We start from the raw sequence: 50,412 nt of genomic DNA on the forward strand, positions 1-50,412 counted from the left end.
CGAGACGCAACCCGGAATCACAGATTGTCCGGCAGCAGTACCTCGTACACCATCCCCAGGCCGTTGGTGAAGCCCCCCAGGCCATTTCGTCCCCCGCGGTCGGAGGTGAAGTACATCCGTCGTCCATCCGGCGAGAAGGCCACCCCAGCAATCTCCGAGGCGTCCTGCCCCACGACCTGGACAATGGGCTTGAGGGTGCGATCCGGCAGGATCGCCACCACCTGCATATCACCGCCGTCCTCGGCCACCAGCACATCGCCCTGGTTGGTGACGAACAGGTTATCGACCCCGGACAGGATGTTGTTCGGCGCCTCCGCCGTGGCCAGGTCGTAGATGATTTCCACGGTCTGGGCCGCGGTGTCGACGGCCCAGATCCGATTGTCACCCTTGGTGGCAAAGTAGACGATGCCATTGAAATACCAGACCCCTTCGCCACCGTCGAACGCGGTGGATTCGGGAATCCGGTTCTGGTCCTGGGGTTCGTGGGGATTCAGCGCATCGATCCAGGTAATGGGCTGGGGCGAGGCTAGCGCCCCCTCCACGCCGTCACCGCCCACCGCCATGACCTGCAAACGTCCGGCCTGCAGGGCCGCCCTCTCGGCGCCTTCCGGCCAGTCGGCGGGGTCGGGCAGCCAGCGGTAGAAACGGCCGTCCGGCATGTCCTCGGTCAGGTAAAGCCGTCGCTCGTTCGGGTCGATGGCAATTGCCTCGTGGGAGAATAAGCCGAGGGTCGGCCGCGCCAGCCCCTCGCCGGGTTGATAGGGGTCGCATTCCCAGACCTGGCCGTTGGGAAACTCCTCGCAGGAAAGCCAGGTTTTCCAGGGCGTCACGCAGCCGGCGCAGTTGAAGGTGGTGCCACTGAGGATGGTGTAGGAGTCCACGATGGTGCCATCGGGATCGAACACCAGGGTGCCGACCTGGGCCAGGCCCGGCGTCAGCTCTTCCGCGGCATTGGCCAGCCCGGACAGCGCCGGGTACATGAAGCCGATGGTGCCGGCACCCGGCACCTCGCTGTTGCTGATGTAGATCCAGCCACCGTTGTCCCGGGGCACCACCCCGGCGCCATCGGGGAAGATGTGCCAGGGCCGGTTGCCCACACCACCGGTCTGGGGGCCCGCGGCGGACATGCCCTTGGGCTGGGGCAGCTCTTTGTTGACGGCCACCACCCGGGTGGTGAAGCCGGCCGGCGATCGCACGCCATAGAGATCGGGCTCTTCCAGCGGCCCCAGATTGGCAAAACGTCCCACCAGTTCCGGGATGTCCGGAAGGGTATCCGGTAGATCCGGCGTCGGCGTGACGGTGTTGCCCGGCGGAAGCAACTCGGCAGCCTGGTCGGCACCACCGCTACCCCCCATACAGGCGGTCAGCCAAGAGGCGGAGCCCACCGCTCCGGCGGTATAGAACATGGAACGCAGGAATTCACGTCGGCTCCAGCCACGGCTATCTGTTACCAACTGGTTGGCCTGATCAGGTTTCAACTCCTTCGACATCATTACTTCCTCTTAACCGACCTGCTGCTGAACCCGGGGATGGAACAATGCCGTGCGCACCGTCCGTGGCGAGGAAAGCTCTCGGTCCTGGTAGATCTCACTGCTGCCACTGTCCACACCCACTACCTTGGTCTTCGTTGTATCCAGTTCACCAAGCCGGTCCTGCTCTGCAATGCTGGCCACGTAGTAGTATTCAGCCTGCGCCCGCTCCCGGGTGACATCCATCAACACAAACCCTCGGGATTTCAGTTCGGTGTATTTCATATGGGGGTTGGCCAGGCGTGCGGCTACCGCCGCGATATCGGCACCGCTATCGGTCAGGAACTCCTCCAGCCCCGGGGAGGTCACTGACGGCGCCACGAACTCGGCCGCCACTGGCGACGTCAACGCATTGCCGATCAGTGAGTTGTCGACATAGACTTCGTTGGCCCAGGAGGTGTGGATATCGCCGGTGAGAATGACGGTGTTATCGATGCCCTGGTCGCCCAGGGTCTGGAGGATCTTGTCCCGGTCAGCAACATAACCGTCCCACTGGTCCACATTCAGCACCGCCAACTGATCATTGAAAGTGTCCGGAGCCGGCAGGCCCAGCGTTTGGGCCTCAAGCACGGTGCGAGCCACATTCAGCTCTGCAAACATCACCTGCTGGCCGATAAAGCGCCAGTTGGCGGACGAGGCCGTCAAGCCGTCCTGCAACCACTGCATTTGTTCATCGCTGACCAGGCGACGGTCCGGACTGCTCCGATCCGCCGACACCGGGCTGTCCACCTGGACGTCCCGGCCTTCCAAACGGGTATCCAGCATGAACAGGTCGATCAGGTCGCCGAAGGCGAATTGGCGCCAGAGCCGCTGAGCGTTGGCGGGCAACTGGCGGATCGGCATCCATTCGAAGTAAGCCCGGATGGCGGCCACCTTGCGTTCCGCCCAGTTCCCTTCGCTGGCCTCCGAGTGATTCTCCGCGCCCTCCTTGTAACTGTCGTTGGCCGACTCGTGATCGTCCCAGATGCAAATCATGGGGAACTGCTGGTGCACCCCCTGCAGCTCGGCGTCAGTCTTGTACTGGGCGTGTCGCTGACGGTAGTCATCGAGCAAAACCATCTCATGGGCGGGCTCGGGATCGCGCCCGGGGAAGGCGCCGTATTCACCCGCTCCGTATTCGTAGACGTAATCGCCCAGGTGGAGCACGAAATCCAGATCACTCTGCTGGGCGACAGCCCGATACACGGAGAACAGACCATAGGCAAAGTTGGAGCAGGAAACGACCGCGAACCGGCTGCGCTCCGCCCGCGCACCGGCAGCCGGAAACGTCCGGGTGCGACCAACTGGGGAGCGGACACTACCGACCCTGAACTGGTAGTAGTACCAGGCATCCGGGGCCAGGCCCTCGGCATCCACTTTGACGCAGAAATCCCTTTCGGCGCTGGTTTCCGCCTGGTAGCGATGCACCACGTCCCTGAGTTCGGGATCACGGGCCACCACCAGATTGACCGCTACGGAACCCACGTTCCGCGGCAACTCCTCGGTGGGCGTCACCCGGGTCCAGAGGATCACCCGGTCGGCCAACGGATCGCCGGAGGCGACGCCGTGGTGGAAGGCAACGGCTACCGGCGGTTTGGGCGAAGCCCCCCGATTGGCGGAGTCGCCCGCCACTTGTTGCTCACGGGGTTCGTTGGAAGAACCGTTACAGGCAGCCAGCGTCGAAGTGAACGACGCCGCGGCCAAACCCTTGAGGACGTTTCTGCGTCGATTGTCCATGGCACTACCTCACAGCGTATATAGGATCAAAAATGGCACAAATGTACACGCAGAATGTGACAGTTTGACAACATTCTCAATGCTGGCGGGAAACATCGCGAGAAAATCGACCTCAGGACAACAGGAACAGCCGGTTCGGCACATCTTCCCTGCGGCTTGGGATTGGCGTGCTAGAATCCCCCAAACCTTGTCCTTGGAGCCAGGCGCCGCCACGATGCTGGAGTTGCAGTCCCTTAAAACCGACCTTATCCGGGCGGAAAAGCTGACGGTCAGTGCCGGCGATCGGGTCTTGCTGCAGGGCCCGTCGGGGTCTGGCAAGACCCACCTGCTGCGGGTAATTGCCGACCTGGTGCCCTGGCAGGGGTCCATCGCACTGGACCAACAATCGAGTGTGGACATGAGCGGCCCCGAGTGGCGCCAGCGGGTCATCCTGGTGTCGGCGGACAGCCACTGGTGGCATCACCGGGTGGCCGCGCATTTCCACGCCCCCGAGGCCGCCCCGTTGACAGACATCGGCCTCGACAACACCATCCTCGAGCGCGATCCCCAGCACCTGTCGAGTGGCGAAAAGCAGCGCCTCGCCCTGCTCCGGGCCCTGGACCGCTCGCCCAGGGTGCTGCTGCTCGATGAACCCTGTGCCAACCTCGACACTGACGCCACCGCCCTCGTCGAAGCGTTGCTCTCCCGATGGTGCCACCAGCAGCAGGGCCACCTGATCATGACCAGCCATGACGCCGCGCAGCGGAAGCGCCTGGCGGACAAGCACTGGCGGATCGACAAGGGCCAGGTGCTTGAAGTTGGAGAACCTGTGACGTGAACGGCCCCGAACTGAGCCTGATGGATCTGGGGTTGGCCGCGCTGATTGTCATGGCCGTGGCCGGCTTCGTGCGCCCTTTGAGCAAGCGCAGTTCCAACGGCCTGTTGGTGGGTATGGCGCGCATGAGTCTGCAGCTGGCGCTGATCGGCCTGGTGCTCAAGGCCCTGTTCGAAAACATCACGGTGTGGTGGGTATTATTGGTGTCCCTGGTGATGCTGCTCGCCGCCGGACGGGAGGTGATGGCCCGCCAGCATTATCGCCGCCACAGCCTCGGTGAGTGGCGGGACGGCCTGCTGGCCATGGCCATCGGGTCTTTCTCACTGACCCTGCTGGCACTGCTGGTGATGGTCGGCCACGAGCCCTGGTATCACCCGCGCTTTGCCATCCCCTTTCTCGGCATGATGCTGGGTAACACCATGACCGCCATCGCCCTGACCATCAGCCGGATCCTGGAAGGCGCCCACCAGCAGAGGGCTATCCTGGAAGAGCGGCTGGCCCTGGGCGAACCCTGGCAACAAGCCTGCCACAGCATCTGGCGCGACGGCATCCGCCAGGGCCTGATTCCGGTGATCAACATGATGGCCGCCAGCGGCATCGTCAGTCTGCCGGGCATGATGACCGGCCAACTGCTGGCCGGCGCCGACCCTATCAGTGCGGTCAGCTACCAGATCCTGATCATCCTGCTGATCGCCGCCGGTACCGGGATCGGCATTCTGCTGGCGTCCCGGCTGACCCTGCGCCAGCTGTTCGATGACCGCCATCGCCTGCGGCTGGACCGGTATACCGAAGATCGCGAGCACTGAGCTACCCAGCAGCAAGGGCCGGCGATCCGGTCACCGAGGCAGTGAGGCCAGCCACCAGCTGACCGGTAGGGCGGCCAGATACAACCAAAGCCCGAACAGGGCGTGGGTCGACAGGCTTTTCAGGCGGGCCCTTGCAGGATCGGGTGTGTTCGCCCCAGCCATCCCCAGGCCAAAAGCCGGCTGCAGGATCAGCATGGGAAACACGACGGTTCCAAGGCCAACCCACAAGGCAAGCATCAGGGAAGGCTGCTCCAGCCACTGCCCAGCCGTGGCGACAACAGGCACGAAGGCGAAAACAATCCCGATCAGGTAATGGGCAACCCAGCCCACGGTGCATTCCGCCGGCTTTTGCTGGGCCTTTGCAATGTGGGGATGCCGGAACCGGCCCTTTGGCATGTGCAACAACCAGCGTCCCACCAGACAGAAATCCAGAGACGCCACCTGGAAGACACGGCGTTGGGTCCAGGCCCACAGGTCCATCAACAGGGTCGCGCCAAGGCCCACCAGGATTGCGCCCCATATGTAAGACATTTCCATCAAGACTTCCCCCTCACCCGAGTGTTTCCCAACGACCTGAAACCACCACGGTGCGCCGCTCAGGCACGCTCACCGTCGTGAACCACAACCAGCGTCACCAGTTTTCTCACCAGGGGTGTCACCACAATGATCGTTGGAAACGCGACCACGAATGCGAAGACCCAGGCTTCCAGCCAGATGGTCACAAGATGGTCGCCCCATCCGACATTAAACCCGGAAATCACCAGGGACATGATTCCCGACATCGACAGAGACATGAAAAACGAAAATACATAGGATGCATATTTCACCGGAATCACTGTATAACCTCCTTTCGTCAAATCAACGACCTGATGATATGCTCTATTCCATAATCAAAAATACAGACATTTTCTAAATACGATTTTCCATAAATGAAATCATGATGGATGACATAGCACTGTTTGTGCATATTGTTCAGCAGGGCGACCTCTCCAGTGCCGGGCGTCATCTCGGCCTACCGCTGGCCACTGTGACCCGGCGGCTGCAGAAGCTGGAACAGCGGCTGGGCTGTCGGTTGCTGAACCGCTCGGCACGACAATGCGTGCTGACGCAGGAGGGAGAGATTCACTATGAGGCCTACGCCAGCTTGGTGGACCAGTTCGAGCAGACCCAGCGACGGCTGAGTGAAGACATGTCTCAACTTCGGGGGCACCTGAAGGTCCTGGCCCCCACCAACATTTCCCACGGCTTTTTCCGTGCCATGTGGCTGGGCTTCACCCGGACCTATCCAGACATCCGGTTGGAACTGATTCTGGGCAACCAGTTGCAGGACCTGGTCAAAAGCAAGGCCGACCTGGCGATCCGCATCGGTCCGCAAGCGGATTCCCAGCTCTACCAGCAAAGGCTGGGGCAGATCGACAAGATAATAGTGGCTGCGCCAACCTATCTGGCACAGCACGGCGAGCCGGCGACGACATGCGACCTCAAGGCCCATCGCATAATTGGCACGACCCTGGTGTCGAAATGGACGCTAAGTCATGCCGAAACCGGCAGCCGCCAGGAAATCTATCCCAGGCACAACGCCACCTTCAACGACACCGGTCTGGCCAAGTACCTGGTGTGCGATGGTCAGGGCATTGCCCTGCTCCCGCTCACCGAGGTACAGCCTGAACTCGACTCCGGCGCGCTGGTGCGAATCCTGCCCCAATGGCTGGGCGCCCCCCGCCAGATGTACCTGATCTGGCCCAGCGGAAAGTTGCTTAACGCCAGGGCGAGATGCTTCAAGGACTACCTACTGGCGTACGTCCAGCGTCATCTCCACTGATACGGACGAAGCCCATACCCGGGTCTTGGCCCGTGGCCCGACTATTGCTCGGGTATGGGCGCCATCTGGGCCATCACGTCGGCCAACTCTGCCTCGCTGACCTCACGAACGTGGGTCGCCAACGACCAACGGTGGCCGAAAGGATCCACCACCACGCCATACCGATCCCCCCAGAACTGGTCTCCCGGCGGCATCATTACCGTGGCGCCCGCCCGCTCGGCCCGGGCAATCGCGGCATCGCAATCCGGGACATAGCGGTGAATGGTCACCGGAGAGCCACCCAATGCCTTCGGCGAGTTCGGCTTGCCATCCGCACAGAACTCCGGGAAGTCGTCACACAGGTACAGCACCCGGCCCTCGATGCGTAGGGCGGCATGCATGATCTTGCCAGTGTCCGGGTGTTCGCCCCGTTGAAGCTCCTCGGCGCCAAAGGCCTCGCGATAGAACGTAATCGCGTCCTTGCAGGGGTCACAAGTCAGGTGGGGAATCAGGCCTTCATGGCCTTGGGGAATGGGATTGGACATTGCCTGTCTCCTTCTCAGGGTGGGAATCGTAGGTTAGTCGATTGCCCCAATGTCATTTCGACACCCGCTGCAAACGAATCCATCGCCTGTAAGGAACCGTCGAAACATTCCGCTCAGGCCATCGATCGTAACTGACTGATATTGCGCATGACGCGCAACCCTCAACGGACTACTATGACAAGAATGAGGATAGCGCTGGAGATATCGGTGAAACACAGGGGGACGGAGACCCGGAGCCTGGGGAACTAGCATGCAACATCTGAAAGATTTGACGATCGGAACCAAAATCCTCGCCATGGCTGGCCTCCTGATCCTGCTGCTGATCGCGGTGTCGATCTACGGCATCGTCAAAATCACCAAAGTCGGTCATGAGCTGCACACCGTTTCAACCGAGGACATGCCCCTGGTTGAACTCATGACGGGCGTGACCGTCAAGCAACTGGAAAAAGCCATCCTGATTGAGAAAGGGCTGCGCCTGGCGGAGATTCCCCTGGGGGAGGGCCAGAGCCTGAACCGTATCCAGGATCAGGTTAACGATATGGCCCAAGACATCGATGAGCAGATCCTGTCCGCCAGGGAGCTGCTGAAAAGCGCCCTAACCCATGCGCCATCACCCCAGATCGCGGAGGAAATCCGCTCGCTCTCTACCGAGATGCAAAAAATCGAACAGGAACACCGGGCGTTCGATCAAGAAGCAGCGTCGTTGTTCCAGGAAATCCTGAGCGGCCAGTTGGAGCAGGCCATTGCGCACGCCCATGAGATGGAGGAGTCGCAGACCAACCTCGACCATCACCTGGAGGCGGTCCTGCGGGGCATCGAACAGATGACCCACCATGCCCTGGAAACCGTGGAGCAGGACGAGCGGGAAGCCTTGACCGGGCTAATCGGCATCAGCGTTGTGTCCACCATCCTCGGCATCATCATCGGGCTGGTGATTGCCCGGAGCATCACCAGCCCGCTGAAGCGGGCGGTGGGCGCAGCAAAGGCCCTCTCAGCCGGAGACCTGACCATCGACGTCCAGCCCACCAGTCGCGACGAAACCGGGCAACTGCTGACCGCCATGAAGGCCATGATCCAACAGTTGCGGAACATGATCCAGGAGATCAATCACGCTACCGGGCAACTGGCGGCTTCGGCAGAGGAATTATCGACCATCACCCAGCAGACCAGCCAAGGGGTGGAGGAACAGCAGCAGTCTCTGACGCAGACAGCGGCCGCCACCCACCAGATGACCGCCACCGTCGCTGAAGTCGCCAAAAACGCCAGTCAGGCCGCCGAGGCGACTCAACGGGCCGACAATGCCAGCCGCAATGGTCAGCAAGTGGTGGACGAAACCCGCGCCGCAATCAGTGCACTGGCCGAGACGATCCAGGCAGCCTCCGCCAAGATCGGCCAGCTTGAGCAGGAGTCGGAGAATGTTGGCGCCATTCTGGATGTCATTCGCGGCATTGCCGAGCAAACCAACCTGTTGGCACTCAATGCAGCCATTGAGGCCGCCAGGGCCGGAGAGCAGGGCCGAGGCTTCGCAGTGGTTGCCGACGAGGTCCGTTCCCTGGCCGCAAAGACCCAACAGTCCACCGGCGAAATCGACCAGATGATCGAACGCCTGCAAACCGCTGCCAAGGAATCGGTCACCACCATGGACGCCGGCCGTGGCAGCGCGGCGGAAACCGTTGAGCAGGCCGCCCGCGCCAACGAGTCGCTCAATGAGATCACCGAAGCGGTGGCCGTCATCACCGACATGAACGTTCAAATTGCGAGTGCGGCGGAACAACAGAATGCCGCGGCCGAGGACATCACCCGCAGCATCGACGCCATTTCCCAAGCCTCCCAGGAGACAGCGCAGGGCTCGCAACAAACCGCTGTGGCCAGCGAGGAGCTGGCGCAACTGGCGAGCCGGCTACAGCAACTGGTAGGGCAGTTCAAGACCGCCTGAACGTGCGGGCTCTGGGCCCTGACGAGGCCGGTCAGGCCCGCCCCAGGAACTTCCGGTCTTCCACATTCACCTTGATACGGTCGCCCTGGGAAATGTGTTCCGGCACCTGCACCACCAGGCCGGTGGACAGGGTAGCGGGCTTGGTGCGCGCGGTGGCGGAAGCGCCCTTGATGGCCGGGTCGGTCTCGGTGATTTCCAGATCCACCGTGGTGGGCAGCGCCAGAGCCACCGGCGCATCGTCCACCAGGATCACCATCAGCCCCTGGATGTCCTCGGTGATAAACAGCAGCTCGTCTTCGATCGCATCCTTGTTCAGCGCGTACTGGGTGAAGTCTTCACTGTCCATGAAGACATACTCCTCGCCATCGCTGTAGGAGAATGTCGCCGGCCGACGGACCAGGTCCGCCAGGTTCAGCATGTCCGAATCCTTGAAGGTCTGGTCGAGCTTGTTGTTGCTGACCACATCGTACATCCGCATGCGGTACAGGCTTCCCCCGGCACGCCCCTGGGGCACCGAGCGCTCGATGTCTTTGACAAAATACACGCGGCCTTCGTATTCGATGGCCTGGTTCTTTTTGATTTCGCTGGCTTTGGGCATGGCTTAACGCTCCAGAACTATTCCCTTTTTGATCGATCCCGGGGCGTGGACACTCGCCCCGCGAAAAAGAGTTGCTGGTATAACATGAAGTGACTCCTTGCGCGACCAAAAGGGCCTGGAAGCAACTTGAGCTGCGGTTTATTGGCCCCGCAGCTCGCCCAGGGCGCCGTTAATCAAAGGCCAGCGGTCGAAGAGCCGGACATGCCGATTTCCCGGAAGCGCAGGAGTGTGAGAGTCTAAGCCCAACAACAAGGAGACCTCCGATGACCGATACCCTGATCGACCGCCGCGACCTGGCCTTCCAACTCTATGACGTACTGGATACCGAGGCCCTGCTCCAGCGCGAGCGCTTCCAGGAGCACAGCAAGGACACCTTCGATGCGGTGATTGAGACCGCCGACAAGATGGCGCGGGAAACCTTCGCCAACCACAACAGCGCGGCGGACAAGGACGAGCCCCGTTTCGTCGACGGCAAGGTGGAGATGCTGCCGGAGGTCAAGCAGGCTTTCGATGCCTATGCCCAAGCCGGCTTTATTGCCGGTCGCCACGACCATGATCTTGGCGGCATGCAGCTGCCGGAATCGGTCATGGCCGCCTGCAACGGCCTGTTCACCGCCGCCAACCCCAGCACCGCGGGGTACCCGTTCCTGACCACCGCCGCCGCCAACCTGATCCGGGTGTTTGGCAATGAGGAACAACGCAGTAGCTACCTGACCCACATGCTCTCTGGCCGGTTCAGCGGCACCATGGCGCTCACCGAACCCCACGCCGGCTCGAGCCTGGCGGACATTCGTACCTCGGCATCGCCGACCGACGACGGCCATTACCTGATCAAGGGCGCGAAAATCTTCATCTCCGGCGGTGAACAGTCCCTCACCGAGAACATCGTTCACATGGTGTTGGCCAAGATCAAAGGCGCACCTGCCGGCGTCAAGGGCATTTCCCTGTTCATCGTGCCCAAGTTCCGGGTGGACGCCGAGGGCAACCCCGGCGAACGCAACGGCGTCAGCCTTGCCGGTCTGATCCACAAGCTGGGCTACCGGGGCACCACCTCCACCGCCCTCAGCTTCGGGGACGATGCCCCCTGCCATGGCTATCTGGTGGGCGAGCCCCACCAGGGCCTGAAGTACATGTTCCAGATGATGAACGAAGCCCGGATTGGGGTTGGCCTGGGCGCGGCCGTGATTGGCTACCGGGGCTACATGCACAGCCTGGAATACGCCAAGGACCGTTTCCAGGGCCGCAAGCCATCGGAGAAGAACCCGGAAAGCCCGCAGGTGCCCATCATCAAGCACGCCGATGTGCGCCGCATGCTGTTGGCCCAGAAGGCCTACAGTGAAGGCGGCCTGGCCCTGTGTCTCTACGGTGCCCGCTTGATGGATGACCTGCACACCCATCCGGACGCCCAGAAGCGGGAGGAAGCGGGCAAGCTGCTGGACCTGCTGACTCCGGTCATCAAGGCCTGGCCCTCCGAGTACGGTCCCAAAGCCAACGACCTGGCCATCCAGGTGTACGGCGGTGCCGGCTACACCCGGGAGTACCCGGTGGAGCAATGCTGGCGCGACAACCGTCTCAACCCCATCCATGAAGGCACCAACGGCATCCAGGCGCTGGACCTGCTCGGCCGCAAACTGTGGCAGGACCAGAGCCACGGCCTGCAGATCCTGCTGCAGGAAATGCAGGTGGACCTGAAGGCCGCCACCAGTGAACGAACCCAGCCGTGGGCCCTGTCCCTGAGTGAGACCCTGCAACAGGCGGTCAAGGTGACCCAGACCCTGGGCAAGTCCCTGATGAGCGGCAACCCGGACCCGGTACTGGCCAATGCCTCCTGCTACCTGCACCTGTTCGGTCACATCATCGTGGCCTGGATGTGGCTGCGCCAAGCCAACGCCGCTACCCGGGGGTTGGCGTCTGCCACTGGCGACGAAGAGCGCAACTTCTACAATGGCAAGCTGCAGGCCGCCCAGTACTTCTTCCACTGGGAACTGCCCACCGTCGCCCAGGACCTGGTGTTGCTGCGCAACCAGGACGATACCTGCCTGAACATGCAAAAGGAGTGGTTCTGATGTCTTTCGTTAATGTGGAGAAGCGGGAGCACATCCTGCTGATCGGCCTCAACCGCCCGGACAAGATGAACGCCATGAACCGGGCCATGTACCACGAGATCGCCAAGGCCTACCACCAGCTCCAGCACGATCCGGGGCTGCGGGTGGGCCTGATGTACGCCGAAGGCGACCACTTCACCAGCGGTCTGCAGCTGGACGACTGGGCCGGCGTGTTCGCCAACGGCACCGGCATCGAACCCGGCGAAGGCGAACTCGACCCCTTCCACATTGTGGGCGAAGGGCTCACCAAGCCGATGGTGTTCGCGGCCCAGGGCATCTGCTATACGTGCGGCGTGGAGATGATGTTGAACACCGACATCCGGGTAGCCGCCAAGGGCACTCGCTTCGCCCAGTTGGAGGTCAAGCGCGGCATCTTCGCCTGTGGCGGCGCCACCATCCGTCTGCCCCGGGAGATCGGCTGGGGCAATGCCCAGCGCTATTTGCTCACCGGCGATGAGTGGACCGCCGAACAGGCCTACCAGTGGGGGCTGGTCCAGGAACTGGTGGAGCCGGGCGATCAGTTCAACGTCGCCCTGGCGATTGCCGAAAAGATCGCCAAGGCCGCCCCGCTGGGGGTCAGCGGCAGTCTGACCTCCTCCAAGATCGCCGTCAGCGAGGGGCAGGAAGTGGCCAAACAGCGCCTGTTCCCGGATCTGCAGCCGGTGATGGCCAGCGAGGATGTGAAGGAAGGCATCCAGTCGTTCCTGGAGCGACGGGAAGCGGTGTTCAAGGGGCGCTAGCGCCCCGCCTTGCTATACTCGCGTCATCCTCCTTGCCAGGGACACCCTATGCGCAGCATGACCAGTGACATTACCCCCAAACCCATCAACTGGTCGGTGCTGAAAACCCTGTTCCCCTACCTGCTGGAATTCCGAACCCGCATTGCCCTGGCGGTAGCGTGCCTGGTATTGGCCAAGCTGGCCAGTGTGGGGCTGCCGTTCATCCTCAAGCACATCGTCGATGGCCTGGACGCCGAAGGCGCCAGCCAGTTGGTGACCCTGCCGCTGGGGTTGCTGCTGGCCTACGGGGTGGTGCGGTTTTCCAACGTGCTGTTCGGGGAGTTGCGGGACACCCTGTTTGGCCGGGTCACGGAACGGGCCATGCGCCGGGTGGGGCTGAGGGTGTTCCGCCACCTGCACGCGCTGGACCTGGACTTTCACCTCAATCGCCGCACTGGCGGGCTCTCCCGGGACATTGAGCGGGGCACCAACGGCATCAGCTTCCTGCTGCGGTTCATGGTGTTCAACATCCTCCCGACCCTGCTGGAAATCGGCATGGTGATCGGCCTGCTGCTGTGGAACTACGACGTCTGGTTCGCGCTGATCGTGGCCGTGTCGGTGGCGGCGTACGTGGGCTTTTCGGTGGTGGCCACCGAGTGGCGGCTGGCGTTCATCCGCGAGGCCAATGAGGCGGAATCCGACAGCGGCACCCGCGCCATCGACAGCCTGCTCAACTACGAGACGGTCAAGTACTTCACCAACGAGCAGTTCGAGGCGGACAACTACGACGAGAACCTGGCTCGCTGGGAACAGGCCCGGCGCAAGAACCGGTTGTCGCTGTTTGCCCTCAACGGCGGCCAGTCCCTGATCATTGCCGCCGCCATGACCCTGGCCATGGTGCTGGCGGCGGTGCGGGTCACCGACGGCACCATGACCATCGGGGACTTCGTGCTGATCAACGCCTTCATGATGCAGGTGTTTATGCCGCTAAATTTCCTCGGCTTCGTGTACCGGGAGATGAAGGGCGCCATGACCAACATCGAGAACATGTTTGCTTTGATGGAGGTACAGCCCCGCGTGGCGGACCGGGACGATGCCGTCGAGCTGGCAGTGCCCCATGGCGAGATTCGGTTCCGCGACGTGCACTTCGGCTACTCGGAGGCCCGGGAGATCATCCGCGGGGTCAGCTTCACCGTGCCGGCGAAGCAGAAGGTGGCCATTGTGGGCAGCAGCGGTGCCGGCAAGTCCACCCTGTTCAAGTTGCTGTTCCGCTTCTACGACGTCACCGGCGGCGAGATCACCATCGACGGCCAATCGATCCGCGACGTCAGCCAGACCTCGTTGCGCCGCCAGATCGGCGTGGTGCCCCAGGACACCGTGCTGTTCAACACCAGCATCTTCGAGAACGTGCGCTACGGCCGCATCGACGCCAGCGATGAGGAGGTCTGGGAGGCGATCCGCCTGGCCTACCTGGCGGACTTCATTGCCGAGCTGCCGGACCGGGAGCACACCCTGGTGGGCGAGCGTGGTCTCAAGCTTTCCGGCGGCGAGAAACAGCGGGTGTCCATCGCCCGGACGCTGCTCAAGCACCCGCCCATCATGGTGTTCGACGAGGCCACCTCGTCCCTGGACAGTCACTCGGAGAAGGTGATCCTCAAGGCCATCCGCGATATCTCTCACCAGCAGACCACCCTGGTCATTGCACACCGCCTGTCCACCATCCTGGATGCCGACCGCATCATCGTGCTGGACCAGGGCCGGGTTGCCGAGCAAGGCAGTCATGGGGAACTGCTGCAACAGGGCGGACTGTACGCCCATCTGTGGCAGGTTCAGCAGCATGAGCAGCTTGCCCCGCCGGATCAGCCGAGTTCGATTCGGCGCATTTGACCAAAATCGGGCTGCACCCCCAGGCCGGCCTCGGCGCTCATGGTCATTCGCCCCTGCTCTACATAAGGTGCACCCAGGGCCAGCTGCGTGGTGTTGTAATTGTGCAGGTCGGTGGTGTTGAGCAGGTAATGGGGTGGCGTACTGGCGGCCAGGTGAGCGTAGGCCGCGGTGGCAATGCCGCTGCCCCAGGCGTCTTCGATGGTCATGGGAATGCCGTGGGCAACGCACAGGTCCCGCACCCGGCGGGCCACGGTCAGCCCGCCGAACTTGCTGAGCTTGAGCGCCATGGCATCCATGGCGTTGTCGTGCAGCGCCCGCAGCACGTCCGCCAGCGAATGGAGGGACTCGTCCAACTTGACCGGATGCTGCAGGCGTGGTCGAACCGAGAGGTTCTGCAGATAGTCCCCGCAGGGCTCTTCGAGGTAGAGGGGGATATCCGCCAACTGCCGTGAAAAGCGGATCGCTTCCTCCGGTCGCCAGGCCCCGTTGACATCCCCCACCCAGACTTCGCCGGGGCGGCACACGCCCTCCAGCCCGTCCAGCAGCGCCAGGTCCTCCTCGACAGCGCGCCCCAGCTTGAGCTGGAAATGATGAAACTGCTGCTGCCGAAGTATGCTCAATGACGCGTTGACCTCGTCCGACGAAGCCAACGGCAGAATGCGGTGCAACGGCATCGATTCGCTCAGCAGACCGCCCAACAGCACATACAGGGGCAAACCAACCGCCTTGCCCAACAGGTCCCAGCAGGCCATATCGATGGCAGCCTTGGCCACCGGATGGCCACTGAGCACCTCATTCATCCGCTGGACAATGCGCGTGGTATGACGGGGATCCTCCCCCAGCACGCCGGAGGCCAACTGGGCAAGGCAGGACGGGATACCCTCGGCAAAGGCCGGCATGTAACGGGGTCCACAGGGACAGACTTCGCCATACCCCTCCAGTCCATCGTCGGTGGTTAACACGACCACCGTACTGAGGAACCGCTGGTAGCTGCGACCATTGGCAAAGGCGTAGGCCGGGCCATCGTAGCGAAGTTCCGCCTGATAGGCCTTCAGGTCCACGATCTTCATCACGCCTCCCCGGCACTAGCGGCCGTTGATTCAAGAACCATCAGTGTGAAGGGCCGCCGTTATCCGGTGGGCGACGTCCTGCCAGCCCTGATCCAGGGTCTCCACCAACCCGGCATACCCATCGCCGGTCAATGGCCCCTGCCAGTCGATCTGACCGGTCCTGGTAACTGCACCTCCAGCATTGTACTGCCAGACACCACGAATGATCGCCCGGTCCCCGGCCAGGCTCCGCACCCCCTGGAACTGACTCAGTTGCACCGTCAATTGCCCGCCGTTCGGCGGGGCCATTTCACTGAGCCCGGCATGGAGTGAGCGCCGGAGTTGCTGCGCCAACGGCTCCGCCCAGCGATGCTGGCGGGCGTTATGCATCTCGCTGTCACTGAGTTGATAGACGATGCCACCCTGTTCAAGATACCCCGCCAGACGCACCTGAACGTTCATTGCAGTGGTTCCCACTGAGGCGGCGCTGGGCAACAGGTACCCCGGCGGCGGAGCGATCGGGGCGCTGCCGCAGGCGGCCAACAGCATTGCCAGCAGACAGACACCCGCATGTCGCCCCGCCGCCATCATTGCGCAGCCCTGGGCTGGGGATCCGGCGAGGCCCGGTTCTGGAAGATCAAGGCGTTGGGCCGCTCGTTCAAGGTGTCGACGAGGGGCCTCGCGTCATTGAGCAACCGGTTCATTTTTTGCAGGGTCGCCTGCAGGCGTTTATAGGCGGCGCCATCCTGGTCGGTGTCGGCCTCCCACCCCCGGAAGGCTTCCCGCAGCACGGCCAAAGTATCTGTCATCTCCCGGGGAAGCCGGATCAACGCCGGGTCGCCGAGCATCGCATCCAGCCTTTGGCTGACCCTGGCCAGACTGTCCAGGTTCTGGTTCATACGATCAGCGATGTCCTGGAACGGCACCCCGTTCAGGGTCTCCAACAGCTGGCCCACCTGCTCCTCGATCTTGCGAATCCCGCCATGGCGAATGGTGGGAAAGATCGGCGTCGAACGGTACGAAGCTATAGCAGCAACTTCCGGTACATCGGGATAGAACGCCAGATCGACGAACATCGCGCCGGTCAGCAGGTTCCCCGGCTTCAGGCTGGCGCGAAGGCCGTTGCCGATCATCTCAGAAATTTCGCTCCTCCATTGCGCCATAGCCACCTGGTTTTGCAGGGTCAATCGCTGGGGCTCGAAGCGGATCAACACCGGTACCGGGTTCTGCCCCATGGAACCGGGCCCCTCGTACCCAAAGCCCCAGGCCACCTGCTCGACGGTCCCCACTCGAACCCCGCGGTATTCCACCGGAGCCCCGGCCTGCAATCCACGAACGCTGCCGTCAATCAACAGCACATAATCCAGCGTCAGCGAATACAGGGCCCGATGGGCGGCGTCTTCATCCTCGTACAGGATGAAGGTGTCGCCGTCCCGGGCCGGCTCCCCGGCGCTCATGTTCGAGTCTGGCACCGCAAACGTCACGCCGCCACCCAGGAAGCTCTCTAGCGACCCCAGCCGAGCCTCAAAGCCCTGGGGCCCCCACCGGAAGCCCACGCCACTGACCGGCCAGAACCGGCAGTTCCTGGTGACCAGCACGTCATAGGGCGCCTCGATGAACAGGCGATGCCGAAAGGCTTTCTGTGCCGGATCGAACTCGGTCTCCACCACCCGACCGACGCGCAGACTGCGAAAACTGACCGGATCCCCAGTATCGATATCGCTGCCGGCCGCGCTCAGCAGTTGCAGGTACAGGCCCTCTCCACTCACCTCCGGTGGCAGGCTGTCACTGACGGTATAGCTGCTCCTCGGCGGACCTTCCGTACCCGGCAACAGCTCAATGTAGACACCGGACACCACGGTGGTTAAGCCGCTAATGCCCTCCCGTCCAACCCGGGGTTTGACCACCCAGAACCGGGTATCCTGCGAGAGCATGCGTTCGGTGTCGGCCTGCATCTGGACTCTCAGCAAGGTGTGGCTAAGATCTTCCGACAACGACACGCTGTCGACCACGCCCACTTGCACATTACGAGCCTTGACCGCGGTGGTACCCGCACTGATGCCCTCGGCGTCGTCTAGTTTCAGGGTGATGGTCAGTCCCCGGCTTGACAGGTTGCTGTAGACCAGCCAACCGCCGATCACCGCCGCCACCAGCGGTATGATCCAGACCGCGGACAGTTTCCGTGAAGGTGAAGTATCCGGATCGTCGTTCAACGGTAGCCCTCCGCAAGGGGAGCATCAAGGCGGCCAGCGGCAACCCGGCGCTGCTGGTCCCAGATCAGCCGCGGATCGAACTGGTGGGCTGCCAGCATGGTAAAGATAACCACCGCGGAGAAGGCCAGCCCGCCATACCCGGGCGTGATGGTGAGAATGTTGCCCAACTGGAACAGGCCCACAATGATGGCCACCACAAACACATCGATCATCGACCAGCGCCCCACCCACTCGGTAATCCGGTACAGCCGCATCTGACCGGCCATATCCAGCGAGCGGCGCCGGCGACTGGCAATGCAAAGCCAGGCAATAGCGATGATCTTGCCGAATGGGATCAGCACGCTGGCGGCGAAGATGATCAGAGCGATTGGCCAGTCGCCATGATCAATGAACAACAGCACCCCGCCGATGATGGTGGCCGGGTCCGATTGCCCCAAGCTGGTAGTGACCATGATCGGATACAGGTGTGCCGGCAAACTACACAGCATGGCCGTCACCAGCAGCGCCCAAACCCGTTGCAGGGTGAAAGGGTGACGCTGTCGCAGCCGGCTGCGACAGCGCAGGCAATGCTGGTGTCCCCGCTGTTGCAGTTGGCCGCACCAGCTGCAGCCCACCAATCCCTGCTCCACCGCCATCAAGCCAGCTCGCGCCCTGGCGGGCTGGTCCAGTGGGCCCAACAGCCGCTGCCACAGGGCAATGGTGTTCATTCGGGTGACGGTCACCAGCAACAGGACGGCATAGCCGGTAAAGGTCCAGAAGGCGGAGAGCAGCTGGATATGGGCCATCGCAATGATTTTCACCAGGCTGACCAGGGCAGCGATGGCGAACACGTCCGCCATCATCCAGGGCTGCAGGCGGGGCAACCAGCGCGCCAGCCACAGACTGCCCGGCAGGCGGGCCTGACTGGCCAGGCTCAGGTGAATGATGCAGACCGCCAGCAGATAGAGCGCCGGAATCACAACGATGGTGGCGACCACGACAACTGACAGCAATGGGTGGTGATGCATGGCCAGTTCGTTGGCGGCATCGGCCACCGTCATCGCCCGCTCGATACCACCCCGTTCAAAGGCAATGTAGGGAAACAGCAGTGACAGCAGAAGCAGTATCAAAGCGGTGACTGCCAGCGCCGGCGTCAGCTGGTCGCTGCGGGCCTGGCGCAGCAGCGCGTGGTGACAGCGCGGACACAGGTGCCAACGCCCTTCCTGCTGGTGGGGCACGATTTCAGACACCAGATCGCATTCGGGACAGGCAAGCAGAAGCCCCGGGCGATCGTTGCTGTCGGGTCTTGAGGCTGACACGCTGACATCCATACCTGCAGGCGAAACGTGGCGATGACGCTCAGTATCAGCTTAGCCCAATTCTTCAGGAATGAACGCCTCAATCCCGAAGCAGCGCGCCCATCAACCGGCGGCCAAAGGCGAGCTGACTGCGAAGGTAACCGCTGTACTTGGGCAGCGTGTCCTCAACGTCGGCAACCCGGGTCTCGTAGAAAATATGAAGCGAGGGCTCCGGCACCAGGCCAGCGTCGTGAAGGTTCGCCGTCGGCACAACCACCAGTTCCGGCAGGGGCGGCAACGTCAGGTACTCGATCGCCGGTTGGCCACAATGAACACACTTGCCCCGCTGGACAATGGGCGGGACCCGGTAGGCATGGAAGTCGACACTGGCCGCCGCCGGTTTCACCACATCCCTGGCGCGGAAAACGGTGATGTCGCCATAGTCGGCCTGGTTGAAGGCCTGGCAGATGGAGCAGTGACAGAAGCCCCGGATCAGCGGCTTGCCGTTGACCTGGAACCGGGTACGGGAACAGGCACACTGACAGTTTGGGTTGCTGGCCATACGGCGCTCTCCTCTGGTCCGCCCTTGATGATTGACCTAGTCACGGGCCACAGCCCGACTCCCTTGGCGGGATCAGTCCCCCACCGAAAAGGACAGGATACGGGACAAATGACTGTAGGACAGCCCGGTCTCCCGATGCCAGTCGGTAAAGGCCTGTTGGGCCTGGACCAGGGCTTTCTTGCTGCCGGGACTGGCATCCAGGCGCTCCTCCCGCCGCAGCCCGGCCACCACGTCCTGGGACAGGATGAAACCGTCCCACCCTACCCGGCGCAGGAAGTACTGGGCAGTATTGCCACCGAGGCGGGCACCGTGTTTCTTGAAATGCTGCAACAGCCCCACCTGATCGCTCGACGGCCACTGGCTCAGGAAAGCGCCGAAACCGCCGTGGTCACGGCCCGCCTCCACGATCATTCGGGCGTTCTCCGGCACCGTGCGGATCTTCTGCAGGTTGCGCACGATGCGCTCGTCCTTCGCCAGGTCTTCCAGCACCTCCGGCGGTACCTGTTGCCAGTACAGCGGCACAAAGCCCTCAAAGGCCGCTTCAAAACCCGGCCATTTGTTGTCGATCACCCGCCAGACAAACCCCGCCTTGAAGATGCAGCGGGTGATCTCGGACAGGTAGCGGTCATCCGTCAGCGCCTCCAACTCGCCAGGTTTCGCCACCGTTGGCAACAGTGATCGTAACTCGGCCTCACCTCCCTTGCGGGCAGCCGCCTGTTCGTAGATTCGGGAAAAGGACATAAGCTGTCTTCCATGGTTCTGGTTGAGAGTCCAAAGGCAAGTGGTTCACTATAAAGGAATCGAAGGTAAGGGACACAGAGGAGTCACATCCATGCCCATTATCGGCTGGGTCATTCTGTTACTGGCGCTGGCCATGATCGTCGGCAGCCTCCTGCTGCTGAGGGATAGCGCCCACAGCATGAAAATCCCCGAAGACAAGCTGGAGAAAATCCGCAAACGCAAGGCCGAGCTGGACGCCGAGGAGGAAGAGGAGGATCGCTAGAAAGCATCAGCCCAACGGCCATCAGGCCATGCCCCGCCGGAAGAACTGCTCGAAGTTGCGGATATTCTGCTGAATGTAGTCGATAAAGGCCTGCATCGCCGGCGAGGGGTGTTTGGCCTGGGGGTAAACCAGGCACCAACTGCGGCGCAGGGGGAAGCCCGGTATGTCCACGATTGCCAGGCTGCCCATGGCCAGTTCCGGAAGGATACTCTGCTTGGGCAAGACCGCCACGCCCAGGCCGGCGAGAACCGCGTGCTTCACCGCATCATTGGACCCCAGCTCCATGCTCGGGGTCACCCTCAAGCGCTGTTCCTGACAATGGGTTTCCAGCGCCAACCGGCTGCCGGAACCGGGCTCGCGCATCAACAGTTGACTGTCGAGAAACGCCTGCGCGGTCACCGGCGCCTGGGCGAGCAGGGGGTGGCCTTGAGGGGCCACAGGCACCAACTCGTTATCCAGGAACGGTAAGGACACCAGCGGCTGTTCGCCGGGCACCATCCCCATGATCACCAGATTGTCCCGGTTTTCACTCAACCGCTGAAGCGCGGCAGCCCGGTTCACCACGGTCACCGATACAGTGACCTCGGGATACAGGTTCACGAACGCCCGCAACAGATACGGCACCACATACTGAGCGGTATTGACCGCCACCAGACTGAGCTCCCCGGCCACTCGCCCCTCCAGGGCGGCCAGCTTGGTCTGAATCCGCTCCAGCTCCCCAAAGACCGCCCGTACACACCGGGCCATCTCCTCCCCGGCAGACGTGCAATACAGCCGTCGCCCCACGTAGTCGAACAGGGGCAATCCGAGGGCCTGCTCCAGGTGGCGTACCTGGCTGCTGACCGCGGGCTGGGTCAACCCCAGCAGGTCGCCTGCCTTGCTGTAGCTTCCCAGGTCGTAGACCGCCTTGAAGACCTGAAGTTGGCGAAAGGTCAGGCGACTGGCCAGTTTGTGAACACTCAAAGGCATTGGGAATCGGGCGCCTCAGCCATCTATAAGGAATTTATTATATATACGCAAAATAATATCAATTTTTCCTTACAGTTCCACCACGCTACTCTCGTTGCATCCTTCATTCGGGACGACAAGAGAGGAATCTCCCATGTTGAAGAGGAATTTCCCATGTTGAAGAAAGTTCTGATCGCCAACCGTGGCGAGATTGCGGTCCGCATCGTCAGGGCCTGCGCCGAGATGGGGATCCGTTCGGTGGCCATCTACACCGAACCCGATCGTTACGGCCTGCACGTGAAGCGAGCCGATGAGGCCTACTCCCTCGGCGACGATCCGTTGGCCGGCTACCTGGACCCGGCGCGGATCGTCAACCTGGCGGTCGAAACCGGCTGCGATGCCATCCACCCGGGCTACGGCTTCCTGTCCGAGAACGCCGAATTCGCCCGGCTGTGCGAACAGAAAGGCGTGACCTTCATCGGCCCGAAATCCGACGTTATCCACAAGATGGGGGACAAGACCCAGGCCCGGGACAGCATGCGTGCCGCGGGCGTGCCCATCACCCCGGGTTCCGACGGCAACCTGGCCAGCCTGGACGACGCCCTGGCGCTGGCCCGCAAGATCGGGTATCCGGTGATGGTCAAGGCCACTTCCGGCGGTGGTGGTCGGGGCATTCGCCGCTGTGACAATGCAGACGAGCTGAAGACCCAATACCCCCGGGTGATCTCCGAAGCCACCAAGGCCTTTGGCTCCGCCGAAGTGTTTATGGAGAAATGCATCGTCAACCCCCGCCACATCGAGGTGCAGGTACTGGCGGACAGTGAAGGCAACGCCGTGCACCTGTTCGAGCGGGACTGCTCCATCCAGCGCCGTAACCAGAAGCTGATTGAGATTGCACCCAGCCCCCAGCTGACCCCGGAGCAGCGTCAGTACATCGGCGGCCTGGCGGTGAAGGCCGCCAAGGCCGTGGGCTACGAGAATGCGGGCACGGTGGAGTTCCTGCTGTCCGGTAACGAAGTGTACTTCATGGAAATGAACACCCGGGTGCAGGTGGAGCACACCATCACCGAGGCCATCACCGGGGTGGACATTGTCCGTGAGCAACTGCGCATCGCCTCCGGCCTGCCCCTGAGCTATCGCCAGGAGGACATCCAGTATCGTGGTTACGCCCTGCAGTTCCGCATCAACGCCGAAGACCCGAAGAACGACTTCCTGCCCAGCTTCGGGCGGATCACCCACTACTACGCCCCCGGCGGCCCCGGGGTGCGGGTGGACACCGCCATCTACACCGGCTACGAGATTCCGCCCTACTACGATTCCATGTGCCTGAAGCTGGTGGTCTGGGCGCTGACCTGGGACGAGGTGATAGCCCGCGGCAAGCGCGCCCTGGACGACATGCGCCTGCACGGCATCAAGACCACCGCCAATTATTACCAGCAGATCCTGGACCATCCGGATTTCCGCAGCGGCCTCTTTGACACCAGCTTCGTGCCCAGCCACCCGGAACTGCTGAATTATTCCACCAAGCGCGATCCCAGCGAAATCGCGCTGACCATCGCTGCCACCATCGCCGCCCATGCCGGCTGGTAATCCGCAGGAGGAACGAGCTATGAGCAACGCCAAGAAAATCGAAGTCACCGACGTCATCCTGCGCGACGCGCACCAGTCGCTGATCGCCACCCGCATGCGCACCGAAGACATGCTGCCGATCTGCGACAAACTCGACCGGGTCGGTTACTGGTCGCTGGAAGTCTGGGGCGGGGCCACCTTTGATGCCTGCGTCCGCTTCCTCAAGGAAGACCCGTGGGAGCGCCTGCGACAATTGCGCAAAGCCCTGCCCAACACCCGGCTGCAGATGCTGCTGCGGGGCCAGAACCTGCTGGGTTACCGCCACTATGCCGATGACGTGGTGGAGGCGTTCGTGCAGAAGGCGGCGGACAACGGCATTGATGTATTCCGGGTGTTCGACGCGCTCAATGACCTGCGCAACATCGAGACCGCGATGAAGGCGGTGAAGAAGGCCGGCAAGCACGCCCAGGGCACCATCTGCTACACCACCAGCCCGGTCCACACGCCGGCCCTGTTCGTCGAGCAGGCCAAGGCCATGCGGGCCATGGGCGCCGACTCCATTGCCATCAAGGACATGGCCGGCCTGCTCACCCCCTATGCCACCTACGAACTGGTCAAGGCCATCAAGGCCGAAGTGGACCTGCCGCTGGTGGTGCACAGTCACTCCACCTCGGGGCTGGCACCGCTGTGTCAGCTCAAGGCCATCGAGGCCGGCGCCGACCGCATCGACACCGCCATTTCCTCCTTTGCCAGCGGCACCAGCCACCCGGCCACCGAATCCCAGGTGGCGGCGCTGAAAGGCACCGACTACGACACTGGCCTGGACCTGAAACTGCTGAGCGAGATTGCCGACTATTTCCGCGAGGTGCGCAAGAAGTACCACCAGTTCGAGAGCGAGTTCACCCGCGAGGACGTGTCGGTGCAGATCAACCAGGTGCCCGGCGGCATGATGTCCAACCTGGCCAACCAGCTCAAGGAGCAGAACGCCCTGGACCGGATTCGCGACGTCTTCGACGAGATCCCCCGGGTACGCGAAGATCTGGGCTATCCACCGCTGGTGACCCCCACGTCACAGATCGTCGGCACCCAGGCGGTGTACAACGTGCTGGCCGGCCAGCGCTACAAGACCATCACCAACGAGGTGAAACGCTACCTGCAGGGCGGTTACGGCCAGCCGCCGGCAGCGGTCAACACCGAGATCCAGAAGAAGGCCATTGGCAACGAGTCGGTAAACGAAGGGCGCCCGGCCGACCTGCTTAGCCCCGAACTGAACCAATTGCGAGCAGACATTGGTAGTCTGGCGACCAGCGAAGAAGATGTGCTTACCTATGCCATGTTCCCGGACCTGGGGCGGGAGTTCCTGCAACAGCGTGCAGACGGCACCCTGAGGCCGGAAGAACTGCTGCCCCAGGAACAGAAAGGCAAGGATCGCATGGGCACCGCCATGGCCACCGAGTTCCGCATCGATGTCCACGGTGAGTCCTACGAAGTGGCGGTCACCGGGGTGGGCGATTCCGGCGCCGGCAAGCGCAAGCTCTACCTGTCGCTGGATGGCATGCCCGAGGAAGTGGTCTTCGAGTCCCTCAACGAGTACGTGGCCGAGGGTGGCAGCGGCCGCAAGCGGGCGACTGAACCGGGACACGTCACCACCGCCATGCCGGGCAATGTGGTGGATGTGCTGGTTCAGGAAGGGGATACTGTCTCCGCCGGCCAGGCCGTGATGATCACCGAGGCCATGAAGATGGAGACCGAGGTGAACGCCAACGTCGACGGGACGGTACAAGCAGTGCATGTGGCCAAGGGTGACCGGGTGACCCCTGGGGAAGTATTGATAGAGATTGCCTGACAGGAGGAGTCGTTAATGGATCATATCGTTCGAGGCGTATTGGATTTCCGCAAAAACGTCTATCCCGAGCGCAAGGACCTGTTCGGAGCGCTGGCCGACGGCCAGCATCCGGAGGTGCTGTTCTTCACCTGCTCGGATTCGCGCATCGACCCGAACCTGCTGACCGGGTCCAGCCCTGGGGATCTGTTCATCTGCCGCAACGCCGGCAACATCATCCCGCCCCACAGCAATGAAACCGGCGGCATGACCGCGTCGATCGAGTATGCGGTGGCGGTGCTCAAGGTGCGGCACATCATTGTCTGCGGCCATACCGACTGCGGTGCCATCAAGGGCGCGCTGGACGTCAATGCGCTCAAAGGGCTGCCCCACGTCAAGGAATGGTTGGGCCACTGCCGCTCGGCCATGGAGATCGTGCGGGAACGCCACAACATTCCCACCGATGCCTGCCTGGACAGCGAGTATCTCAACGAAGCCATTGAGGAGAATGTGCTGCAACAGGTCCAGCATCTGCGCACCCACCCGGCAGTGGCCGCCAAGCTGGCGACCCAGAAGATCCAGATCCACGGCTGGGTGTACGACATCAAGTCCGGCGAGGTCCGCTGCTGCGGCCAGGACAGCCTGGAGTTCAAGAAGTTCGACGACTTCTACGCGGACGTGATCAGCCGGATCAACGAAAGTTAGCGATTGGCGAGCCCCACTCGCCGCCGGGCTTTGTGGGACGCCCCGTTACGCAGCGCCCATCGCAAGGTCGGCGCCAGGCGGTGCATCCCCTGCTCGACCGCCTGGCGCTTCAGCCAGCCCGAGCGGAGGCCCATCATGTCCCTGGCCCAAGCCGGCAACAGCTCCAGGCCGGCCTGGGTCATCACCCGTCCGGCCAGCCCCGTCAGCCGGCTGGGCGCGGGCGCAGCAAGCAACAGCGACAACACTTCCGCCGCCCGTTCGTCAAACACCAGTTGAGGCCGCATGGACGCCAGGTACGCGTCCACTGCCTGCCGGCTGCGGGGCACGTGCACGGCCCCGAGCGCTTCGGCAATCCTCGCCACCTCATCGTAATAACGGTCCTGGTCCGCTACACTCAGCCCGGGATTGCGATAACGCAGGTAGGACGCCAGGAAGCTGCGGACCTCCGCTACGTGAACCCACACCAACAGCTCCGGGTCGTTGGCGGAGTAAGGGCGACCATCCGGCGCGGTGCCCTTGACGTTGTCGTGAATCCGCTTGACCTGCTCGATCAGGCGCTCGGCATCGGCGGTCGAGGCGAAGGTCGTGCCGGCAATGAACCGGCTGGTCCGCCGCAGCCGACCGATCATGTCGTCGCGGAAGTTGGAATGATCCCACACCCCCGCCAGCGCCAAAGGGTGCAGCATCTGCAACATCAGCGCGCTGATCCCGCCGCACAGCATGGACGGAAAATCACCGTGCACCCGCCAGCAAACACTGCCGGGACCGAACAGGCCGGGATCCCCTTTGGGCCGCTCGTAATCGATCCCACCGAGCACCAGCCCCGTCAGGCTGATGACCTGCCGCTCAATCCGATGGCGAAGAAAATCCATGACAGTGCCTCTCCGTAAAACCTGCGAATTAGACCGGCGGTCATTCGATAAAGCTCCCTGACATGATATCAGGCGGCTGACGTTACCAATTCACCAGGCTGGTGCAGCCGGCACAAGCCGGCAATTTGGGCGCCAGCAACGAAAACAGGCAGCAGTCTGAATGCCTTGGCTTCAAACTGCTGCCTGTTCGATCGCCTGCCCTCGAGTGTCAACCCGACACCGGATCAGGCAGCGGCCTCGTTCTTCCCCCCTCAGCTTACTCCAATACCGTGATGCCACCGTCCTGGTTAATGGCCCGTACCGACTCAACCGTCAAGGATCCCTTGCCAACGAGAGCCGTTGCACTGGCACTGCCGTTACCGCTGCTGGTATCGCTTGAAATGGCCGCCTCCACGGTGATGGTATGGTCGCCGGCATACAGGTCCGGCGCGACAAAATTGAAGTGATGGGCCGACATGGTGCTCTGAATCAGTTCAATCTCTTCATCGGTGACGAGGCAGTCATCTTCGATGGTCACGGTCAGCGAGCCATCGGTCACACCGTCGCCATCCTGATCCGTATTAAAGGTGCAGGATTCGATAACCCCACCCATAACGGCGGTCAGTTCCTGCTCACGCTGATTGAAAGTGATGGTGCCGGGCTCGGCAGGCACTCCATCCACGTAGACGGTGACATCGATACCCGCCATGGCACTGGCGGAATCCTTGTCGCCGTTCTTTCCCTTAACCTGGGTCTGGGTGTAAAGGCCGGTTTCGAGCGACACGCCAATCAGTAGTTCCCGCTTATTGGAGGTGTGGATCATGGTATCCATCACCACGGCCGAGCCGTCGGTGGCTTCGTTCATCAGGGCGGTTTTACTCAGGGTGGCGGAGAACTTGGAACCCTGCACAGCCAGAGCGGAAGTGGATAACAGCGATGCAGCCAGGGCGGGAATGACAACATGGGAGAACTTCATAAAAACGACCTACCTAATTGTTTTATTCAAACGACCACTCTCCTTCTGGGTTAGTAATTGGTTCCTTCAACGCTGGGTCCATACTAGAAGCCTTCAGCGGCCGTTTCGGTGAACTTCGTCACGCAGCGCCCGTGAACATGTCCGCATAGCGGACATATATTTTGCATTGTTTTGCATTTTGCAGCTTCAGTGATCGGAAATACGACGCGCCCCTGCAGGGATCTCAACGGGTTGCCCCATCGACCAGCGCCAAAAGGCACTTCGACCCGTTTTTTGCTGATTTTTGCTGGAAACGGACCCAGCGCCAGGTTGCAAAGGAAAAACTATGGCGCCGGTTGGAAAAAGCAACTAGCTGGAATCGCAAGGCGTTGCTAGAACTAATAGAACAGAAAACAGGCAGTCAACGGACAGCACCCTGTTCCCCACCGCCCGAAGTTCAGCGGGTCCTGTAAGGGACTGGATTCGTTGCCTGCTCCCTATCGCCAATACAACGAAAACGGAGTGACCTATGGCAGGCAACCAAGGCAAGTGCCCGATCATGCATGGCTCGCCAACCAGCATGGGAAGCACAGGCCCAACCAACGAAGACTGGTGGCCCAACCAGTTAAACCTCAAAATTCTTCATCAGCATACCCCCGCATCCAACCCGCTGGACGAGGACTTCAACTACGCCGAGGCCTTCAAGAAGCTGGACCTGGCCGCGGTGAAAAAGGATCTCACGGCCCTGATGACCGATTCCCAGGACTGGTGGCCCGCAGACTATGGCCACTACGGTCCACTGATGATCCGCATGGCCTGGCACGCGGCCGGCACCTACCGGATCGGCGACGGCCGCGGTGGCGCCAACACCGGCAACCAGCGCTTCGCCCCCATCAACAGCTGGCCGGACAACGGCAACCTGGACAAGGCCCGGCGGCTACTCTGGCCGGTCAAGCAGAAGTACGGCAATCAGCTGTCCTGGGCCGACCTGCTGATCCTGGCGGGCAACGTGGCGCTCGAGTCCATGGGTTTCAAGACCTTCGGCTTCGGCGGCGGCCGCGAGGACATCTACGAGCCGGAAGAGGACACCTACTGGGGCGCCGAACGGGAATGGCTGGCCACCAGCGACAAACCCAACAGCCGCTACTCCGGTGAACGGGACCTGGAGAACCCGCTGGCCGCCGTCCAGATGGGGCTTATCTACGTCAACCCGGAAGGACCGGACGGCAACCCCGACCCCCTCGCCTCCGCCAAGGATGTGCGCGAAACCTTCGCCCGGATGGCGATGGACGACTATGAGACCGTCGCCCTGACCGCCGGCGGCCACACCTTCGGCAAGTGTCACGGGGCGGGCGACCCGGAGAACGTCGGTCCCGAACCGGAGGCGGCGCCGCTGGAGGAAATGGGACTGGGCTGGCGGAACCGCCTGGGCACCGGCATGGACGAGAACACCATTACCAGCGGTATCGAAGGCGCCTGGAACTACACTCCGACCCAATGGGACATGGCCTACCTGGACACCCTGCTTGGCAACGAGTGGGAACTAACCAAGAGCCCGGCGGGAGCCTATCAGTGGGTTGCCAAGGGCGAGGATGCCCAGGGCTCCGTACCCGACGCCCACAACCCCAACAAGCGCCATACCCCCATCATGACCACCGCGGACATCGGCTTCCGGGAAGACCCGGCCTACCGCAAGATCGCCGAGCACTTCCACAAGAACCCGGAGGAGTTCGCCGACGCATTCGCACGGGCCTGGTTCAAACTCACCCACCGGGACATGGGGCCCAAGTCGCGCTACCTGGGCCCGGAAGTGCCGGACGAGGATCTGATCTGGCAGGATCCGGTACCGCCGGTAGCCCATGACCTGGTGAACGCCCAGGACATCGCGGATTTGAAGGCCAAGATCCTGGCCTCCGGCCTGTCCGTCGCCGAGCTGGTCGCCACCGCCTGGGGCTCGGCGTCCACCTTCCGCGGCTCCGACATGCGCGGTGGTGCCAACGGGGCCCGCCTCCGCCTGGCGCCGCAGAAGGACTGGGAGGTGAACGAACCGGCACGGCTGGGCAAGGTGCTCACCGCCCTGGAGGGCATTCAGCAGGCCTTCAACGACGCCCAGTCGGGCAACAAGCAGGTGTCCCTGGCGGACCTGATCGTCCTCGGTGGGGCCGCCGCTATCGAGAAAGCCGCCAAGGACGCCGGCCACAACATCGACGTACCGTTCGCGCCGGGGCGGACCGACGCCTCCCAGGACCAGACCGACGTGAGCTCTTTCGAGCCGCTGGAGCCCAAGGCCGACGGCTTCCGCAACTACGCCCAGGCGAAGTTTGCGGTGCCAGACGAAGAACTGCTGCTGGACCGCGCCCAACTGCTGAAACTGACCGCGCCGGAAATGACCGTGCTGGTCGGCGGTCTGCGGGTGCTGGGCGCCAACCATGGCAACTCGCAACATGGGGTGTTTACCCAAAAGCCGGGCACTTTGAACAATGACTTCTTCGTCAACCTGCTGGATATGGGCACCGAATGGAAGCCTACCTCCGCGGATGCGGACCTGTTCGAGGGCCACGACCGCAAGACCGGCGCCCCTAAATGGACCGCAACCCGGGTGGACCTGGTGTTCGGCTCCAATTCCCAGTTGCGGGCCCTGGCGGAGGTCTATGCCCAGGACGATGCCAAGGAGAAGTTTGTGAAGGATTTCGTCGCCGCCTGGAACAAGGTGATGAACGCCGACCGCTTCGATCTCGCCTGAGATAAGCCTCTAACCCCGGGCGCCGCAGAATCGCTGCGGCGCCCCTGATTGCCCCTTACCCCATCCCTGACCGTTCAAGCTGCCAGACCCATTGCCGCTTTTGGACTGCCCCGTGTCGCCCCTGATAGAGCCAACCCCGTTAAACCGGGTCACATTACAACGAAAGAAACCCAATCCCTGGAGGCGGCAATGGCGATCAAATTCGAACAGGCCCTGTTGGACTATCCCCAGCAACGAGCTGGCGCGGCACGCCCCCCCCTGAGCGTGGACCAGTCCGACCGCCGGGTACCCATTAACCTGCGTCAATCCGGCCCCACACCGGTGGAAATGCTGATATCCACCCGGGTTCGCAAATCCCCCTACTGGCACCTGGCGGTGGAAGCCGGCTGCTGGCGGGCCACCGTGTACAACCGCATGTACCATCCCCGCGGCTACGTGCGCCCGGAGGATGGCGGTGCCATGGTGGAATACCAATCCCTGGTCAACGACGTCACCCTGTGGAACGTGGCAGTGGAACGGCAGATTCAGGTCAAGGGCCCGGACGCCGAGGCTTTCGTCAATTACGTGATCACCCGCGACGCCACCAAAATCAAACCGATGCGGGGCAAGTACGTGATCCTCTGCAACGAGGACGGCGGCATCCTCAATGACCCGGTGTTGCTGCGCATTGCCGAGGACGAGTTCTGGTTCTCGCTGTCCGACAGCGACCTGGAAATGTGGTTACGGGGCGTGAATCTGGGCATGGGCTACAACGTCAGTATCGCCGAGATCGATGTGGCCCCGGTACAGATCCAGGGCCCGAAATCCGAGGCCCTGATGGTGGACATGTTTGGCGAGGCGGTGCGGGATATCCCGTTCTACGGCCTGATGGCCGGCCAGGTGGCCGGGCACGATGTGATCGTCTCCCAGACCGGCTTCACCGGTGAGAAAGGCTATGAAATCTACCTTCGCGATGCCACCCGCCATGCCGAAGACCTGTGGTACGCGGTGCTCAAAGCCGGCGAGCCCCACAACCTGCGGGTCATTGCGCCGGCCCACCATCGACGCATCGCCGCCGGCATCCTGTCCTGGGGCCAGGACGTGGACCAGGAGACCCTGCCGTTCCAGTGCAACCTGGCCTACCAGGTGCCCCGCAACAAGCAGGCGGACTACATCGGCAAGCAGCGACTGGAAGCCGTGCGGGCCCAGGTCGAGGCGGGACAGCCGCCGTTCCGGCAAGTCATGGTGGGCCTGACATTCGGTGGTGCCCCGGTCACCGACTACGCCAACGACTTCTGGCTGATCAGCGCAAGTCCCGGGGAAGATCCGGTGGGCTATGTGACTTCGCCCTGGTACTCCCCCGAACTGGGCACCAACATTGCCCTGGCTTACGTCCCCTATGAGCTGCGCCACCTCGGCACCCAACTGGTGGTGAAACTGCCGCCGGAATACGCCGCCCAGGACGGCAACCTGGAAGTCGCCGCGGAAGTGGTGGAAGTGCCCTTCCGTCCCTCGGTCAACCCCAATGCCCGGGAACGGGCACGGGCCAAGGGCATCGACTTTGCGGACTGACCGATGCGCCCGGCAGGTCATTGAACCATGAAGCTTGCCCAGGAACCCCACGCCGACCCGATGATGGATACGGCCTGCGACAACGCCCTGGCCGCCATGGCCAGGGCGGCCTCGCTGGAACTGACGCCGCGGCAGATTCTCACGACGGATGATCTGTCGGTACGACTGGCACCGGGCACCCGGGTCTATGTGCCCTACCTGCCCAATGGCCACTACCCGGACACCATCGCCGCCAGTCGGCACTTGCTGGCCAATGATTTGGTACCGGTGCCCCATTTCCCGGCCCGGGCCCTCGCCAGCCGGCAACAGGCGGACGACTGGCTGTCGCAGCTGGCCGAAGCGGGGGTTCGCCGGCTGATGGTGATCGCCGGCGACACCGCTAAGGTTGCCGGCCCCTTTGCCGACTCCCTGGCGTTACTGAACGCGGACCTGTTTGCCGGGCGCCCGTTCGGGCTGGGTGTGGCCGGCCATCCCGAGGGCCACCCCGTCGCCGATGAAAGCGCTCTGCGGGACGCCCTGAGAATCAAGCGGGATTATGCCGCGGCCACCGGAACCGACATGTGGGTGGTGACCCAGTTTGCCTTCGAGGCGGACAGTTTCCTTACCTGGCTCCACGAGAACGGCGACACCATTGCGCCACTGCCGGTCTACTTTGGCATTGCCGGGCCCACCAGCCTGCGCACGCTGCTGTCCTATGCCGCCCTCTGCGGGGTCGGCGTCTCCGCCCGGGCCCTGATCCGGCACCCGGAAACCGCCCGCCTGCTTCGGTCATGGACTCCGGACGGGCTGGTCGAGGCATTGGCGCACTATCGGGTGGAACACCCGTTGTCGCTGTTCCAAGGCCTGCACATCTTCCCCTTCGGCGGCCTGAAACGGTCCACGAAGTGGCTCAACAACCTGGCCAGCGCCGGGCTGGCCGACAACGACCAACGGCAGTCGGGAGGCCAGTAACCATGGCCCAGCTATTCAACGAACCGAACTCCGAAACCCAGGGCCCCAGCCGTGAGGCAATACACCCCGTGACCGACGGCCTGCCACCGCCGGGGACTCCCGACATCGAGATTGCCCGGGCGGTGCAACCCCAGTCGATCCTGTTGCTGGCCCAGCACCGGTTTGGCCTGCCCGCAGACGCGCTGATCCCCTTCGGCCACTACAAGGCCAAGCTGGACATGAAGCACTTCGGCGTGCCGGACCCCGCCACCTTCGGCAAACTGGTGCTGGTCACCGCGATCACCCCGACGCCGGCCGGCGAGGGCAAGACCACCACCAGCGTGGGGCTGAACGACGGTTTCAACCAGCTGGGGATCAAGTCCTCGGTGTGCCTGCGGGAGCCCTCGCTGGGGCCCTGCTTCGGCATGAAGGGCGGTGCCGCCGGGGGCGGTCGTGCCCAGGTGATCCCCATGGAGGACATCAACCTGCACTTCAACGGCGACTTCCACGCCATCACCGTCGCCCACAACCTGCTGGCGTCGATCCTCGACAACCACATTCACTGGGGCAGCGAATCGGGGCTCGATCCCCGCCACCTCACCTGGCGGCGGGTCCTTGACCTCAACGACCGGGCCCTGCGCAACACCATCATCGGGCTGGGCGGCGCGGCTCACGGGCAACCCAGGGAGACCGGCTTCGATATCACGGTGGCCTCGGAACTGATGGCCATCCTGTGCATGGCCGACAGCCTGGCGGACCTGCGGGAGCGTTTGGGACGGATCATTGTGGGCCGGCGCAGCGACCTGTCACCGGTGACCGTCAGCGACCTGGGGGTGGAAGGCGCCATGACCATCCTGCTGCGCGAGGCGTTGCAGCCCAACCTGGTCCAGAGCCTGGAACACAACCCGGTGTTCATCCACGGCGGGCCCTTCGCCAACATCGCCCACGGCTGCAACTCGGTGATGGCCACCCGCTATGCCCTGAGCCTGAACGATGTGGTGGTCACCGAGGCCGGCTTCGGCGCCGACCTGGGGGCGGAGAAGTTCATCGACATCAAATGCCGCCAGAGCGGGTTGCGTCCGGATGCCGTGGTGCTGGTCTGCACGGTACGGGCGCTGAAAATGCAGGGCGGCGTGCGCAAGGCCCGGCTGGCCACGCCGGATGTGCACGCGGTCTACGCCGGCGCCACCAATCTGGAACGGCATATCCGCAACTTGCGCCAGTTCGGGCTCACCCCGGTGGTGTCGATCAACCGCTTCCCCGACGACAGCGAGGACGAAATCGCCGCGATTCAGGGCATCTGCAAGGACTGGGGCGTGCAGGCCGTTGCCGCCAATCACTGGGCCCGGGGCGGCTTCGGCGCCACCGAGCTGGCCCAGGCGGTACTGGACCAGATGGCGCTGGGTACGCCATCGGTGAAGCTGCTGTATCCGGACGATTGCCCGCTGAGCGAGAAGATCGAGACCATCGCCACCCGGATCTACGACGCCGCCCATGTGGAATTTTCCAGCGAGGCCCGTCGTCAGCTGGAGGAATACGAGCAACTGGGCTTTAGCCACCTGCCGGTGTGCATCGCCAAGACCCAGTACAGTTTCTCCGCCAACCCCAAGATGCACGGTGCCCCCAGTGGCCATGTGCTGCCGGTTCGGGAAGTGAGACTGTCCGCCGGGGCCGGCTTCGTGGTGGCGATCTGTGGGGATATCATGACCATGCCGGGGCTACCCCGCCGACCCGCAGCGCTGGATATGGGGCTCAACGCCGACGGCGAGGTGTTCGGGCTGGTCTGACGTTCAATTGACGCTGTTGTTGGGGGTCAGCGACTGGTCGGTGAACGCCCCATAGGTTGGCTCTCCCCGAGCCCGCTGCAGCGCGTCCGACGCCGGCGAACGCAGTTCAAGAACGCCCAGGGGCGTGACCGCATCGCCCCTGTTGCCCGACTGGGCAGCCACCCGGGCAGCCTTGGGCGACGTTCCCATGTACTTGCGATAACACCGGCTGAAGTGGGTGGCTGAGACAAAGCCGCACATGGAGGCAATCTCGACGATGGAACAGGAGGTTTGCATCAGCAACCGGCGCGCCCGGTCCAGCCGCAGCTTGAGGTAGTACCGTGAGGGCGTGCAGCCCAGGTGCTTGAGGAACAGCCGTTCGAGTTGCCGGCGGGAGATCCTGGCCAGTGCCGCCAACTCCTGCAGCTCAATGGGTTCCTCGATGTTGGCCTCCATCAGCTGGGCCGCCTCCGCCAGTTTGGGCTGGGCCACCGCCAGCTGATGACGCAGGGGAACCGGCTGCTGTTCGCTGTCCTCCCGGACCCGATCGCAGACGAACATATCGGAAATGGCGTCCGCCAGTGCCTGGCCGTGACGGCTGGCCAGCAGGCTGAGCATCATGTGCAACGGCACTTCCCCCCCGGTGCAGGTCATCCGGTCACGATCGAGGGAGAACAGGCGGTTGTTGCAGCGTACCCGTGGAAAGCCTTCCTGCAGTACCGCCAGGCACTCCCAGTGGGCACTGCACCGGTAGCCATCGAGCAGACCCGCGCTGGCCAGTACGTAGGCGCCGGTGCATAGCGCCCCCAGGGTCACATGACGGCGGGCGAGGTCCCGTAACCAGGCCTGTTCCCGCCGCGAGAAGCTTTGGGTGACGTTGATGCCCGCCACCACGATCACCAGGTCGAAGTTCCGGCGGTCGGTCATGGCGGCATCGGGCATCAGGGTGATGCCGTCACTGGCGCGCATTGCCTGGCCATCGGCGGACAGCAGCTGCCAGCTATAGAGTTCCGATCCGGTGAGCTGGTTGGCCATGCGCAACGGCTCAATGGCGCTGGCCAGGGCCATCAGGGTGAAGTTCTCGACCAGCAGGAAGCCAACCCGATACGATTGGTGAGCCGATTCAACCCGGTCTTCATTGGCGCCTGTCATACCATTTCCTCCATCGCCCCTACCCCGGACACCCTGTCCTGTTAGCCCGCGCCTCCAACGGGACGCACGGCTTGTTGTTCCCTTGACAATAAACCCGCCATCAACGGGCCGCAATCCCTGCATGACTCTCGGATCCACCGCCAGTCTATGATGGCGGGCGACTTAGGAATGGTCCAAAAGCGACATCCAGTACCGGACAATCGCTCAGCTGCGACACGCGCTGGCGTTACGAGCGCATTCTCTGGTAGCCGGGATCAAACAGCGAACGGTATCCCACCGCCTCGATGCGAAGCCGGTACCGCTCGCCAAAGTACTCCAACACCAGCTCCCGGCCTTCCTCGGCATAGTCATGGGGGATGTAGCCCAGCAGCAGCATCTTGCCCACCGACGGCCCATAGGCCGCACTGGTGTTGTAGGAACGCCGGCCCTCACTGTCCACCAACACCTCCCCGGACTGCGGATCCAGGATCGGCCACTGGCCTACCGGGTAACGGGCGACACCACGGGCGTCGCGATTCTCTGCCATGCTCAGGGTGCACAGGTAGGCGGGCTGGTGCGCCCGCTCCCGCTGGGCCAGGTAGGCCGCCTTGCCATGGAAATCGGCCTCCTTGACCTTGTTGCGGGCCAGGTCCGCCTCGTACAGGTTGTAGTCGGTCTCCAGGTCGACGTTCTGCAGCCGCAGGCTGTTCTCCAGCCGCCGGGTGTTGGCGTAGGTCTCGATGCCCACCGGCACCACGCCGGCGTCGAACAGCAGGTCCCACAGGCGAAGGCCATAGCAATGGGGCACATAGAGCTCCCAGCCCTGCTCGCCAACGTAGGAAATGCGGAAGGCCCACACCGGAATGCCGTCCACCAGCAGGTCCCGGGCCGTGGCAAAGGGAAAGTTGTCGTTGGACAACTGCTCCGGCTCGTCAACGAACTGCGCCAGGGTTTCCCGCGCCTTCGGCCCCCACAGCCCCAGGGTGGCCAACGACTCGGTGCGGTCGTCAATGCGGATATCGGTCAATCCCTGACGCTCGCTCATGCGCCGGATCCAGACCAGGTCCCGGTGACCGGTATCGCCGCCACAGATGACCCGGTACTGATCCGCCGCCAGCCGGATAATGGTGAGGTCGGCGTGGATGCCGCCGTCGTGATCGAGGAAGTGGGTGTAAGCCCCCTTGCCCGCCGGCGTGTTGCCGCCAACCCTGGCCACCGACAGGTACTCCAGCAGGGCTTCGGCGTCCGGGCCGCTGATGTCGAGGATGCAGAAGTGGGACAGGTTGATCATCCCCACCCCGTCGCTCATGGCCAGCCCTTCGGCGTCGGACACCTCCCAGAAGTGGCGACCGTCCCATTCGTTTTCCCGGACCGGCACCCGGTCCCGGTATTTGGCCAGCAGCGTGGCCTCGTTGGCCTGGTAGCCGTGAGCCCGCTCCCAGCCAGCCGCTTCCATGAAATAGCCCCCCAACTCCACTTCCCGTGGGTAAAACGGGCTGGTCCGCAAGCGGCGCCCGCTGAGGTAGGGCTCGCGGGGATGGACCGCAGGCGTGTAGATCTTCTTGGCGGTCTCGTAGCAACGGTCGTAGACATAGCCCCGGGTCTTCTGGGGCGGGTAGAAACGGGCGATGTCGACGCTGTGGGGGTCCATTGCGGGCTTGCCGTCGGTCAGCCAGTCCGCCAGCAGCTTGCCGGCCCCGGGGCCGTCCTTCACCCACACCGCCTCGCAGAACCAGAGGTTGCGGACCTCGGGGGTCTCGCCAATCATCGAGCCGTTGTCCACCGTCACCGACAGCAGGCCGTTGAACGAGCGCTTCTCCTGCCACCCCAACTCGCCGAGGATGGGGGTCATATCGATGGCCTTCTCATAGGCGCTCATCACCTGCTCCAGGCCCAGGTCCCGCATCGACGGCGACATCCGCGCCTGCTCCGGCTCGGCAATGGCCCAGGGGGACACCAGCCGGGGGTCATCGGGCTCGTAGTACCCCCACTCGATATGCCCACCCTCGCTGGTGGTGGGGTCACCGGTATCGCGGACGTAGGCGGAATTGCGCTGGTCACGGAACAGGGGGTAGACAATCTCCTTGCCGGTGCCCTGCAGGGCGTCGTAGGGTCCGAAGAACAGCAAGGGATGTTCCACCGGCATCAGTGGCAGCGGCGTACCGGCGGTTTCGGCGATCATCGGTCCCCAGATGCCAATGGTGAGCACCACGTACTTTGCCTGGATGTAGCCCTTGTCGGTCTCCACCCCGCGGACCTGTCCATCCTGCACGTCGATCCGCTTTGCCGCGGTGTAGGGGAAGGCCTGCAGGTGGCCACTGGCCACCGCTTCGTCCACCAGGTCCCCCGCCACCTTCTGGGACCGGGGCACCACCAGGCCGGCATCCGGGTCCCACATGGCGCCCTGAATCTGACTCTCGTCCAGCAGCGGAAACAGTTCCTTGGCCTGGGACGGTGAGATCATGCTGACGTTGGTGCCAAAGGCCTTGCCGGAGCCCACCTTGCGCTTGAGTTCGTCCATCCACGCTTCATCGCCCACGCGGGCCACTTCCATGCCGCCCACTTTCACGTAATTCCCCCGCCGGGCGTAGAACGCCTGGCTGTACCGGGTGGTGTAGATGTTGAGCTTGTCGTGGGAGGTGGTGAAACAGAAATCCGAGGCATGGGACGTGGAGCCAATATCGGTAGGAATGGCGGACTTCTCCAGCCCGACAATGTTGCTCCAGCCCCGCTCAATCAGGTGGTGGGCCACCGAGGCGCCCACAATGCCACCCTGGCCAATGATGACGACGTCTGCACTTTCCGGGAGTTTTGTCATGATCGTTACCTGCTGTCAGACCGCTGGAAACGGCGTGTACTGCATCCAGTCAGATTCAATCTGAAGGTAAACGGCCCTCCCCGGCCATTCGGAAACGACATGATTAAGTCCAGAAGCGACAGGCCCATAAAACTGACCATGGCTTTTCCGATAACCTACTGGTTAATACCCACAGCTTCGGTTACTCCCTGTTTACCCCTGCGGGCGAGCCCCCCATCACGTCCCTGGAACAACTTGTCGATCGGCGCATCGGCACCGCGCGTGGGCACGAAGTGTATTATGGAGCTGCTATCCAAGAGCTGGGACTGACCATCTATGCTGCACGCCCCAACGAGCAGGTGCTGGAGATGCTCAAACGCGGCCGGATCGATGTAGCCATTGGGGCAGTCCCGGATATCCAACCTTACCTCGACCAGCTCAGCTATGCTCCCGAGTTATGGCTGTACAAGGGATACGACCGGCTTACCTGCTACAACACCCCGGAAAACAGGACCTTCGTTGACGACCTGTCAGAACGTTTGAAGTCTCTGAAGGTTGCGGGTGCGTATCAACAACTGTCCGGCAATCTCTACCTGGATTTCGACTTCTGATCAGAGGCGGTTTCAGGGCACTGTAAGTTCCGCCACTGAATGGGAGAGAGACCAGTATGACGACGGAACACCTTGGCCAGGGCGGACGCGCTGCTGTATCCCACCTGGGAGGCGGCCGCATCCAGCGACACTCCATCCCGTAGCTTGGCCTGGGCCAAGCCGAGCCGATAGAGCGCCAGGTACTCGCCCGGGGGCTGACCCGCAGTGTCACGGAACACTTTGGCAAACCGCGCACGGGACATGCCAGCCTCGGAGGCCAGCCCGGTAAGGGTCCAAGGGACGGCCGGCTGGTTGTGCAACGCGATGAACGCTTTTGCGAGTTTGGGATGAGCCAGTCCGGCCAGCAGCCCGGTGTCTACATGACCAGAATCCATCAGGTAGCGCAGCAACTGGATCACCAATACCTCACATAGACGATCCAGGGTCGCTTGGCGACCACACCGTTCCTCTCGGACCTCTGCAAGCATTAGCTCCAGAAGTCCGGACAGACAGTCCAGCCTGTCGAGGGGGACGGCAAGCAATGACGGCAACGCCCGATAGATTGGGCCGACCTGTCCCAAGCCAAAGCGAAAGGACCCGCACAACGTCTCAGCCCCTTGCGCCCCGGGACCTAGCCAATGCTCGCCATCGTCGGTAAGCAGGATCAGCACCGGCTCGTCGAATTGCCGCGCCCTATGGCCCGCCACTGCCAGATGCAGAGTTCCCCCGGTGAGTATGTGGACATAGCCCGTACCGGCCTTTGCCGGGTGGCGTGAGCCATGACACAGTGCACCAGCATTGAACACACTGGCGGACAGATGAAAGTTTGATAACAGCGCCGCGAGCCGATCCATGCTGAGACGTTATAACTCTTAAATGAGACTTTAAGAATCCAAATGTCTCCCCCTGATCCTACAATGTCAACCGGAGCAGTGTGGAATTTACAACTCAGGAGGAACATCATCATGGCCATCATAAAAGCACTCGGGCTGGCGTCGTTACTGACGCTTGCCACCAGCGTGACGCACGCAGAGGATCTGGCAACCCACACCTTCCAGAACATCGTCGACTCCAATGGCACCATTTCCCTGCCCGCCGACGCCCGGGAAAGCTGGGTACACCTGGGATCCTGGGTTGTTAACGAAGCGGGGGCCCCGGGTGCGGGCTTCCACGATGTATATACCCAACCCGAAGCAGCCCAGACCTACCGCGAGTCCGGTGAGTTCGCTGATGGCACGGTGCTGATCAAGGAAATTCGCAGCATTTTGTCCGGAGACAAAACCACCGGTCCGGCCCTCTGGGCAGGAGAACCACAGGTCTGGTTCGTGATGGTCCGGGACCGCCAGAACCGGTTCGATGGCCCTCACTGGGGCGAAGGCTGGGGTTGGGCGCTCTACAAGGCCGACAACCCAACGCGGAACGTGTCCGAAAGCTTCGAAGCAACCTGCAAGGGATGCCATACACCCGCGCAGCAGACGAACTGGGTTTTTATTGAAGGCTACCCCACCCTGAAATAGCCATAACCGCTTGGGGTCAGGGCATCCGGCCCCGGGCGGCCTTCAACCGCCGCAGGAATCAACGCGTTCCTACCGGCTGCGCAACCAAACCGCCAGCCCCTGGCTATTGAGCTTGATATCCATCCCCAATACCGCTTGCAACTCGTTGTCCGACAGGGAGCAACCGTGGGCCTGGAGCTGCTGGGCCAGGTAATCCTCCATCGCAGCCATCAGCCCGCCCTCCAGATCGTCATCAGCGCTGGTCCTGGCCACGTCTTCGGCCAGGGCCACGAAGTCATCCACCATGACCAGCAACCGCTCGCCCAGCTCCCTCGGCGGTTCCACGCAGCCGTAATGGGTCAGATAGAGCCGCTCCGGCTCTAAGGCCAGTAGCTTGCGGATGGAAGCCTTCAGCGCGGGCGGGTCGAACTGCACCGGGGTGGTCGTGGGCAGGATGAAGGGGCCCTTTTCGCTGACCAGGGACGGGTAGCACAGACCAAAGGTATCGCCGGTAAAGATGCCCCGGGAGGCCGGGTCGTGGACGCAGAAATGGTGCCGGGCGTGGCCGGGGGTGTCGCAGAACACCAGGCGGCGTTCCCCGACGGTGACTTCGTCGCCCTCGTCCATGGTACGGACCCGGTTCTCGTCCACCGGAAGGACATCGCCGTAGATCTCCGCGAAGGCCTTTTCCCCGTAGACCGCCGTAGCACCGGCCTTGAGTTTGGACGGGTCGACCATGTGGCGGGCGCCCCGGGGATGCACCAGCAGGGTTGCCCGGGGCAGGGCTTGCATGAGACCGCCGACACCCCCGGCGTGATCCAGGTGCACATGGGTGGGAACCACAAATTTAACCTGGGCCCGGTCGATCCCCCGCTGCTCCAGCAGGCCGAGGATCCTGGGCACGGTCCGGTCGGTGCCGGTTTCGATAACGGCGTACTCATCGCCCCCCTTGAGCAGGTAACAGGCCGCCAGTTCCTCATGGATCATGCCGGTATCGATGCGGGTGATATCGTGGCCGATGTCCAGGTACACCTGGTCAGACATAGGAAGGGCTCCTGTTGCCGCAAGGAATGAGCAGTGGGTGAAATGCTGACTATAGCGAACCCGACGACCAACCCCTAACCGACTTAGGTTGAATAGGCCACGCTCCCAACCAGGTACTGGGCATTTACCCCATTAGCAGCCACAATCAGCCCACGCAAGCTGTCACAAGGATCGGGAGTCCAGCCACCCATGCCACCGCAACGAACTCCAGCCCCGGCTGCGCCGGAGGATAAACGCGCCCTCTGGTCCTGGGCCCTGTATGACTGGGCCAACAGCGCCTTCTTCGCCATCATCCTGACCTTCGTCTTTGCCCAGTACTTCAGCGTCTCGGTGATGGAGGACAAGGTCGCGGGCACCGAAGCCTGGGGCAACATCGTGGGCATTGCCGGGGTGTTCGTGGCCCTCCTGGGGCCGGTGTTGGGGGCGATTGCCGACCAGTCCGGCCGGCGCAAGCCCTGGTTCATCAGCCTGACCCTCCTGTGCGTACTGGCCTGTGCCATGCTGTGGACGGTCACCCCGGACCCCGGCCAGTACTGGAATGCCGCCCTGTGGGTGGGATTGGGCATCCTCGGCGCCGAGTTCGCCTTCATCTTCTACAACGCCATGCTGCCGGACCTGGCCAGCCCGGAGCGCACCGGCCGCTGGTCAGGCTGGGCCTGGGGCCTGGGCTATGTGGGCGGCGTCTGCAGCCTGGTGGTGGCGCTGTACGGCTTCATCGAGGCCGATGCCGCGGTGTTCCCGCTGGATCGGGACAACGCCGAGCACGTGCGGGCCACCTTCATCCTGGTGGCGCTGTGGTACCTGGTGTTTTCCTTGCCGGCCTTCATCTTCGTGCCGGATCGGCCGGCCACCGGCCTGGGACTGGCCGCGGCCACCCGCGCCGGCTTGCGGCAACTGAAGGAGTCCCTGGCCCATGTGCGCCAGTACCGGGACATTGTCCGCTTCCTGATCGCCCGCATGCTGTACACCGACGGCCTGGCCACCATTTTCACCTTCGGCGGGGTCTACGCCGCCGGCACCTTCAATATGAGCCCGACCGAAGTGCTGCAGTTCGCCATCGCCCTCAATGTCACCGCCGGCCTGGGCGCCCTGGGCTTTGCCTGGGTGGACGACGCCCTGGGCGGACGCAACACTATCCTGCTTGCCCTGGTGGGCCTGGGTGCCTGCGCCCTGGCCATCCTGCTGGTGGACAGCACCACCGGCTTTTGGGCCTGGGGCATGGCGCTGGGCCTGTTCGTGGGGCCGTTGCAGTCTGCCAGCCGCTCTCACCTGGCCCGAGTGGCCCCGCCACATTTGCAAACCCAGATGTTTGGCCTGTTTGCCTTCTCCGGCAAGGCCACCGCCTTCGCCGGGCCCCTGCTGGTGGGCTGGGTCACCGCCGTCACCGGCAGCCAGCGCTGGGGCATCAGCACCATCCTGTTGTTCCTAGTGGCGGGCTTTCTGTTGATGCTGAAGGTGCCGGCCACCGAAGCCAGGGAACATGGTGTTTCCCGGGGCTAAGTAGGGAACACGGCGGGCACTCTGGTCCCACTGGTTGGCGGCCAATCCTTGAACTACGCTTTCCTAACACATCGACGTTCAGCCCCTTCTCCGCGGACGGTCACCCTGCTGTGGAGAGGAGCCGATTCAGCCAGGGAGCCTGATAACCACCGTGTGAGGGAGAGCATCATGCGAATCTTCGAAGAGATGGAATCCGAGGTGCGCGGCTATGTCCGTTCCTTTCCCACCATTTTCCATGTCGCCCGCGGCTCGGAGATCTTCGACGAGCAGGACAAACGTTACATCGACTTCTTTGCCGGCGCCGGTGTCCTGAACTATGGCCACAACAACCCGCTGATCACCGATGCGTTGATCGAGTACCTCAGGGAGGGCGGCATCGTCCACGGTCTGGACAAGGCCACCGTGGCCAAGCGCGCGTTCCTGACCAAGTTCCGCGACACCATCCTGGCCCCCCGCAATCTGCACTACAAGGTCCAGTTCACCGGCCCCACCGGTACCAATGCGGTGGAAACCGCGCTTAAGTTGGCCCGCATGGTCAAGCGCCGCTCCAACATCATTGCCTTTACCAACGGTTACCACGGCCTGACCCTTGGTGCCCTGGCGGTGACCGGCAACTACTACTACAAGGACGAGTCCTACGGCTCCCGCAGCAACACGGCCTTCATGCCCTTTGACGGCTTCCTGGGGCCGGATTGCAACACCATCGACTACATGCGCCGTTTCCTGGAGGACGGCAGCTCCGGGGTCGACCTGCCGGCGGCGGTGATTGTCGAGACAGTGCAGGGCGAAGGCGGCATCAACGTGGCCAGCGTCGAGTGGCTGCAGCAGCTGGAGGCCCTGTGCCGGGAGTTCGATATCCTGCTGATCATCGACGACATCCAGGTGGGCAACGGCCGTACCGGCAGTTTCTTCAGCTTCGAGCGGGCCGGTATCTACCCGGACATGGTGACCCTGTCCAAATCCATCGGCGGTGGCCTGCCCATGGCGTTGCTGCTGATGCGGCCAGACCTGGACCAGTGGCAGCCCGGCGAGCACACCGGCACCTTCCGTGGCAACAACCTGGCCTTCATCGCCGCCACCGAGGCGCTGAGCTACTGGGACAACGAGGACCTGGAACAGGCCGTGCGGCACAAGGGCGAGCTCATTCGCACCGAACTGGAGCGCCTGGCCGAACAGTTCCCCCAGCTCAATGCCCGGGTGCGCGGCCACGGCATGATCTGGGGTCTGGAGTTGCCCCAGACCGGTGTGGCCGGCGAGGCCTCCAAGGAGGCGTTTGAGCGGGGTCTGTTGATCGAGACCGCCGGCGCCAACGACCAGGTGCTCAAGTTCCTGCCGCCGCTGGTGATCGAAGAGGACCTGCTGCGGGAAGGGCTGGGGATTATCGAGGAGTCCCTGGCGGCGCTGGTGGAGAAACGGGAGAAGACACTGTCCGGGGAGTAGACACACCATGGCGGGACGCATTGTATGCAAATTCGGTGGCAGCTCGGTGGCGGATGCCGGCCAGATTGAAAAGGTGCGCCGGATCGTGGAGGCCAATCCGAAACGCAGGATAGTGGTGGTGTCCGCACCGGGACGCAGCAGTGCCGACGAACAGAAGGTCACCGACCACCTGATCAACATAGCCACCGACGGCAGCCACTTTCGCGAGCAACGCCTCGACGTCACGCCGGCCCAAAGCAAGCAGGCGGTCCTCAACAAGTTCACCACCATTGTCGAGGACCTGTCGCTGGAAGCGGACGACATCCTGGCAGCCCTGAAAGCCGACCTGGATTGCTCGCTATCCGGCGATGAACGGGTTGCCTTCCTGGCGTCCCGCGGCGAACACTACAACGCCCGCCTGATTGCAGCGTACTTTGAGCGCTGCGGGATGGAGGCCAGTGCAGGCCTGCCGGAGGACATCGGCCTGGTGGTCAGCGACGATTTTCTCAACGCCGACCTGCAGGAAGAAACCTACCGCAACATACGGCAACTTGCCGACGACCAGCGCCTCATCGTCGTACCCGGCTTCTACGGTGTCACCGGGCGGGGCCAGGTGGCGGTATTTTCCCGTGGCGGCTCCGACCTGACTGGCGGTGAAATCGCCTACGCCGTGGACGCCGAGACCTACGAGAACTGGACCGATGTCAGCGGGGTGTTCGAGGCAGACCCGCGCCAGGTGCCGGAAGCCCGGGCGATTCCCCGGCTCACCTTCAAGGAGATCCGGCTGCTGTCGTGCAAGGGCTTCAACGTGTTCCACCTCAATGCCATGCTGCCGTGCAAGGATCGCAAGATTCCGATCCACATCCGCAACACCAATGAGCCGCAAGATCCGGGCACGGTGATCCTGTTCGAGCGGGTGCCCGAGGAAGGCGTGGTGGGCATCGCCCAACTGGACAACGTGGCCTACGTCTACCTGGAAAAAGACATGCTGGGGGAGGAAACCGGCTTCACCGCCGAGCTGCTCACCATTTTGCGGGAATTCAACATCCAGACCTACCACTACCCCACCGACAAGGACGACATCGCGGTGCTGGTGAACCAGGACGACCTCACCGGCGCCATCAACGACCTGCGCCAGCGCATCGAGGAGCAGTTGCGACCGGACTTCATGAACGTCGCCTACAACCTGTCCATCCTTACCCCAGTGGGGCTGGGGCTTCAGGGCAACACCTATCCCATCGTCGATGCGCTCAGCGCGCTGGGCGAGGCCCATATTCCCATCGAAACCATCGACCAGAGTCCGTCGCAGATCTGCTTCCATATTGGCGTGCCCCAGGCGGTGGCCGACGATGCCTTGCGCATCCTGTATCGCACGCTGATCGGCTAGAAAGGATCAGGAGGTTTCAGAGCCTTCGGTGCCCTGCATCTCGCTCATCAGCCATTCCTTGAACGCGTTCATGCCGGCGGTTAGCGGGCGGTGCTTGCGGTAGACCAGGTAGAAAGCCCGGTGGGTGTCGAGCGGGATATCGAACGGCACCACCAGGTTGCCGTTGCTGATCTCCCGGGAGGTCAGCACGGGATCCGCCAGCGCCACCCCCAGGTTCTCCTGGGCGGCCGCCGTCGCCAGCTGACCGCTGGACAACTGCAGGCTGCCCCTGGGGGTGAGGAAATCCAGACCCGCCTCCTGCAACCAGTTGTCCCATTCCCATTTGCGCTTGCTGACGTAGATCAGCGTGTGATGGCGCAGATCCGCCGGAGTGTCCAGTGGGAAGCGATCCTGCAGGAGCTGCGGACTGCACACCGGCACCAACATCACCTTACGCAGGAAGTGCACCTCGATGTCATCCCAGTCCCCGTTGCCGTAGTAGACCGCCATATCGGTGCTGGACCGGTTGAAATCCAGCAGCCCCATGGAGGCGTTGATCTGCAGCTCCACATCCGGGTAGAGCTCGCGAAAGCGGGACATGCGCGGCATCAACCAGCGGGTGAGGAAGTTCGGTGCCACGCTGATTTTCACCACGTTGCTTTCCTGGTTGGCGGTCAGGCGGTGGGTGGCCATTTCGATCTCGTCCAGGGCGTGCTTGACGGAGCCCAGATACTGCTCACCGGAGGGCGTCAGCTCAACCTTCCGCCGGCTTCGGTTGAAGAGCGGTACTCCCAAATATTCTTCAAGGGTCTTTATCTGGTGGCTAACCGCTGAGGCGGTCACGAACAACTCCTCCGCAGCGGCCGCGAAACTGCCTTTTCTGGCGGATGCTTCAAACATTCGCAACGCATTGAGGGGCGGGAGTCGGCGCATAGTGGCAATTACTACTGATGAGATATTTTCATCAGTTTGCTTAGAAACCATCGCTTTTTCAAGCGCCGTCCTGGCAGTAGCATGGTGAGCATACTCATTGACCAGTTGCCTGAACGAGGAGTCCAACCATGGCCAACCAACAACCGCAACCGCTGCGCATTACCGAGATTGACCAGTACCTGAAACAAGCCAGGGAACAGCGCAACCAGTACCTTGCGGAATTGGTGACAGCGCTGGTGGGCAAGTTCAAGTCGCTGTTCAGCGCCCTGTTCAATGTTGCCACCTGCAGGATGTCGGCGAGCCGCTCCTGACACTGACCGGTGCCGCCTTGATCACGGTCATCGCGCGGCATCGGAAGGCACCTTGACCCGGTCGCCCGGCGACCGACGTTCACGATCAGTCACCATTTCGGCTCGGCCTACTGCCGCCTGACCTCGGGACCTCAAGCAATATTGGCGGGAAAGCTCGCTTCCGCCACCTTCCAGGCGCACTTGTGAGGACTCGCAGTCGCCGGAGCGTCAAAGACATCGGCAATGACGATGACTTGGACGGTCAGCGGTATCCGCTGACCGTCTTTTTTTTGTGATGACGGAGGACAGTTTCCGCTGCCAGCCCCGCAGACTCTGCCCACCCACGGCCTCCCCCAGCCGGGCCACGAGCCAGTCCCCTTCCAGCAATACCAGTGCCTTCGCCCGATAGGGCGAGCGGATTCGCCAGGCAAGGGAAAATCAGGCTGGCGCCCAAACCTGCCCTTGAAATTGGGTGTTTGCGCGTCCACAGCAATTAATAAGAAGGGCGACAGAAAGTGCAGTCATCAACGCCAAAGGAGAAACACCATGAAGGCGATTACTCGTGACGAACTCAAGCGCATGAACGAGGAACAGCACCGGGATTTTGTCCTGGTCAATGTGCTTCCGCGGGAGCAGTTCAATGAGCGGCACATCCGGACATCGATCAACGTTCCGCTGACCGATGACAATTTCACCCAGGAGGTCGAGACGGTCGCCGGTGACAAGCACCGGGAGGTGGTGGTGTACTGCGCCAACTTTCAGTGCGACGCGTCGGCCAAAGCCGCGGAGAAGCTGGAAGCAGCCGGTTTCGATCATGTGTTTGACTACGAAGGCGGCACCCAGGACTGGTTCGAGCAGAAACAGGCGTCCTGACGCTGTGCCCGTGACGCTTACACGGGCAGGCGAGCTTGCGGGCGGGGCCCGGACGAATTAGCTTCGCGCCTTGACAAGCCGGAACAGCAGCTCCGGGGATAGGCGCTTAACCCAGAGTGCGGCCATTTCCTTGCCCTTGCCCACCGGAATCTCACGCTTCCTGGCGGAGAGCCCCCGGAATATCACCTCGGCACAGTCCGCGACGTCCATGCCTCCCGAGATGTCCGGGTCCAGCTCACCAAAGGCCGTGCCGTCGGCGGCCAGCGCATTACGGGAAATATCGGTACGGATAAAGCCCGGTACAATGGTCGAAACGTGAATCCCCTGGTCTTCCACTTCCGCCCGCAAGGCGTCGAAGAATCCCATCATGGCGTGCTTGGCGGCGCAGTAACCGGTGCGCTGGGGCACCCCCACCTTCCCGGCCACGCTGGCGGTGACGGCAAGATGGCCGCTGCCCCGGCTCAGCATATGGGGGAGCACCGCCTTGGTCAGGGCGATTTGCCCCATCACATCCACTTCCATCAGCTGTCGGTAGACTGACATGTCGGTGTCCTGGCACGTTGAGCGCTGGGACACCCCGGCGTTGTTGACGAGAAGATCAATATGGCCAAAACGGTCGAGCACAGCCTGGACGGCCTCGGGCATCGCCTCCCAGTGGGTGACATCCAAGGGCAGCACCAGCACCTGGTCGGCAGCGACGCCGGCCTGCTGACACCGATCGGCGACACGCCTTAATTCATCCTCCCTTCGGGCAGAGAGCACTATATCTGCGCCATCCTGGGCGTATCGCAGTGCCAGGGCCTCTCCAATGCCGGAAGACGCACCGGTAATCCAAACTGTTTGACTGGGCATGACTACTCCTATTCAGCTGTGACGGGCGCCACTGCTCCGATCGGTCAGCAGCCCTCTCAGGTGTGGTGGCCAAGGTCACACTCCGCCAGCTGCGCTTTTGCGGACGGTAGCCGTTCACCACGTGCTCACCATGCCCCACGAGGTCTTTGCATTGCTCCAGGGCGTCGAGTTCATGCCCTCTAAGACCCTGGTATTTATCGACTTTCTGGCGGAAAGGTTTGGTTTCAGCCGAAATAATAACGAATCATCTGTACGATGATCAGCGCCGCCATCAGCGGGAAGACCCACTTGGCCAGGTTGGGGTTGATACGTCCGCCGCCCTTGCCGGCAAGCTTCTCCAACAACGGTACCAGGATGAACAGCGCCAGAAACAGTACCGCCAAGATGATGATCAGGGTTTCCATTGCTGGCCTATCTTTCCGAAGCTGAACGAATCTGTCCGGAACGCAGCGAAACAAGACATCACCGCCACTCCGACCATCTACCCTCCAGGCTTCCGGGCATCACCCTCACGATCCCCATGATCACTCGCAGGCTCCGGAGCAGTATCGCAAAAGACACACTCGCCCTCGTCCACGGCGCTGCCACCCACTTCCACATAACGAACACGATGACGGGACGACGCCCGATTGGCCGACACGGCGTACTTGCGCCCCCTGGGACGATGCGACGAGTCACCGGCTTTGGATGTCATACGGTAAGCCTCCAGTGTGCCAAGTGTTTAAGCTCCCTTAGTAGGTCATATGTCAGCGAATCAACCAGACGGGCACTAGTCCCTACCCACGATCGCCTGCTCCCTCGACCTGACTTCATCCGACACCAGGTCATACAGGCCTTGTCGCGATTCCTGCCAATAGCGCTCCAGCTTTCCTTCCTCGATCAGTTGGCGCAGGCCTGCGTTGAATCGCTGCAGTCGATCAGCACTTTGCGGGTGCTGCTTGGAAAACAGCAGGTGCATGCTCGTCATTGTCTTGAGCGGCACCGGGTGATAAGCGACCCTCTCGACATCCTCTGGCGGGAACAGGTCGTTGAGGGAGGCGAAACCGGCATCCAGGTCATTGGGGAATACGTCGATCCTGCCCGCAAACAGTTTGCGCCAGTTCAGTTTGTCCGAGGTGGCCCAATCCACTTCGTAACGGCCGCTTTCGGCACCCGCCAGAAACTCGGCACCGTAATTATAGGACCGGGTGGCACCGATGACCCAGCCCCGCAGGTCGTCCAGGCTGTCCCAGTCGAACGGGGTGGATTTCAGGTGGAAGAACACGTACCCGTATTCACCAATGGCATCGCTGTAGAGGTGATGCTTCTCACGTTCCGGCTTGTGGCTCCAGGGGAATGAGGCATCCACCAGTCCCTGTTCGGACATCAGTATCACCCGTGCCCAGGGGTAGAACTGGAATTCCACATCGTACCCGGCAAGCTCGAAGGCTTCCCGGACGATACGGGCCGTCACGCCGTAGTGCTTCAACTGGGGAGAAACGTAGGGTGGCCACTCTCCGGTGGCAACCACCAGGGTTTCCGCCCGAACGGGGCCCACAGCCAGTAAGCTGAACAAGCCGGCGAACAGGAAAACACACGAGTGTACCAGCGAGCGCATAGCGGTGACCCTAAACCTCTGGGGCGACAACGATAGTGTAGTCCAGGCTACCGGAGGTCAGCCGAAGTAATCCTGCATCCAGTCAAACAAGGTCTTAACATTCAAATCCCCAAAAGGCATCTGC

Annotated in this window: 46 protein-coding genes; 22 read left to right on the forward strand and 24 right to left on the reverse strand. The window is 62.6% G+C overall.

Features of this window, described 5'->3' with window-relative positions; translation table 11 throughout:
- Positions 1-17: 17 nt before the first annotated feature.
- Both R3175_RS15600 and R3175_RS15605 read right to left on the reverse strand, forming a co-directional pair.
- Complete coding sequence (locus R3175_RS15600; RefSeq protein ID WP_318945253.1) at positions 18-1,490, reverse strand: alkaline phosphatase PhoX; 1,473 nt, start codon at positions 1,488-1,490, stop codon at positions 18-20.
- Positions 1,491-1,502: 12 nt separating this feature from the next.
- On the reverse strand, positions 1,503-3,245 hold the full coding sequence (locus R3175_RS15605) for an alkaline phosphatase D family protein (protein ID WP_318945254.1): 1,743 nt from the start codon (positions 3,243-3,245) through the stop codon (positions 1,503-1,505).
- 214 nt (positions 3,246-3,459) lie between these two features.
- Here R3175_RS15605 and R3175_RS15610 point away from each other — a divergent pair, with 214 nt between their 5' ends.
- On the forward strand, positions 3,460-4,062 hold the full coding sequence (locus tag R3175_RS15610) for an ATP-binding cassette domain-containing protein (RefSeq protein WP_318945255.1): 603 nt from the start codon (positions 3,460-3,462) through the stop codon (positions 4,060-4,062).
- Positions 4,059-4,865 carry an ABC transporter permease gene (locus R3175_RS15615; protein WP_318945256.1) on the forward strand — a complete coding sequence of 269 codons (807 nt, stop codon included), beginning with the start codon at positions 4,059-4,061 and terminating at the stop codon, positions 4,863-4,865. Before R3175_RS15610 ends, R3175_RS15615 begins: the two co-directional genes overlap by 4 nt.
- A gap of 30 nt (positions 4,866-4,895) precedes the next feature.
- On the opposite strand, the gene R3175_RS15620 is transcribed toward R3175_RS15615, so the two are convergent.
- Both R3175_RS15620 and R3175_RS15625 read right to left on the reverse strand, forming a co-directional pair.
- Positions 4,896-5,396 carry a DUF2938 family protein gene (locus R3175_RS15620; protein WP_318945257.1) on the reverse strand — a complete coding sequence of 167 codons (501 nt, stop codon included), beginning with the start codon at positions 5,394-5,396 and terminating at the stop codon, positions 4,896-4,898.
- 65 nt (positions 5,397-5,461) lie between these two features.
- Positions 5,462-5,701: a DUF2798 domain-containing protein gene (locus tag R3175_RS15625; protein ID WP_318945258.1), complete on the reverse strand. Its 240-nt coding sequence runs from the start codon at positions 5,699-5,701 to the stop codon at positions 5,462-5,464.
- A 104-nt stretch (positions 5,702-5,805) separates the two neighbouring features.
- Here R3175_RS15625 and R3175_RS15630 point away from each other — a divergent pair, with 104 nt between their 5' ends.
- On the forward strand, positions 5,806-6,687 hold the full coding sequence (locus tag R3175_RS15630) for a LysR family transcriptional regulator (RefSeq protein ID WP_318945259.1): 882 nt from the start codon (positions 5,806-5,808) through the stop codon (positions 6,685-6,687).
- A 41-nt stretch (positions 6,688-6,728) separates the two neighbouring features.
- Here R3175_RS15630 and R3175_RS15635 read toward each other — a convergent pair whose 3' ends face one another.
- Complete coding sequence (locus tag R3175_RS15635; protein ID WP_318945260.1) at positions 6,729-7,211, reverse strand: VOC family protein; 483 nt, start codon at positions 7,209-7,211, stop codon at positions 6,729-6,731.
- 250 nt (positions 7,212-7,461) lie between these two features.
- Here R3175_RS15635 and R3175_RS15640 point away from each other — a divergent pair, with 250 nt between their 5' ends.
- Complete coding sequence (locus tag R3175_RS15640) at positions 7,462-9,147, forward strand: methyl-accepting chemotaxis protein (RefSeq protein WP_318945261.1); 1,686 nt, start codon at positions 7,462-7,464, stop codon at positions 9,145-9,147.
- 31 nt (positions 9,148-9,178) lie between these two features.
- Here R3175_RS15640 and yeiP read toward each other — a convergent pair whose 3' ends face one another.
- Positions 9,179-9,745, reverse strand: coding sequence for an elongation factor P-like protein YeiP (gene yeiP, locus R3175_RS15645; protein ID WP_318945262.1), 567 nt, complete (start codon positions 9,743-9,745; stop codon positions 9,179-9,181).
- Between the two features lie 263 nt (positions 9,746-10,008).
- Between yeiP and R3175_RS15650 the strand changes: the two genes are divergently transcribed.
- From R3175_RS15650 to R3175_RS15660, 3 genes are read left to right on the forward strand one after another with little or no spacing between them, the layout of a single operon-like run.
- Positions 10,009-11,811, forward strand: coding sequence for an acyl-CoA dehydrogenase (locus R3175_RS15650; protein ID WP_318945263.1), 1,803 nt, complete (start codon positions 10,009-10,011; stop codon positions 11,809-11,811).
- Positions 11,811-12,590, forward strand: a complete 780-nt coding sequence (locus R3175_RS15655) for a crotonase/enoyl-CoA hydratase family protein (protein ID WP_318945264.1) — start codon at positions 11,811-11,813, stop codon at positions 12,588-12,590. The genes R3175_RS15650 and R3175_RS15655 overlap by 1 nt, the downstream gene beginning before the upstream one ends.
- 48 nt (positions 12,591-12,638) lie before the next feature.
- Positions 12,639-14,456 carry an ABC transporter ATP-binding protein/permease gene (locus R3175_RS15660; protein ID WP_318945265.1) on the forward strand — a complete coding sequence of 606 codons (1,818 nt, stop codon included), beginning with the start codon at positions 12,639-12,641 and terminating at the stop codon, positions 14,454-14,456.
- Here the strand turns inward: R3175_RS15660 and R3175_RS15665 are convergent.
- The 6 genes from R3175_RS15665 to R3175_RS15690 form a co-directional block, all read right to left on the reverse strand.
- Positions 14,429-15,526, reverse strand: coding sequence for a mandelate racemase/muconate lactonizing enzyme family protein (locus tag R3175_RS15665; protein WP_318945266.1), 1,098 nt, complete (start codon positions 15,524-15,526; stop codon positions 14,429-14,431). The genes R3175_RS15660 and R3175_RS15665 overlap by 28 nt on opposite strands.
- Positions 15,527-15,556: 30 nt before the next feature.
- Positions 15,557-15,967, reverse strand: coding sequence for a membrane integrity-associated transporter subunit PqiC (locus tag R3175_RS15670; protein ID WP_318945267.1), 411 nt, complete (start codon positions 15,965-15,967; stop codon positions 15,557-15,559).
- Between the two features lie 125 nt (positions 15,968-16,092).
- Complete coding sequence (pqiB, locus tag R3175_RS15675) at positions 16,093-17,718, reverse strand: intermembrane transport protein PqiB (RefSeq protein ID WP_318945268.1); 1,626 nt, start codon at positions 17,716-17,718, stop codon at positions 16,093-16,095.
- Positions 17,715-19,016, reverse strand: a complete 1,302-nt coding sequence (locus tag R3175_RS15680) for a paraquat-inducible protein A (protein ID WP_318945269.1) — start codon at positions 19,014-19,016, stop codon at positions 17,715-17,717. Before R3175_RS15680 ends, pqiB begins: the two co-directional genes overlap by 4 nt.
- 79 nt (positions 19,017-19,095) lie before the next feature.
- Positions 19,096-19,557 carry a GFA family protein gene (locus tag R3175_RS15685; protein ID WP_318945270.1) on the reverse strand — a complete coding sequence of 154 codons (462 nt, stop codon included), beginning with the start codon at positions 19,555-19,557 and terminating at the stop codon, positions 19,096-19,098.
- 72 nt (positions 19,558-19,629) lie between these two features.
- Entirely contained in the window at positions 19,630-20,298 is a 669-nt protein-coding gene (locus R3175_RS15690; protein ID WP_318945271.1) for a DNA-3-methyladenine glycosylase I, read from the reverse strand.
- A 91-nt stretch (positions 20,299-20,389) separates the two neighbouring features.
- On the opposite strand from R3175_RS15690, the gene R3175_RS15695 reads away from it, so the two are divergent.
- Positions 20,390-20,560, forward strand: a complete 171-nt coding sequence (locus R3175_RS15695) for a DUF2897 family protein (protein ID WP_318945272.1) — start codon at positions 20,390-20,392, stop codon at positions 20,558-20,560.
- A gap of 21 nt (positions 20,561-20,581) precedes the next feature.
- On the opposite strand, the gene R3175_RS15700 is transcribed toward R3175_RS15695, so the two are convergent.
- Complete coding sequence (locus tag R3175_RS15700; protein WP_318945273.1) at positions 20,582-21,529, reverse strand: LysR family transcriptional regulator; 948 nt, start codon at positions 21,527-21,529, stop codon at positions 20,582-20,584.
- Positions 21,530-21,682: 153 nt separating this feature from the next.
- Here R3175_RS15700 and R3175_RS15705 point away from each other — a divergent pair, with 153 nt between their 5' ends.
- The 3 genes from R3175_RS15705 to R3175_RS15715 are packed head-to-tail and all read left to right on the forward strand — an operon-like array spanning position 21,683 to position 25,604.
- Complete coding sequence (locus tag R3175_RS15705; protein WP_318945274.1) at positions 21,683-23,098, forward strand: acetyl-CoA carboxylase biotin carboxylase subunit; 1,416 nt, start codon at positions 21,683-21,685, stop codon at positions 23,096-23,098.
- A gap of 19 nt (positions 23,099-23,117) precedes the next feature.
- The gene (oadA, locus tag R3175_RS15710) at positions 23,118-24,923 is read left to right on the forward strand and encodes a sodium-extruding oxaloacetate decarboxylase subunit alpha (RefSeq protein ID WP_318945275.1); all 1,806 of its coding nucleotides are present in this window, start codon (positions 23,118-23,120) and stop codon (positions 24,921-24,923) included.
- A gap of 15 nt (positions 24,924-24,938) precedes the next feature.
- Complete coding sequence (locus R3175_RS15715; RefSeq protein WP_318945276.1) at positions 24,939-25,604, forward strand: carbonic anhydrase; 666 nt, start codon at positions 24,939-24,941, stop codon at positions 25,602-25,604.
- Here R3175_RS15715 and R3175_RS15720 read toward each other — a convergent pair.
- A complete protein-coding gene (locus R3175_RS15720; protein ID WP_318945277.1) occupies positions 25,601-26,476 on the reverse strand; it encodes an oxygenase MpaB family protein in 876 nt (291 codons plus the stop codon). The two genes, R3175_RS15715 and R3175_RS15720, sit on opposite strands and share 4 nt — an antisense overlap.
- Before the next feature lie 256 nt (positions 26,477-26,732).
- Positions 26,733-27,431 carry a hypothetical protein gene (locus R3175_RS15725; protein ID WP_318945278.1) on the reverse strand — a complete coding sequence of 233 codons (699 nt, stop codon included), beginning with the start codon at positions 27,429-27,431 and terminating at the stop codon, positions 26,733-26,735.
- Between the two features lie 508 nt (positions 27,432-27,939).
- On the opposite strand from R3175_RS15725, the gene katG reads away from it, so the two are divergent.
- The 4 genes from katG to R3175_RS15745 all read left to right on the forward strand — a co-directional run bounded on the left by katG (position 27,940) and on the right by R3175_RS15745 (position 34,421).
- Positions 27,940-30,153 (forward strand): catalase/peroxidase HPI, encoded by a 2,214-nt coding sequence (katG, locus tag R3175_RS15730; protein WP_318945279.1) that lies wholly within the window; start codon positions 27,940-27,942, stop codon positions 30,151-30,153.
- 189 nt (positions 30,154-30,342) lie between these two features.
- Positions 30,343-31,704 (forward strand): glycine cleavage T C-terminal barrel domain-containing protein, encoded by a 1,362-nt coding sequence (locus tag R3175_RS15735; protein ID WP_318945280.1) that lies wholly within the window; start codon positions 30,343-30,345, stop codon positions 31,702-31,704.
- Between the two features lie 27 nt (positions 31,705-31,731).
- Entirely contained in the window at positions 31,732-32,655 is a 924-nt protein-coding gene (locus R3175_RS15740; RefSeq protein WP_318945281.1) for a methylenetetrahydrofolate reductase, read from the forward strand.
- 2 nt (positions 32,656-32,657) lie between these two features.
- On the forward strand, positions 32,658-34,421 hold the full coding sequence (locus R3175_RS15745) for a formate--tetrahydrofolate ligase (RefSeq protein ID WP_318945282.1): 1,764 nt from the start codon (positions 32,658-32,660) through the stop codon (positions 34,419-34,421).
- Between the two features lie 3 nt (positions 34,422-34,424).
- On the opposite strand, the gene R3175_RS15750 is transcribed toward R3175_RS15745, so the two are convergent.
- Positions 34,425-35,552, reverse strand: a complete 1,128-nt coding sequence (locus R3175_RS15750; RefSeq protein ID WP_318945283.1) for a GlxA family transcriptional regulator — start codon at positions 35,550-35,552, stop codon at positions 34,425-34,427.
- A 226-nt stretch (positions 35,553-35,778) separates the two neighbouring features.
- Complete coding sequence (locus R3175_RS15755) at positions 35,779-38,349, reverse strand: FAD-dependent oxidoreductase (protein ID WP_318945284.1); 2,571 nt, start codon at positions 38,347-38,349, stop codon at positions 35,779-35,781.
- Positions 38,350-38,621: 272 nt separating this feature from the next.
- Here R3175_RS15755 and R3175_RS15760 point away from each other — a divergent pair, with 272 nt between their 5' ends.
- Positions 38,622-38,939, forward strand: coding sequence for a hypothetical protein (locus R3175_RS15760; protein WP_413231785.1), 318 nt, complete (start codon positions 38,622-38,624; stop codon positions 38,937-38,939).
- On the opposite strand, the gene R3175_RS15765 is transcribed toward R3175_RS15760, so the two are convergent.
- Positions 38,918-39,772: an AraC family transcriptional regulator gene (locus R3175_RS15765; protein WP_318945285.1), complete on the reverse strand. Its 855-nt coding sequence runs from the start codon at positions 39,770-39,772 to the stop codon at positions 38,918-38,920. The two genes, R3175_RS15760 and R3175_RS15765, sit on opposite strands and share 22 nt — an antisense overlap.
- Before the next feature lie 111 nt (positions 39,773-39,883).
- Between R3175_RS15765 and R3175_RS15770 the strand changes: the two genes are divergently transcribed.
- Complete coding sequence (locus R3175_RS15770; protein WP_318945286.1) at positions 39,884-40,435, forward strand: cytochrome P460 family protein; 552 nt, start codon at positions 39,884-39,886, stop codon at positions 40,433-40,435.
- A gap of 69 nt (positions 40,436-40,504) precedes the next feature.
- On the opposite strand, the gene R3175_RS15775 is transcribed toward R3175_RS15770, so the two are convergent.
- A complete protein-coding gene (locus tag R3175_RS15775) occupies positions 40,505-41,458 on the reverse strand; it encodes an MBL fold metallo-hydrolase (protein WP_318945287.1) in 954 nt (317 codons plus the stop codon).
- A gap of 189 nt (positions 41,459-41,647) precedes the next feature.
- On the opposite strand from R3175_RS15775, the gene R3175_RS15780 reads away from it, so the two are divergent.
- The 3 genes from R3175_RS15780 to R3175_RS15790 all read left to right on the forward strand — a co-directional run bounded on the left by R3175_RS15780 (position 41,648) and on the right by R3175_RS15790 (position 45,764).
- A complete protein-coding gene (locus R3175_RS15780) occupies positions 41,648-42,958 on the forward strand; it encodes an MFS transporter (RefSeq protein WP_318945288.1) in 1,311 nt (436 codons plus the stop codon).
- 168 nt (positions 42,959-43,126) lie between these two features.
- Positions 43,127-44,398 carry a diaminobutyrate--2-oxoglutarate transaminase gene (gene ectB, locus R3175_RS15785; RefSeq protein WP_318945289.1) on the forward strand — a complete coding sequence of 424 codons (1,272 nt, stop codon included), beginning with the start codon at positions 43,127-43,129 and terminating at the stop codon, positions 44,396-44,398.
- A gap of 7 nt (positions 44,399-44,405) precedes the next feature.
- Positions 44,406-45,764, forward strand: coding sequence for an aspartate kinase (locus R3175_RS15790; RefSeq protein ID WP_318945290.1), 1,359 nt, complete (start codon positions 44,406-44,408; stop codon positions 45,762-45,764).
- 6 nt (positions 45,765-45,770) lie between these two features.
- On the opposite strand, the gene gcvA is transcribed toward R3175_RS15790, so the two are convergent.
- Complete coding sequence (gene gcvA, locus R3175_RS15795; RefSeq protein WP_318945291.1) at positions 45,771-46,727, reverse strand: transcriptional regulator GcvA; 957 nt, start codon at positions 46,725-46,727, stop codon at positions 45,771-45,773.
- A 77-nt stretch (positions 46,728-46,804) separates the two neighbouring features.
- On the opposite strand from gcvA, the gene R3175_RS15800 reads away from it, so the two are divergent.
- Entirely contained in the window at positions 46,805-46,987 is a 183-nt protein-coding gene (locus R3175_RS15800; RefSeq protein WP_318945292.1) for an RSP_7527 family protein, read from the forward strand.
- Between the two features lie 525 nt (positions 46,988-47,512).
- Positions 47,513-47,839, forward strand: coding sequence for a rhodanese-like domain-containing protein (locus R3175_RS15805; RefSeq protein ID WP_318945293.1), 327 nt, complete (start codon positions 47,513-47,515; stop codon positions 47,837-47,839).
- Between the two features lie 57 nt (positions 47,840-47,896).
- On the opposite strand, the gene R3175_RS15810 is transcribed toward R3175_RS15805, so the two are convergent.
- The 4 genes from R3175_RS15810 to R3175_RS15825 form a co-directional block, all read right to left on the reverse strand.
- A complete protein-coding gene (locus R3175_RS15810; RefSeq protein ID WP_318945294.1) occupies positions 47,897-48,691 on the reverse strand; it encodes an SDR family oxidoreductase in 795 nt (264 codons plus the stop codon).
- Positions 48,692-48,915: 224 nt separating this feature from the next.
- Positions 48,916-49,095 (reverse strand): hypothetical protein, encoded by a 180-nt coding sequence (locus R3175_RS15815; RefSeq protein WP_318945295.1) that lies wholly within the window; start codon positions 49,093-49,095, stop codon positions 48,916-48,918.
- A 77-nt stretch (positions 49,096-49,172) separates the two neighbouring features.
- Positions 49,173-49,385, reverse strand: coding sequence for a hypothetical protein (locus R3175_RS15820; protein WP_318945296.1), 213 nt, complete (start codon positions 49,383-49,385; stop codon positions 49,173-49,175).
- A gap of 75 nt (positions 49,386-49,460) precedes the next feature.
- The gene (locus R3175_RS15825) at positions 49,461-50,288 is read right to left on the reverse strand and encodes a substrate-binding periplasmic protein (protein WP_318945297.1); all 828 of its coding nucleotides are present in this window, start codon (positions 50,286-50,288) and stop codon (positions 49,461-49,463) included.
- Positions 50,289-50,412 lie beyond the last annotated feature (124 nt).

This window comes from Marinobacter sp., assembly GCF_033722735.1.
Lineage (GTDB): Bacteria > Pseudomonadota > Gammaproteobacteria > Pseudomonadales > Oleiphilaceae > Marinobacter.

Coding starts and splice junctions, on each gene's coding strand:
- R3175_RS15670 (WP_318945267.1), bottom strand. CDS start 15,967: ATGAACGTTCAGGTGCGTCTGGCGGGGTATCTTGAACAGGGTGGCATC.
- R3175_RS15725 (WP_318945278.1), bottom strand. CDS start 27,431: ATGAAGTTCTCCCATGTTGTCATTCCCGCCCTGGCTGCATCGCTGTTA.
- R3175_RS15750 (WP_318945283.1), bottom strand. CDS start 35,552: ATGACAGGCGCCAATGAAGACCGGGTTGAATCGGCTCACCAATCGTAT.
- R3175_RS15690 (WP_318945271.1), bottom strand. CDS start 20,298: ATGTCCTTTTCCCGAATCTACGAACAGGCGGCTGCCCGCAAGGGAGGT.
- R3175_RS15735 (WP_318945280.1), top strand. CDS start 30,343: ATGGCGATCAAATTCGAACAGGCCCTGTTGGACTATCCCCAGCAACGA.
- R3175_RS15635 (WP_318945260.1), bottom strand. CDS start 7,211: ATGTCCAATCCCATTCCCCAAGGCCATGAAGGCCTGATTCCCCACCTG.
- R3175_RS15790 (WP_318945290.1), top strand. CDS start 44,406: ATGGCGGGACGCATTGTATGCAAATTCGGTGGCAGCTCGGTGGCGGAT.
- R3175_RS15705 (WP_318945274.1), top strand. CDS start 21,683: ATGTTGAAGAAAGTTCTGATCGCCAACCGTGGCGAGATTGCGGTCCGC.
- R3175_RS15815 (WP_318945295.1), bottom strand. CDS start 49,095: ATGGAAACCCTGATCATCATCTTGGCGGTACTGTTTCTGGCGCTGTTC.
- R3175_RS15600 (WP_318945253.1), bottom strand. CDS start 1,490: ATGTCGAAGGAGTTGAAACCTGATCAGGCCAACCAGTTGGTAACAGAT.
- R3175_RS15700 (WP_318945273.1), bottom strand. CDS start 21,529: ATGCCTTTGAGTGTTCACAAACTGGCCAGTCGCCTGACCTTTCGCCAA.
- R3175_RS15825 (WP_318945297.1), bottom strand. CDS start 50,288: ATGCGCTCGCTGGTACACTCGTGTGTTTTCCTGTTCGCCGGCTTGTTC.
- R3175_RS15605 (WP_318945254.1), bottom strand. CDS start 3,245: ATGGACAATCGACGCAGAAACGTCCTCAAGGGTTTGGCCGCGGCGTCG.
- R3175_RS15810 (WP_318945294.1), bottom strand. CDS start 48,691: ATGCCCAGTCAAACAGTTTGGATTACCGGTGCGTCTTCCGGCATTGGA.
- R3175_RS15720 (WP_318945277.1), bottom strand. CDS start 26,476: ATGGATTTTCTTCGCCATCGGATTGAGCGGCAGGTCATCAGCCTGACG.
- R3175_RS15740 (WP_318945281.1), top strand. CDS start 31,732: ATGAAGCTTGCCCAGGAACCCCACGCCGACCCGATGATGGATACGGCC.
- R3175_RS15755 (WP_318945284.1), bottom strand. CDS start 38,349: ATGACAAAACTCCCGGAAAGTGCAGACGTCGTCATCATTGGCCAGGGT.
- gcvA (WP_318945291.1), bottom strand. CDS start 46,727: ATGGTTTCTAAGCAAACTGATGAAAATATCTCATCAGTAGTAATTGCC.
- R3175_RS15640 (WP_318945261.1), top strand. CDS start 7,462: ATGCAACATCTGAAAGATTTGACGATCGGAACCAAAATCCTCGCCATG.
- ectB (WP_318945289.1), top strand. CDS start 43,127: ATGCGAATCTTCGAAGAGATGGAATCCGAGGTGCGCGGCTATGTCCGT.
- R3175_RS15765 (WP_318945285.1), bottom strand. CDS start 39,772: ATGGATCGGCTCGCGGCGCTGTTATCAAACTTTCATCTGTCCGCCAGT.
- R3175_RS15685 (WP_318945270.1), bottom strand. CDS start 19,557: ATGGCCAGCAACCCAAACTGTCAGTGTGCCTGTTCCCGTACCCGGTTC.
- R3175_RS15655 (WP_318945264.1), top strand. CDS start 11,811: ATGTCTTTCGTTAATGTGGAGAAGCGGGAGCACATCCTGCTGATCGGC.
- katG (WP_318945279.1), top strand. CDS start 27,940: ATGGCAGGCAACCAAGGCAAGTGCCCGATCATGCATGGCTCGCCAACC.
- R3175_RS15745 (WP_318945282.1), top strand. CDS start 32,658: ATGGCCCAGCTATTCAACGAACCGAACTCCGAAACCCAGGGCCCCAGC.
- R3175_RS15650 (WP_318945263.1), top strand. CDS start 10,009: ATGACCGATACCCTGATCGACCGCCGCGACCTGGCCTTCCAACTCTAT.
- R3175_RS15715 (WP_318945276.1), top strand. CDS start 24,939: ATGGATCATATCGTTCGAGGCGTATTGGATTTCCGCAAAAACGTCTAT.
- R3175_RS15775 (WP_318945287.1), bottom strand. CDS start 41,458: ATGTCTGACCAGGTGTACCTGGACATCGGCCACGATATCACCCGCATC.
- yeiP (WP_318945262.1), bottom strand. CDS start 9,745: ATGCCCAAAGCCAGCGAAATCAAAAAGAACCAGGCCATCGAATACGAA.
- R3175_RS15780 (WP_318945288.1), top strand. CDS start 41,648: ATGCCACCGCAACGAACTCCAGCCCCGGCTGCGCCGGAGGATAAACGC.
- R3175_RS15770 (WP_318945286.1), top strand. CDS start 39,884: ATGGCCATCATAAAAGCACTCGGGCTGGCGTCGTTACTGACGCTTGCC.
- R3175_RS15665 (WP_318945266.1), bottom strand. CDS start 15,526: ATGAAGATCGTGGACCTGAAGGCCTATCAGGCGGAACTTCGCTACGAT.
- oadA (WP_318945275.1), top strand. CDS start 23,118: ATGAGCAACGCCAAGAAAATCGAAGTCACCGACGTCATCCTGCGCGAC.
- R3175_RS15820 (WP_318945296.1), bottom strand. CDS start 49,385: ATGACATCCAAAGCCGGTGACTCGTCGCATCGTCCCAGGGGGCGCAAG.
- R3175_RS15695 (WP_318945272.1), top strand. CDS start 20,390: ATGCCCATTATCGGCTGGGTCATTCTGTTACTGGCGCTGGCCATGATC.
- R3175_RS15805 (WP_318945293.1), top strand. CDS start 47,513: ATGAAGGCGATTACTCGTGACGAACTCAAGCGCATGAACGAGGAACAG.
- R3175_RS15660 (WP_318945265.1), top strand. CDS start 12,639: ATGCGCAGCATGACCAGTGACATTACCCCCAAACCCATCAACTGGTCG.
- R3175_RS15610 (WP_318945255.1), top strand. CDS start 3,460: ATGCTGGAGTTGCAGTCCCTTAAAACCGACCTTATCCGGGCGGAAAAG.
- R3175_RS15620 (WP_318945257.1), bottom strand. CDS start 5,396: ATGTCTTACATATGGGGCGCAATCCTGGTGGGCCTTGGCGCGACCCTG.
- R3175_RS15800 (WP_318945292.1), top strand. CDS start 46,805: ATGGCCAACCAACAACCGCAACCGCTGCGCATTACCGAGATTGACCAG.
- R3175_RS15630 (WP_318945259.1), top strand. CDS start 5,806: ATGGATGACATAGCACTGTTTGTGCATATTGTTCAGCAGGGCGACCTC.